This is a genomic window from Vibrio vulnificus NBRC 15645 = ATCC 27562, assembly GCF_002224265.1.
Classification (GTDB): Bacteria; Pseudomonadota; Gammaproteobacteria; order Enterobacterales; family Vibrionaceae; genus Vibrio; species Vibrio vulnificus.
This window is the reverse complement of sequence record NZ_CP012881.1, coordinates 2,132,086-2,189,756: the sequence shown is the minus strand read 5'-3', so window position 1 is coordinate 2,189,756 and position 57,671 is coordinate 2,132,086. Positions and strand designations below refer to the sequence as shown.

Below are 57,671 nucleotides of genomic sequence, written 5' to 3'. Positions count from 1 at the left end.
GTGAAAAAAAGTATCTGAGCCCCACCAATAGCACCACCATTTGAGCCAATGCTGTGGCGATTGCTGCTCCCGTTAACTGCCACTGCAATAGGCCGATAAATAGGTAATCGAGAACGATATTGGTGATCGCTCCCAACACCATCAGCATCGTTGCCAAATTGGGGCTGCCATCATTGCGCAGCAAAATCGGCATGGCGATCGAGCCCAAGGTGAACAAACAAGAAAACACCAATACGTCGAGATATTGCAAGCCAAGTTGGAACACCTCTCCTTCTGCGCCTTGCAAATGCAGAAAATCATCCGCAAAACACCAGAGCAAAATCGACACCACTGGGCTCATCAACAGCAACAACACCAGGCCCGTCGACAACACGGCTTGCGCTTTTTGCGGTTGCTTCTCACCAAGTCGGATAGAAGCCAGCGCGCCAGTTCCTACTCCCACCATTAAACCGATACCCAAAATGGAGCCAATCAGTGGCCATGCCACATTAATCCCTGCAAGCCCTGCTGCACCAACATAATGGCCAATAAAAATACCATCCACCACTTGATATAAGCCGTTCACAAGCATGGCGGCAATAGTGGGTATGGTATAGCGCCAAAATTGGCGATAAATAGACGTATTCATCAATGAAAGCTCGACATCGATTCTAAGAAACTAAAACGTAAGTGCTTTACTGAGCAATGAGACGAGCTGTTGCTGCTCTTCATCACTCAACTGCCCTGCGACTTGCTCAGCCAATATGCGGTAAACCATCGCTTCCTGTGCTAAATAGTGCAGCGCTTTCTCTGTCAGCACCACACGCTTCACTCTTGCATCATGCAGACAATGAGCTCGGCTCACCAATCCTTTTCGCTCTAAACGCGTCACCATATTGGTCGCAGAAGGTTTAGACACTTCCATTTCCAACGCAAGATCCGTGATACGTATCGGTTCTTGCGCATTTTGAATCACTTTCAGGTAGTCATATTCACTAAAACTCAACTGCAAGATAGGATCGTCTTTGCTGTGCTTTCGCCACACTTTTGCCGCAAAGCGCTCCATTTTTTCGAGATGGGTGCTGAGGCTCATTATTCAACCATTAAAATAGTTAGCAAGGCTAACTATTTTAATCTTGTTATTGAAATTAGCAATCCACTAAAACAAACCGAGTACACTTTTATTCACCGTGAATAGGCTGGAAAGAAAAGAAACCCTCGATCATCATCGATGTCGAGGGTTTCTATTGTTCGGGATGACGCTCTTGCTGGTCTAAGGTGTAGTTTTCGCCTGAGCTTTTGCAAGACGTTCTGACTGAAGCTGCTGATAGATATTGCCAAGCTCTAAAAATGCGTAGCGATGCTCAACGTACTCATAAACATTGAAAGAGATCGCTAACTTATACAAAGAGATCGCATTGGCAAAGTCACCTTTCTGCTGGTAGCGCTTGGCAAGATAGAAATAGACTTCGGTTAAACGCTGCGCCAGTAGCACGTTTTCACGAGATGCATCAATGATCGCTTTGAACGCCTGCTCCTCAGACACTTGCTCACCCATTAACGCAACCAACACCCATCCCCACTCTTCACTGCGCTGTTGATAGCGAGTCAGTAAATCCGCCTTGGCTTGAACAGGATCGAGATCCGATTCAATGATGTAGAGCCAAAGCACGCGAAACGGATCTTGCGGATCATCTTGATAATGCTTCTGCATCTCTTCTTTTGCCAGATCCAAACGGCCACCGTAATAGAGTGCAATAGCACGATTGCGCTCCGCATAACTATTGCTTGGGTCGAGCTCTAACGTTGAGTCGAATGCTTCGTAAGCGGCATCATATTCACCCACTTGTGTGAAATAGACGCCCAATAAATTAAAAATATCTGGCTGTGCAGGATTTAACTGCAGAGACTGATTAAAATCGAGTCTGGCTAAATCACGCAAACCGACACTGTCATAGTAGTTACCACGTTCGTAATGCATTTTCGCACGAACTTCATCACTGAGATCAGTGCGTTGCAGCAATTGTGACAAACGCGCAATTTGCACCTCTTGCTGAACACTCGCCTGCAATGGCACTGCCATTGGCGGATACACCCACTGACTCTTGTTGCCACTGGTGGTTGATGCACAGCCTGTTGTCGCTAACGCGATGCACAGACTAACGGTTTGAAACCATTTCACTAAAAGGCACTCCTGTGAAGACTGCGAAAATAAAAAGGGGAGCTCAATGCTCCCCTTTATAACATGCTTTCAGGCTTTTAAGCGAGAAAAGCCCTAGACAAGTATGTGTCAACGTGAAGATTACTCTTCTTCTGCCGCTGGCGCTTCTGCTTCAACTGGCTTTTCTACCGCTTCTTTCATACTTAGACGAACGCGGCCTTGGCGGTCGATTTCAAGCACTTTAACTTGAACTTCTTGGCCTTCAGTCAGGTAGTCAGACACTTTCTCTACACGCTTGTCAGCGATTTGAGAAATGTGAACAAGACCATCTTTACCAGGAAGAATCGTTACGAACGCACCAAAATCTGCTAGGCGAGCAACTTTACCCGTGTAGATTACGCCCACTTCCACTTCAGCGGTGATCTCTTGAATACGACGAATCGCTTCTTTTGCCGCTGCACCTTCAGTTGCTGCAATCTTGATGGTACCGTCGTCTTCGATTTCGATGGTTGTGCCTGTCTCTTCAGTTAGAGCACGGATCACTGCACCGCCTTTACCGATAACGTCTTTGATCTTGTCTGCGCTGATCTTCATCGTGTGGATGCGAGGAGCGAACTCAGAGATATCGTCACGAGCACCAGAGATAGCTTGATCCATTACAGATAGGATGTGCTTACGTGCACCTTGAGCTTGGTTAAGCGCAATTTGCATGATCTCTTTCGTGATACCTTCGATCTTGATGTCCATTTGAAGTGCAGTGATACCAGTAGAAGTACCTGCAACTTTAAAGTCCATGTCACCTAGGTGGTCTTCGTCACCAAGGATATCTGAAAGAACAACAAAATCGTCGCCTTCTTTAACCAGACCCATTGCGATACCAGCAACAGAAGCCTTGATTGGCACACCCGCGTCCATAAGCGCTAGAGAAGTACCACATACAGAAGCCATTGAAGATGAACCGTTAGATTCTGTGATTTCTGAAACAACACGTACTGTGTATGGGAACTCATCAATTGATGGCATTACTGCAGCAATACCACGCTTCGCAAGTTTACCGTGACCGATTTCACGACGCTTCGGAGAACCTACAAAACCCGTTTCGCCTACACAGTATGGAGGGAAGTTGTAGTGTAGTAGGAAGTAATCTTTCTTCTCACCCGTTAGCTCGTCGATGATTTGCGCATCACGTTGAGTACCTAGCGTCGCCGTTACGAGCGCCTGAGTCTCACCACGAGTGAATAGTGAAGAACCGTGAGTACGTGGAAGAACGCCAGTACGTACATCTAGTGCACGAACCATGTCTTTTTCACGGCCATCGATACGTGGGTTGCCAGCAATGATGCTACGACGCACTACAGTCTTCTCAAGATCGTGGAAGATAGTGTGAATTTCTTTTGCATCTGCTTCTGGATCTTCAGCAAGGATAACTGCATTAACTTCTGCCGCAATCTCATGGATACGGTCGTAACGAGCCATCTTTTCAGTAATTTTGTAAGCTTCAACAAGTTTCGCTTCTGCTAGATCAGCCACTTTCTCGTTAAGAGCTGTGTTCGCTTCAGGAGCAACCCAGTTCCAAGATGGCGTCGCAACTTCTGCTGCGAATTCGTTGATTGCTTTGATCACTGCTTGTTGTTGGTCGTGACCAAATACCACTGCAGATAGCATTTCTTCTTCAGTAAGGTTGTCAGCTTCTGACTCAACCATTAGCACTGCAGATTCAGTACCCGCAACAACAAGATCTAGACGAGATGCGTTTAGTTCAGTGTTGCTTGGGTTTAGTACGAGTTGACCGTCAATGTGACCAACACGTGCCGCGCCGATAGGACCGTTGAATGGGATACCAGAGATAGCAAGCGCTGCAGATGTACCAATCATTGTTGGGATATCTGGCTGTACGTCTGGGTTAACAGACACTACCGTTGCGATAACTTGTACTTCGTTATTAAAACCCTCAGGGAATAGAGGACGAATTGGGCGGTCGATTAGACGAGCAGTCAGCGTTTCACCTTCAGAAGGACGGCCTTCACGCTTGAAGAAACCACCTGGGATTTTACCTGCAGCGTAAGTACGCTCTTGGTAGTTTACGGTTAGAGGGAAGAAGTCCTGACCTGGAACTGCTTCTTTCTTACCGACAACAGAAACAAATACTGCAGTGTCATCCATAGTAACCATAACAGCAGCGGTTGCTTGACGTGCGATAACGCCAGTTTCTAGAGTAACCGTGTGGTTACCGTACTGGAACGTTTTAACAACTGGTTTTTCGAACATTGTTATTCCTTGTTGCCGAAAATAAATTCGGACGTTGGTATTAGGTCTCAAAACATTGCATATCGCGACTAGTGCAAAGAGCCTGACAGCAAGCTATTTGGAATAGTCGCGACCTATTGGTCGACAGACTGACGGCAATGCATTGAGGTGTAAATGCTCAACAACTAAGGTTGAGACGCGGGGTAGTATAAACCACTTCATACCTACACGCTATTCGGTAGGTCAAGATTCTAAATCACCGCCACACTATGATTAAAAATCAGGCAATCCTTTTTAACCCTGTAGCCACAGATAAACTTAGCTAACCAGAGATGTTTGGCTCCTCCCTGCTTTGATAGCAGCGATAATACATCTTTATCAATTCAGTTTTTCACCAATACCACATCAGTAACATCAAAATTGTTTTTTAAATGAAAAATCAGTTGATACAATTGTGAGCGAGAAATATAAATACTACCAATTCTTTCAAAATCATATATCTCCAAACTTCTCATTTCATCGCTATATTTACTTATAAAATAAATCCTATTGACGGACACATCATATTTGATAACAAAAGAATTTGGTAGAATATGAATTTCACTAATTTCATCTTCAGATTTATCATACGAAATGAAAAATGGGACAATAAAAATAAAAAACATCAATCCATATTCATTAAACATTATAATAAAAATAATACCAATTAAAACAACCGTTATACTTACAGCCCTATGATATTGGTCAATATACTTATGCACATTACTTACCGAAGTATATCTAATACCTGCACTAGTAAGTTCATAATAGTAAGTTTTTGGTTTAAATCCTGTAGCCCTAACCAATAGACCAGCCAAAAGAGAAAAGAAAGACACAAATAAGATAAGATAATGTGATTCAGAACTAGTTCCACTTAAGGAAAATAAAGATGGTATACCAAAGACAACCAAAGCAACAGAAGACTCTTCTAACATTGCTCTCCTTGGCGTAAAATTCCAATATAAAATCGATTCCAATTCAAATATCTTTTCATTCTTATCCGAAATTTCGTTCTTTATATCTTGTTCATCCAATGAAAGAAAATTCATCTAAGCACCAAAATAAATAATTATGTTTTATATACATTCAATTAAATATACAACTCAAACGTTAAGAATTAAACCATTTACAACTCTTAACCTCTTTAATATCTATTACATTAAACTCCTTTTTAACGTAAAAAAGCAACTGATGTAATTTATTTGGCGATATATAGACATCTCCTATAGTTAAAAAGTCATATATACCAATACTCATCATTTCTTTTTCGTACTTAGGATTAAAAGCTATCTCCTGCCGAGAACGATGATAACGAATATAAAAACTATTAGGGAGAATATATGTTTTATATTCTTTCAATTTACGATGATTCGACATAAGTTTCGCATGAAGAAGCCCAGCACCTACACCAGCTAATGCGGCCGGGCCAATAAATATCATTGCTAGCATACTAACAGCTATAATTACACCCCCACCAGCACGAGAGAACTTGTAAAAAAACTCATGTACATTTTCTTCTACCGTATAACGAACACCTACTTTTGTCAGTTCGTAATAGAATAACCTTGGTTGATGAAGTGTAAATCTAAAATATAAAGCCATCAATATTGACATAACCAAAACAAAGGAGAATAAATAGATATCAGAGCCCAAAAACAATAATAACGATGGCATAAAGGCTAGTATGAAAATCTCAAAAAACTTGTCTTCAAACGATCTCTTATTTGTACAACTCCAAGAAAAAACCACATCAGCTTTGGATATCTCTTCATTCTTATAATCTATCTCTCGCTTAATGGCCCGTTCATCCAATGAGTAAAAATCCGACATTATTTACGTCCTATAATTTGATATGCTTCACCAATCACTTCTCGTACATCATTGAAAGAAACTGAACACTGCCCTTCTCCTTTTCCTGAGACTAGATAACATATATCACTCTCATCACTAGCATAAGTCACATTTACTCGTAAACCAGTACGACTTTCCATCGCTATCTCATAGAAATACTGGCCTTCTTCCTGCCCCCACTTTCCACTTGTTGGATTAATGGTCGCATTATTTAATATGGTCAGAACAAAACCTTGCTCTGGGTCTGGAACGTAAAATCGGCATACATAACGACACAACGGGCTATTAACAGCCATTTTGGTAGTTGAGGCATGATAATAACCTTCACTGCTTGGCGTTGTTTTTTTCATCCCATAAGGAAACACGCTAGCTTGTTCTCTGATTTCTACTCTTGGCTTCAACGCTATCTTTTTGTACTCAAATAGCTCTTTCTCTTTACTCAAGTTTGCATTATGATTTCCCCACCTAGATTCCGATAGCCATTTTTCAATCTCATTTTTCTTACTAAGTTCATAAAGGATGGAAACCAAAACAATCGCCCCTCCAGCCCATCCTCCAACAGTAACCATCCAAGGCGCAAGCAAAACTCCAACTGCTTTTTTAGAGACAAAAGCCCGAACATAAAGCCTAAAATAAACTACGAATTGTGTCCCATAGAAGAACACTAAAACTGATAGAAGTGATCGTTCGTACAAACTGTTTGACTTAATATATAAACGATGAATTTTTAGAACTTCCCAAAATGACACCATCACACCAAAAACCGAACTAATCGCAATGGAAGATATATATGCCCTTGTAATACTTAGACCTTTAAAATTAATATTTTTTATATGAGAAACCCTACTTACCTTCATGCTTTTAAAATCACCAATTGAACGAGTTAAATAATCACCAGTAATATTCCTAATTAAATCTCCAGTGGAAGAAATTAACCACATCAGTCCAATTCCAACATCTTGAAGTGCTTTGCTATGTACATCAGAGCCTTTGCCAGTATCACCTAGCGTTCCACTAAGCATATTTAAGTTGATACTATTGAGCAGTACCGTTAATGCCGCATTACCACCAACTGAGCTATAAGCAGTACTCGCTTGTGTAAACTTTCCTCCCACCAACTGCATATAACGCGCGCGTAAGGCCTTGCGACTTTGGCGGAAACTTTCGTCGGCACGAATAGAGATCAAGTCCGGATGTTCCACCAATTTTTCAAGTAACGATATTCTCAGTTTTTTATACAGGTTGTATTTTCGGACCGGCCATATTGTGTGCTTGCCTAGTTTGTAATATTCATCAGAGAGTTCTTTAACCAACTGCTTAAACTCTTTCCGAAATCGCTGCGTTCCATTGATATAGTCATCATTAAATCTCGGTACTTCCTGTTTTATCCGATGCCACCAAATGGCCCTTTTTATTTCAAAAATCAGAGGAGGACTCGATATACGATCAGGATAGATATAGAGCAACAAATGGTTCAAATAGTCACTCAGCGCTCCTTTCAAAGTTTTGCCCAATATATCGAGTACTGCGCGAGCTTCTTCGGTTAGTTCTCGTAGCCATATCGCATCACGTCCTGTACCGTATTGCATCAGATCTTTTAATTTATCAAATGCCCCAACGATATTGGTATAGTGGGGAACTAGATTTATTGATTCGGTATTATCCAGCTCTCGCGTTACCGCAAAGCTAAGGGATTCACTGCCGCCATAGGGGGCAAAGGAGAGAATATTTCGTCCCGCTAAAAACTCATTTAACTTTTTAAGTTCTCGTTCACGGTTTTGCACCGCTAGTTGCATGGTGGTAAAGATTTCATGGGTGAGGACAATGTAGTGATTCATACCCTCTTGTGTGTAGATATCTATGCCATAACGCATAGGGTCGACGACGTCAGCCCCCTGTAAACCTGAGTATAACTCACGCATATAGAGGTCGATCTTCGTCTCTGCCTCTCCCAACTTGGATTCCATCTCGTTACTGAATCGATCCAGTTTTTTCCAATTGACTTCATCGACGTACTTTCGTCTTTCAAACCAGAGCTTATGATCAAGTTCATCTGGCACATAGTCCCAGCGTTCTCGTAATATTCTTAACCCTTTGGAACCGTGTGTAGAGTGCTCCTTAGTATTTAGGCTCACATAACTTTGTTTTTGTTGCTTTGCGACTAATTCAGTAACATCCGCCTCGCGCTCCTTAAAATAGGCATGTAAATCAGCTTCAAAATAAGGATAGGTTGATTTATTGATGTTTGAACTCCACTTCGATTCAGGCACTTGCACTCGCGCCAAACTTCGCGCGATACGTGCCATCTCAAGCTTATGAAATTCGTCTTCATCTTTCGTTATTGAAAGGTTGTCCATAATTGGCAGATTTAGTGGAATGGTGAGATCAAGCACATCAGAAAGTACATCATCCAATGCTACGACTAACTTCACCTCGCCTTGAGCGTTTCGTAGCCAGTCTCCGGCTGCAAAGGTTTTTTTGGTAGTCACCAACTTGCTCATTATGGCTTCAGCGGTCGGATTACTCTCGGCCTCATCTCCTGAATCTACTTTAGCCGGCTCTCGCAATGAAACTGAGCTCATTATAAAATCGTGTGGACACGTATCCATATCCGAAACATGTTCGAGCGTCGATTCATCACCAACATGCCACTGTTCTCCTTCGATACAAACCACTCGACGCATCCATCGATGTCTTAAACTCGAATCTTGTTTGAGGGTATCAACAATACGCTTTGTCCATTGTATTAATGAAAAAGCGATATGCAGGGTTGTGCCTTCGAGATAGATATTTGCACCGCCAGTAAGTGATGCGCCTTCTACTTTATACTCCGTTATCTCTTGAGTAAGGTCGTCATAAATATAAAGCCATCCATCGCGCAACTGACGTAGCACGTAGGGTGTCGATATTGACAGAGGCCCGCGGCCTAGTACCGATTCAGGCGTCTGCCTTTCTATGTCAATTGCATAACGAATAGGAACAATGGAAAATATTTTCGGCTCATGATTCTGATCTGTCGACTGACCAGGATATACGGTATTGCTATCTACAGCCGATGATGTCGAGGAACCATTCGCTGACGTATGTGACGCCGATGAGGGTAAATCTTGAGGCTCGCTTGAGAGAGGGTTACTTTGCTTTGTTGGGGGTGCTACCTGTTTATCTTCATTGCTTTGCAGGCGAGAGTCGCTACTTGCAACTGCAGAGTCTTGTGGGTCGGGATAGCACCCAGCATCACCAATAAACACATTAGGGCTACCGCCAATGATGACACCGCCGTGATTGGTACTGTCAAACATTCGAGCTGCAGGCTTGCCATTAATGAATACGGAAGATGAGCCTTGTTTTATGCTATCAGGAGGCCCCACACAAACCATGGAATCTCCCTTTCTTGCTGCAGGCACTCCGTTAATCATGACATTACTTGAACCAGTTGTGATCGGCCCTCCCACGTGAGGAATCTTCCCAGTCTTTTTGGGACAAAGATGATTATGACCTATCGTGGCTGCAGGTTTTGACATGACCTTGTATCTCGTTGATGGCATTACAGAATTGCCGAAATTTTGCACACAACATATTGGTGTGTAAAACATCAACAAAGAGATTCTGAGCGTTTTGCACTGTGAGGTTTCCGCTCTGCGAGTCAGTTGGTAAATTGGCAGAACGCTAATGTCAGAAGAAACAATATAAAAGTAGAGAGACAAAAACGGTAAAAAGAGAAAAAAGCGAAGGAGGCGATGGTGATTTTCAGATACAAAAAAAGGGGCATATAGCCCCTTTTTCAACAAACTGTACTATGCAGCCACTAATTAGCGACGTAGGCCTAGACGTTTGATTAGGTCTTGGTAGCGAGCTAGATCTTTACCTTTTAGGTAGTCTAGAAGCTTACGACGACGAGAAACCATGCGTAGAAGACCACGACGGCTGTGGTGATCGCCTTTGTGCGCTTGGAAGTGACCTTGTAGGTGGTTGATAGAAGCAGTTAGTAGTGCTACTTGTACTTCTGGTGAACCAGTGTCGCCTTCGCCACGTGCGTAATCAGCAACGATTGCTGCTTTAGTTTCTGCATTCAGAGACATCATTCTCTCCTAATAAGAGTAGGTTAATATTTGTGCCAGCCAATCTCTGATTCAGCCGACACGAGGAGCGCGAATTATAGGGAATATTCTTCCTTTGAGCAATACAAAAATACCGGCTTGTTAGCCGGTATTTTTACTTGAGCCTTTTATCGTTACTCTTCGTCGCGAAAAACCACCAAACGTTTTGGTGCAATTTTCCCATCGCGATTCATTTCACCGACACCGATAAAGCGTCTTTCTTCACCCATGGTCAATCTGAGTTGGCCTTCTGTTGGCGCACTCAAGACTTGAACAGCTTGGCCATGCATCACCATATCGGCTAGATCCGCGATCAGATTCACTTCTGGCAAATCTTCAACTGCGGTATCCATCGGCATCAGCAATGGATCCAGCACCTCACGTGGTGCAATGCCATCACGATTGGCGTTATCAACCAATTCGTTAAGCTGTTCTAAGGTCACCATGTTTTCATAAGGATACTTTGCAACACCAGTACGACGTAGCATAGTTACGTGTGCACCACAGCCAAGCATTTCACCTAGATCGTCGACGATAGTGCGAATGTAAGTACCTTTTGAGCAATGCACTTCCATTTCCACTTCATCACCTTCAAAGCGATGAAGAATGATCTCATAGACGGTTATCTTGCGAGACTCTCGTGGCACTTCGATGCCTTTACGAGCATATTCATATAAAGGCTTGCCTTGATATTTCAATGCTGAGAACATCGATGGTACTTGATCGGATTCCCCGCGGAATTTCTCAATACACGCTTCTAGGGTCTCTAGCGTCACGTTAACAGGGCGAGTTTCCACTACGTCACCGTCAGAATCTGAGGTGTCGGTGCGCTCACCTAGCTTTGCGATCACTCGATAACGTTTGTCTGAATCGAGCAAAAACTGAGAAAACTTTGTCGCTTCACCAAGGCAAATTGGCAACATCCCCGTAGCTAGTGGGTCCAGCGCGCCTGTATGACCCGCTTTTTCTGCAAAGTAGAGGCGTTTTACTTTCTGCAAAGCATCGTTAGATGACATTCCTGTAGGTTTATCTAATAAGATAACACCATCAATCGGACGACCTTTACGACGACGAGCCATTACTCTTCGTCCTCACGACCTGCGTCTTTTTGCTTGATTTTGTCTTTGTTGACCACTTCGGTGACAAGGTTTGACATGCGCATACCTTCAACCAAAGTGTTGTCGTAATAGAAGCGAACTTCAGGCGTCAAACGAAGACGGATGCGTTTACCTAGCATCATACGAATATGCACTTCGTGTTCACGCAGTGCGGCAAGACAAGACTCAGGGGTTTGTTCGCCAACACATAGGAAGGTAACAAAGACTTTCGCATAAGCGAGGTCACGCGACACTTCCACATCGGAAATCGTCACCATACCCAAACGAGAATCACGAACTTCACGTTGAAGGATCATCGCAAGTTCTTTTTGCAGCTGCTGTGAAACACGCTGCGTGCGGCTAAAATCTTTTGACATATCTTTTCTCTTATATAGAAAGAATGGGGGGTGGATATCCCAACCCCCCATGGCGTATTCAACAACCTACAATTGCCTGTTATCGGCAATTTTAGTCAATTAATCGATCGTACGCTTGATCTCAATTGTTTCGAATACTTCGATTTGGTCACCAACGCGAACATCATTGTAGTTCTTAACGCCGATACCACACTCGTAGCCATTCTTAACTTCTGCAACGTCGTCTTTAAAGCGACGTAGTGACTCAAGCTCACCTTCGTAGATTACAACGTTATCACGAAGTACACGGATAGGTGCGTTACGCTTGATCAGACCTTCAGTAACCATACAGCCTGCGATTGCGCCCAGCTTAGGTGACTTAAACACGTCACGGACTTCAGCAAGACCAATGATCTCTTGTTTGAATTCAGGCGCAAGCATACCGCTCATCGCTTGTTTCACTTCGTCGATCAATTGGTAAATGATTGAGTAGTAACGTAGGTCAATGCTTGCTGCTTCGATTGCACGACGTGCAGATGCGTCAGCACGTACGTTAAAGCCTAGGATGATCGCGTTAGACGCTTCAGCCAGAACCGCATCAGTCTCAGTGATACCACCAACACCAGAGCCCACAATGTTCACTTTCACTTCTTCAGTTGAAAGTTTTGTTAGTGAGTCTGCGATAGCTTCAACAGAGCCTTGTACGTCAGCTTTCAGTACGATGTTAAGTTCTGCAACATCACCAGCCGCCATGTTAGAGAACATGTTCTCTAGTTTAGACTTCTGCTGACGAGCCAGTTTCACTTCGCGGAACTTACCTGCACGGTAGTTAGCAACTTCACGTGCTTTACGCTCATCACGAACAACTGTCGCTTCATCACCCGCAGCTGGAACGCCAGAAAGACCTAGGATCTCTACAGGGATTGATGGGCCAGCTTCGTTAACTTCGTTACCGATTTCATCACGCATCGCACGTACACGGCCATATTCTTGACCACATAGAACGATATCGCCTTTACGTAGCGTACCAGATTGAACAAGTACAGTTGCAACCGGACCACGACCTTTATCAAGACGAGACTCAACAACCACACCAGAAGCCATACCGTCTTTCACTGCTGTTAGTTCTAGAACTTCAGCTTGAAGAAGGATTGTCTCAAGTAGTTGATCAATGTTAGTACCTTGTTTCGCAGAGATGTGAACAAACATGTTCTCACCGCCCCACTCTTCAGGCATTACGTTGTACTGAGATAGCTCGTTCTTAACGTTGTCTGGGTTCGCTTCTTCTTTATCGATCTTGTTCACTGCAACAATCAGTGGAACACCAGCCGCTTTCGCGTGCTGAATTGCTTCCACAGTTTGTGGCATTACGCCATCATCAGCTGCAACAACAAGAACAACAATATCCGTCGCTTGAGCACCACGAGCACGCATTGCGGTAAACGCCGCGTGTCCAGGAGTATCCAGGAAGGTGATCATGCCGTTCTCAGTTTCAACGTGGTATGCACCGATGTGCTGCGTAATACCGCCCGCTTCACCAGAGGCAACGTGAGTACGACGAATGTAGTCAAGCGTTGACGTTTTACCGTGGTCTACGTGGCCCATGATGGTTACAACAGGAGCACGAGGTACCGCTTCAAACATGTTGTCACGATCAGAAAGTACCGCTTCTTCAAGCTCGTTTTCTTTGCGTAGAACAACTTTGTGACCCATTTCCTCAGCAACAAGCTGTGCTGTTTCTTGGTCGATAACTTGGTTGATGGTTGCCATAGCGCCCATCTTCATCATGATCTTGATAACTTCGGTCGCTTTAACCGACATTTTGTTCGCAAGTTCAGAAACAACGATCGTCTCACCAATCACAACGTCTGATTTCGCAACAACTGCGCTCTTATCAAAACCGTGTTGCATTGACTTAGGCTTAGAAAGTTTGCCTTTACGGCCCCCCTTTCCACCACGTTGTACACGTGGACCGCCACGTTCATCATTTTCGCTCGCTTTAGCAGAAGATTTGGTCTTCTTCTTACGGCGACGAGCTTCTTCTTCTTTACGATCTGCTTCATCTTCGGCTTCACGTGCATATTGTGAAGTCGTTACATGGTAATCTGTATCTTCCATATCACCCTTATTCTCTTCTGCAGCAGACCAACGCTCTTTATTCTTTTCAGCCATCTCGCGAGCTTCTTCAAGCTTGCGCTGACTTTCCTCTTCAGCCTTACGCTTAGCTTCTTCTTCCTGACGACGTTTTAGCTCTTCGGCCTCTTTTCGCGCTGCTTCTTGCTTAACTTTTTCTTCAGCGTCACGTTTTGCTTTACCTTCAGCATCACGTTTCGCTTTCTCTTCTGCATCACGATCAACCGACTTCTCAGCGTCACGTTTTGCGGCTTCTTCAGCTTCACGTTTCGCTTTTTCTTCAGCTTCACGTTTCGCTGCTTCTTCAGCTTCACGTTTCGCCGCTTCTTCGGCTGCACGTTTTGCTGCTTCTTCAGCTTCACGTTGCGCCGCTTCTTCAGCTTCGCGTTTTGCTTCGTCTTCGATTGCACTACGTTTTACGTAGGTACGCTTTTTGCGCACTTCAATCTGAACATCTTTACTCTTACCACCGCCAGCATTAACACTTAGCGTGCTGCGTGTTTTACGCTGTAGAGTCAAACGAGTTGGCTCGGTGTCACCACTAGTGTCGCCGTGCTCTTTTTTCAGATGCGTCAGCAGTTTTTGCTTCTCTTCATCTGAAACTTGATCTGAACTCGATTTTTTCATGCCAGCATCAGCAAGTTGCTCTAATAAGCGGTCAACTGGCGTACCAATTTCTTCACTCAGTGCTTTAACTGTAAGTTGTGTCATGCCGCTTCCTCCCCTTGCTGAATATTATGCTTCTTCTCCGAACCAACAGATATTACGTGCTGCCATGATCAACTGACCTGCACGCTCTTCTGTTAGACCGTCGATACCTTCTAAATCATCGATGCCCTGGTCTGCTAGATCTTCCAGTGATGCAACACCTTTCGCAGCCAATTTGAATGCCATTTCACGCTCAAGACCTTCTAGATTTAGTAGATCTTCTGCTGGCTCTACACCCTCGAATGACTCTTCACGAGCTAATGCGATCGTGGTTAGTGCATCTTTCGCACGGCTACGTAGCTCTTCGATTAGATCTTCATCCAGACCTTCAACTTCTAATAGCTCGTTTACTGGTACGTATGCGACTTCTTCTAGTGTCGAGAAACCTTCTTCAACAAGCAGTTGAGCGAAGTCTTCTTCGATATCTAGATATTTCATGAAGTTTTCGATTGACGCTTGAGACTCTTCTGCGTGTTTCTTCTGCAGATCTTCAACCGTCATTACGTTCAGTTCCCAACCCGTTAGTTGAGACGCTAGACGTACGTTCTGACCGTTACGGCCGATAGCTTGCGCCAAGTTACCCGCTTCAACAGCAATATCCATTGAGTGGGCATCTTCATCAACAATGATGGATGCAACATCCGCTGGCGCCATCGCGTTGATAACGAACTGAGCTGGGTTATCGTCCCAAAGCACAATGTCAATACGCTCGCCACCAAGCTCACCAGAAACCGCTTGAACACGCGCACCACGCATGCCGACACACGCACCAACAGGATCAATACGTCTGTCATTTGTTTTCACTGCGATTTTGGCACGAGAACCAGGATCGCGTGCAGCGCCTTTAAGCTCAATGATTTCTTCTGCGATTTCAGGAACTTCAACGCGGAATAGTTCAGCAAGCATTTCAGGTTTAGAACGCGTGATGAACAATTGGAAGCCTCGTGCTTCTGGTGCAACTTTATATAGAAGACCACGTACACGGTCACCCGGACGGAAGTTTTCACGAGGTAGTTGGTCATCGCGCAGAATTACCGCTTCCGCGTTGTTGCCTAGATCAAGAACCACTGTTTCACGGTTTACTTTTTTCACAACACCAGTAACTAGGTCACCTTCGTTATCAATAAACTGCTCAACGATTTGTGCACGCTCTGCCTCGCGAACTTTTTGTACAATAACCTGTTTTGCAGTTTGAGTAGTGATACGGTCAAACGTTACTGACTCGATCTCTTCTTCAATGAAATCACCAAGCTGAACAGATTCATCGTCGTAGTTAGCAGCTTCAAACGAAATTTCTTTCGTTGGGTTTTCTACTTCATCAACCACCAACCAACGACGGAATGTGACGAATTCGCCTGTTTTACGGTCGATAGCAACACGTACATCGATTTCGATTTCGTATTTTTTCTTAGTCGAAGTCGCTAAAGCAATCTCCAAAGCTTCAAAGATACGCTCACGAGGTACCGCTTTCTCGTTCGATACCGCTTCTGCTACCGCTAAAATTTCTTTACTCATTTAATTAGCCTCTAATCTGAAAACTTGTTCAGGAACTAAAATTTAGGGATAAGGTTAGCTTTGGAAATGTTGCTCAAAGCGAATTCTTCTTGCTGACCATCAACCGTCAGTGTAATGGCTTCACCATCAACAGAATGGATTTCACCTTTCCATTTGCGACGGTTGGCTACAGCCATTTTCAATACAACGTTGACTTCTTGACCGATAAACTGCTCATAATGTGCAGGTTTAAAAAGTGGTCTGTCCAAACCTGGTGAAGAAACTTCTAGGCTATACGCCACTGAAATTGGGTCTTCAACATCAAGCACAGCACTCACTTGATGACTTACTTCCGCACAGTCTTCAACGGTAATGCCATTTTCATGATCGATGTAAATACGCAACGTCGAGTGTTCACCCGCACGAATAAATTCTAATCCAACTAACTCATAACCGGATGCAACGACTGCCGATTCAAGCATCTCTGTCAGTTGTCTTTCTAAACCAGTCATTCAAACCACTCCAGAAATAAAAAAAGGGCTCAGAGCCCAATATAAAAACCAAGCAATATCTGTACAGAACTCGCACCGGCGAGAAGTACAGATAACAAAAAACCCCGATTAGTCGGGGTTTTTTGTTGCTGGACCCTGATACGTTAAACAACCGATGTTGCTTAACTTGTAGTGTGGTTAGCACTACCAAACTTGCATCCAATCTAAAATTGGTTGCGGGGGCCGGATTTGAACCGACGACCTTCGGGTTATGAGCCCGACGAGCTACCAAGCTGCTCCACCCCGCGTCCGACTAGTTGAGCATTATACGCTCAACACAGTTATTTACAAGTTTGTAAAATCAATGGTGCCGAGAGAGGGACTCGAACCCTCACACCATAGGCGCTAGCACCTCATGCTAGTGTGTCTACCAATTTCACCATCTCGGCAATTTTAAAGCTTTCGCTTATTGAGGAATCTCATCTGACTTAGCAGGAGCTTCACTCACGTTATCTTGAACTTGTTCAACAACTTGACCTTGTGTTGGATCAACCCATTGAGACTCTGCTTTATGAGTCGACATGCGACCAAGCGTTAAGCTCACGATAAAAAATACTGTTGCTAAAATAGCAGTTGTTCGGGTAAGGAAATTACCTGAGCCGCTGGCACCAAAAACAGTGTTTGATGCGCCCGCACCGAACGAGGCTCCCATATCTGCGCCTTTACCTTGCTGAATCAACACAAGGCCAATTACACCAAGCGCTGCCAACAGGTAAATCACAAGTAGAACGCTAAACATTTTTCCACCTATGTTCCAAATTGTTGAGCCAGCGCCATTCTCTGACTTGCATTAAGCAAGCAAGAACAAGGCTAGCATCCTCCTAACTGAAGGCCGAGCAATACTAACGAAAGGAGTCATTCATGACAAGCGAAAAATACAAAAAAAAGAGCACAATGCACTGAACGGTTAAAAAAGGGGCAAAATATCAATTTTAATCGAAAAAAAGAGCTACTTTCAAAGTAGCTCCTTTCACATTCGAGAAGATAAGCTTGTGATAATTTAGCAGTTGTCTTTCACTGCTTGTGCAATTTTAAGTGCACTATTTTGTACAAGTTCACCATCTTCGCCTTCTACCATCACACGAATTAATGGCTCGGTACCTGATTTACGTAGAAGAACTCGGCCTTTACTGCCTAAATCGGCTTCAACGTCTTCCACGGCTTTTTTAACGGCTTCGGCTTCTAGTGGATTGCCTTGTCCAGCAAAGCGCACGTTTTCGAGCACTTGCGGGTAAAGTGTCATGCCTTTTGAAAGCTCATTTAGTGATAGCTCACTGCCCACAACAGATGCCAACACCTGCAATGCGGCAACAATGGCATCGCCAGTAGTTACTTTATCCAGCAGAATTACGTGTCCAGAGTTTTCAGCGCCGATCTTCCAACCTTTCTCCAACAGTTTTTCCATTACATAGCGATCGCCAACCGCAGCGCGTACAAATGGAATACCCAGTTGCTTGAGGCCATTTTCCATACCAAGGTTAGTCATAAGGGTACCTACTACGCCCCCTTTGAGTTCACCACGACGCAATGCATCTCGCGCAATAATATAGGCAATTTGGTCGCCGTCGACTTTATTGCCTAAGTGATCAACCATGATAATTCGGTCACCATCACCGTCAAACGCCAATCCTAAATCCGCTTGCTCTTCAACAACACGTTGTTGTAGAGCACGTACATCGGTTGCGCCTACTTCATGGTTAATATTGGTACCGTTTGGTGTTACGCCCATAGCAATAACATCAGCACCCAGTTCAGTAAACACATTTGGCGCAATGTGATACGTTGCACCATTCGCACAATCTACAACGATTTTAAGTTTTGCTAGGCTCAACTCTGAAGGAAACGTACTTTTACAAAATTCAATATAACGACCGGCCGCGTCGTTGAGACGTGTCGCTTTACCTAATTCTGCAGACTCTACGCATTCGATTTCTTTATCCAACTCAGCTTCAATAGCTAACTCAATATCATCGGGTAATTTTGTCCCTTCAGAAGAGAAAAATTTGATGCCATTGTCATAGTATGGATTGTGAGAAGCCGAGATCACAATACCAGCTTCAGCGCGGAATGTTTGTGTCAAGTACGCCACAGCAGGTGTTGGCATCGGCCCAGTAAAAGTCGCCTTTAAGCCCGCAGCCGCAAGCCCCGCCTCTAAAGCAGACTCAAGCATATAGCCTGAAATACGCGTATCTTTGCCGATAATAACTTTTTTCGTTCCTTGCTTCGCCAATACACGACCTGCAGCCCAGCCAAGTTTTAGTACAAAGTCGGGAGTAATAGGATACTGGCCTACTTTCCCACGAACACCATCTGTACCAAAATAACGTCTTTTATCCGACATGTTTATTCCTTCTTATATTCTTTTTAACTCAGATATTTTTATGCATCATATGAATAACTCGCATCGCTTCAACGGTCTCTTCGACATCATGAACACGAATGATCTGAGCGCCTTTCATAGCAGCAATCGTCGCACATGTTACACTAGCCACCATGCACTCTGCAGGCTTTTTGTTCAGTAATTTAAAAACCATCGATTTGCGAGACATGCCCGCCAAAATCGGCAAGCCTAATTGATGAAACGCTTCTAAGTGCGCTAACAGATGATAATTGTGTTCGATGGTTTTGCCAAAACCAAATCCAGGGTCAAGAATAAGCAGCTCTTTAGCAATACCGGCTTCTTCACAGGCTGCAACACGCTCTTCCAAAAATTCGCCGACCTCTTTTAACACATCTTGATAGCTTGGGTTATGCTGCATGCTTCGAGGCTGGCCTTGCATGTGCATCAGACAAATCGGCACTTGGGCTTTCGCGGCAACAGCCAAGGCCCCTGGTTCCTGCAATGCGCGAACATCATTAATGAGATCCGCACCGGCTTCAATAGCTTGCTTCATCACTTCCGCTTTGCTGGTGTCAATAGAGATCCAAACATCATGCTTTTGCCGAATGGCTTGAATTGCCGGAATAACGCGCTTCAACTCTTCTTCCAGTGAGACTTCTGGCGCACCTGGACGTGTTGATTCACCACCGATATCAATGATACTCACACCAGCAGCAATCATTCGCTCTGCTTGGACCAACGCCGCATCAAGCGCATTAAATTGGCCTCCATCGGAAAACGAGTCAGGTGTGACATTAAGAATTCCCATCACAACAGGGAATAAAAGATCTAAAGATTTTTTTTGAGAACGTAGAATCATAGTAGAAATACAAAAACCCCGAGTTGCCTCGGGGTTTCCTTATTAATTAAAACCTATTCTGCATCTTTTTTGTCAGTAGGCTGCTGAACTTCATCTGGTTGAGACTGAGCAGTCACTTCCGGCTCTGCGGTTTTCTCTTCAGCTTTTGCTTCTGATTTTTCCGTTTTCTCCGTTGCCGCTTGATCACCCCAACCCGCAGGTTCACGAATGGTCTCTTTGCGAGCCATCAGATCATCAATTTGACCAGCATCGATGGTTTCGTATTTCATTAACGCATCTTTCATTGCGTGCATGATATCCATGTTATCGATTAGGATTTGTCTTGCACGCTCATAGTTGCGGTCAATCAACTTACGAACTTCATCATCAATCAGTTTTGCGGTGTCGTCTGACATATGTTTAGTTTGTGTCACACTACGACCTAAGAAAACTTCACCTTCTTCTTCTGCATAAAGCATTGGACCAAGTTTTTCCGAGAAGCCCCACTGTGTCACCATCTTGCGAGCAATATCAGTTGCACGTTCGATATCGTTTGAAGCCCCTGTTGATACACGATCTACGCCGTAAATCAGCTCTTCAGCTAAACGACCGCCATATAGGCTTGAAATCATAGACTCTAAGTGCTGACGAGACATACTGACTCGGTCTTGCTCTGGCAAGTACATGGTGACACCAAGTGCACGCCCGCGAGGAATAATCGACACTTTGTAAACAGGATCATGCTCAGGCACGAGGCGACCAACAATCGCATGGCCCGCTTCATGGTACGCCGTTGACTCTTTGATTTCTTCAGACATCACCATAGAGCGACGTTCTGCACCCATCATGATTTTGTCTTTTGCCAGTTCAAATTCAACCATAGAGACATTGCGTTTATTGCCACGCGCAGCAAATAGTGCTGCTTCGTTAACTAGGTTGGCCAAATCAGCACCCGAAAACCCTGGTGTACCACGCGCAATAAGAGAAGGCTCAACGTCACCCGCTAGCGGTACTTTACGCATATGCACTTTTAGGATCTGTTCACGACCACGTACGTCGGGCAGACCGACCACAACTTGACGGTCAAAACGCCCAGGACGCAGCAGTGCAGGGTCCAAAACATCTGGACGGTTGGTTGCCGCAATAACGATAATGCCTTCGTTACCTTCGAAACCATCCATTTCTACTAGCATTTGGTTTAGTGTTTGTTCACGTTCATCGTGACCACCACCGACACCGGCACCACGTTGGCGACCTACGGCGTCAATTTCATCAATGAAGATGATACATGGTGAGGCTTTTTTTGCCTGTTCGAACATATCACGAACACGCGATGCACCAACACCAACAAACATTTCAACGAAGTCAGAACCGGAAATAGTGAAAAATGGGACTTTCGCCTCACCAGCAATGGCTTTTGCCAATAAGGTTTTACCCGTACCTGGAGGGCCCACCATCAAAACACCAGTTGGAATCTTACCACCCAGCTTCTGGAAACGGCTTGGGTCACGTAGATAATCCACTAGCTCTTTAACGTCTTCTTTGGCTTCGTCACAACCTGCGACATCACCAAACGTCGTTTTGATCTGCTCTTCACTCATCATGCGAGCTTTGCTCTTACCAAATGACATGGCACCTTTGCCACCGCCACCTTGCATTTGACGCATGAAGAAAATCCATACACCAATGAGTAGAATCATTGGGAACCAGGAAATAAAGATAGTACCGAGCAAGCTTTGCTCTTCTGGAGGCGTACCTTGTACTTTAACGTTTTGGTTGATCAGGTCGTCCAGCAATTTCTGATCGTATACCGGCATGTAAGTTACAAACTTACCGCCGCCGCCACGTCTAACGAAGGTAATTTCACCGTCTTTAAACGTTGCTTCTTGAATCTGGCCTTGACCAACTTCCTGTACGAATGTGGTGTAATCCACTGCTCTGCCGTTACTTTCTCCAGGGCCAAAGCTCTGAAATACCGACATTAACACGACAGCGATAACCAGCCACAGAATTAAATTTTTTGCCATGTCACTCAAGGTGTCAGCCTCTCGATAACTAATTGTAATTAAAGGTAGGGTACTACAGTTTGTAACCTGTATCTATAGTGTTAACTTTTACCTGTGAGGGCAAATAGTTAACCTTTGTAACCAGTGGCTACAACAAAGACTTCTCGTGAGCGAGCTCGCGATGAATCTGGTTTTCTGATTTTTACGACTTTAAACATGTTTCGGACTTCTTTGACATATTCATCGAAGCCTTCACCCTGGAAAACCTTTACGACAAAGCTACCATTAGGTGCAAGAACTTGTCGACACATATCTAAAGCTAATTCAACTAAATACATTGCTCTTGGCTGATCGACTGAGTTGTTACCGGCAATATTGGGCGCCATATCTGACATCACAACATCCACCATGTCAGGTTGAATACGTTCAAGCAGCGCTTCCAAAACGGCATCCTCACGAAAATCACCTTGAAGGAAGGAAACACCAGCGATCGAATCCATCGGCAAAATATCACAAGCAATCACACGACCACTATCACCAACCACTCCAATGGCGTATTGCGACCAACCACCGGGAGCCGCACCCAGATCAACAACCGTCATACCGGGTTTTAGCAATTTGTCTTTTTGTTGAATTTCTTCAAGTTTAAAGATAGCACGAGAACGGTAACCTTTTCGTCTGGCTTCATTCGCATACTTGTCGTCAAAGTGTTCTTTTAACCAGCGGCTAGAGCTCGCTGAATGTTTTTGTTTACTCATTCTAGTCTCAACAAAGCCAGTTGCAGAGTTATCAATTTAATAGGTCGTTCCTATTAATTAATAAATTATAGTCTTCAGCAATAGATGGCGTTAAAATAGGTTTTTTCAACCCTTAGTTTAAATAAAAATGGCGGCGTAATGAACCTAAGCACCAAACAAAAGCAGCACCTAAAAGGCCTGGCTCACAGTTTAAAACCTGTTGTGCTAACGGGCGCAAATGGACTTACTGAAGCCGTGCTAGCCGAAATCGAAATCGCATTGAACTTTCACGAGCTGATCAAAGTAAAGATCGCATCTGAAGATCGTGAAACAAAATTGCTGATTGTTGATGCCATTGTGCGTGAAACTGGCGCAGAGAAAGTGCAAGTAATTGGTAAGACACTTGTACTTTATCGCCAATCTGAAGAGCGCAAGATTGAACTTCCTCGTAAGTAAGTTAAGTGCTTCTTCTAGTCACAAAAGAAAGGTCGCCATTGGCGACCTTTTTGATGTGCGATAGATAGGAAATTATCGGTATTCCACGCTATCAATTTCAAAATCTTTCATACCACCTGGCGTTGAAATCGCTACTTCGTCGCCTTCCATCTTGCCAATGAGGCCACGAGCTATCGGTGAGTTGACAGAGATACGGCCAGATTTAATGTCCGCTTCATCATCACCCACGATTTGGTAGGTTTTTTCTTCTTCTGTATCGCAGTCAATCAAAGTAACCGTTGCACCGAAAATAACTTTGCCGTTATTTTCCATTTTGCTCACATCAATCACTTGAGCGACAGAAAGTTTATATTCGATATCACGAATTTGAGCTTCACAGATGCCCTGTTCTTCACGAGCGGCGTGATATTCTGCGTTTTCTTTCAAATCACCCAATTCACGAGCTTCAGCAATCGCTTCAGTGATCAGTGGACGTCTTTTTAAAAGTCTTTCTAATTCTTTACGCAGCAATTGCTCGCCGCGAGCCGTCATTGGAACTTTTTCCATTTTCAACCTCAATGCCAAAGTCATCTTTGGACAAAAAAAACCTACCTGACCGAATGATCAGGTAGTCACGGAACGGATTAATTTCGCCTAGTGTAAACAAACTTTGAGCCTAAATCACCTTAATTTCATTCTTGCTTGTACCCAAGCTCAAATGCCGAAACCACCTATCAATTTTGACAATTTTCACATCATCATCACCGTGAAAAATGCGAGCAAAATATCGACAAATAGATAAAAAACCATAAAAAATCATCAATGTCAGCGGCATGTAAATAAGTATAAATCCATTTAAAAACAACAAATTAACAAAACCCACCACACAATCGAACAGTGTTCATAGATTGAATTTATATAATTTTACTAACCCATCATGGAACTTTGGCTGTACAACATTGGACGTCAACCAATAACTCTGGCCAAGTATTTGAGATGCATCTCATTTATGAATCTAGAATCATAGTGATAATCTGTGAGATATTCGTCTCACAACAAAAAGATTATGGACAGCTAAACTAGGACAACAAAACAATGAAAAAGACATTAATCGCACTTTCTGTATCTGCTGCTGCAGTGGCAACTGGTGTTAACGCTGCTGAACTTTACAACCAAGATGGTACTTCTCTAGACATGGGCGGCCGTGCTGAAGCCCGCCTATCGATGAAAGATGGTAAAGTTGCAGACAACTCTCGTATCCGTCTTAACTTCCTAGGTAAAGTAGAAATCCAAGACGGCCTATACGGTGTGGGTTTCTACGAAGGTGAATTCACTACTGCTGATGAAGGCGAAAACAAAACAAACAACAACCTAGACAACCGTTACACTTACGCGGGTCTAGGCGGCCAGTTTGGTGAAGTGACTTACGGTAAAAACGATGGCGCTCTAGGTGTGATCACTGACTTCACCGATATCATGGCTTACCACGGTAACTCTGCGGCAGATAAAATCGCTGTTGCTGACCGCGTAGACAACATGATCGCTTACAAAGGTCAATTCGACGCACTAAGCGTGAAAGCAAGCTACCGTTTTGCTGACCGTTCAGAAGGCACTGGCGTAGACGCTGGTAAATATGTGGATAACGGTCAAGATGGTTACTCACTATCTGCTATCTACGCTATCGGCCAAACTGGCCTAACGCTTGGTGGCGGTTACGCTGATCAAGACGAGCAAAATGAATACATGCTAGCGGCGTCTTACACTATGGGCGACCTATACTTTGCAGGTATCTACACCGATGGCGAAAAAGCAAAAGAAAAAGGCGATTACACTGGTTACGAGCTAGCAGCTAAGTACACTATGGGTCAAACCGTGTTCACCACTACGTACAACAACGCAGAAACGAACAGCCAAACTTCTGCTGATAACTTTGCCGTTGACGCAACCTACTACTTCAAACCTAACTTCCGTGGTTACGTTTCTTACAACTTCAACCTAATCGACTCTGGCGATAAGATTGGTACAGTTGGCGGCGCTGGCTACGCTACAGCAACTAAGATCAATGCAGAAGACGAGCTAGCACTAGGTCTACGTTACGACTTCTAATTTCAGCCTTGACTGAATCGCAAACGCCCGCAACTAGCGGGCGTTTTTTATCCTCGCTATAATCAAGCCATTCTAGATAGATTGGGTTGTCACTATGCGTTTTCTCGCTTCACTTTTCGCATCGAGCTTTTGCTTCTTGCTTGCTGCTTCTCCCACCATTCAGGCAGAAGAATACTCACCACTAAGCAACCTCCCAGATGGCAGTAGAAGCAGTATTTGGGTTGAAGACTTACAAAGCCAAACCTCTTGGCAAACCTTAGCGCAAAATACCCGCTTTTTCCCGCCAGCAAGCACACTCAAACTGGCCACCGCCCTAGCGGCCAAACTGGAACTTGAAGACGACTTTGCCTTCACCACCGAACTGTTAAGCAATGGCCGTGACATCAGCATTCGGTTCTCTGGCGATCCCACGCTTAAAACCGCACATTTAAAACAGCTTTTAGAAGTCTACAAGCAGCAAAATGGCGCGAACATTCGTGGAGACCTTTGGCTCGACAACTCGGTGTTTACAGGCTATGAGCGCGCGGTGGGTTGGCCTTGGGATATTTTGGGTGTTTGCTACAGTGCCCCTTCAAGTGCCATTACATTAGATGAGAACTGCGCTCAGGCCTCTATTTACACATCGGCCGATGGCAATACACGAGTTTACGTGCCAGAGCAGTACCCGATTCACGTTACCACCAATGCGAAAACCGTCTCTAAAGCGATCCAACAGAGTAATCATTGCGACTTAGAGCTGTTGACGGGGGATAACAACCAATATCAGCTACAAGGCTGTCTGGTTGAGAGAGACAAGCCGTTGCCCCTTAAGTTCGCGATTCAAGACTCAACTCAATACACAAGCCGAACTTTATATACCTTGTTGAGAAAGCTCAAAATCGAACTTGGTGGAGAAATTAAAATTGGCGTCATGCCAAATAAAGCCAATGTCATTGCCAGCCACTCTTCAGCGACCTTGCCAGAGTTATTAGACACCATGCTAAAGGACTCTGATAATCTAATTGCCGACAACCTGACTAAAGCGATTGGGGCTCGCTTTTACTTGCAACCCGGTAGCTTTGCCAATGGCACTGAAGCGGTGAAACAGATTCTTTATTCCAAAGCAGGAATTGATCTTTCTCGCGCTCAACTCGCCGACGGTTCAGGCTTGTCACGTAATAATCGAATCAACCCTATGGATATGATGTCGATCTTAAAATACATCTGGCAACACGATAAAGAGCTCGGTTTAGTGGCATTGATGCCAAAGTCCGGAGAATCCGGTACCCTCAAGTACCGCCAAAGTATGCGCAGTGATCCAGTTAAAGGGCAGATCGTCGCTAAAAGTGGCTCACTTTATGGCAGCTATAATATGGCAGGATTTGTTTTAGACCAGAATGGACAGCCAAGCGCCGCCTTCATTCAATTTATTACCGATTACTACCCTGATAAAGAAGAGAGTGGCAATGTTGCGCCTATCACACGCTTTGAGCGTGAGTTTTATCGAGATTTAGTTGAGTTTACACAAGTAAAACACAACTAACGAAAAACAGCACAAGTTGCCATTTAAGCTAAACCCCAGCCATACTTGTTGATATTTGGCTGGGGAATATCATCATGAAACATCACCCAATAAAAGACAAAGAAGCTTTTCGCCGTAAAGGTTACAACTGCATTGGCTGGACGTGTGTCATTCTAGGCACGATTGGCATCACAGTACCACTGTTACCTACGGTGCCCTTTATCCTATTGGCACTTTACTGCTTCGGGAAATCTTCCCCTATTTTTCAACAGTGGCTACTCAACCATCCTAAGCTTGGCCCTTTAGCACAGCGCCTTAACAAGAAACAAGGTTTAACGAGGCGAGAAAAAATTCACTCTTTGCTGTTGATTTGGGTATCTATGCTCAGCGTATTATTTTTTGTGGCTTACGGTACACATTGGCAGTACGCTATTTTGTCGCTTCTCCTCTTTGAAACTTGGTTCATCTTACGTTTCAAAACCTATCAACAAGTAGAAAAAAAGCGCCTTTAAGAAGGCGCTTCAGATTGATGACGAACCCCGCTTTTTAAGTGGGGTTCTTTTTTGGAAGCGACCGTAGGTCGCGATCGTGATTTTTTTTTGTTATATCGTGCGCAGAAGTTCCCATTCATTACATGGGTATACAGAAGCAAGTATCTGCCTTATTTCTGCCATATTTAAGCCCATTTTTCGTAGATAGTTCACCACCAACGCTATCTTCTTGATGTTTTGGGCTGCCGCTGCCAACCAACATTGCATTTGCACGTTGGCTAGACCTCGGAAGCGAGCATAACGATGACCATGATGTTGCTTGGCATCTGCAAAGCTCCGTTCTACTGTTTCACTTCGACGTCGATAGGTCTTCTTACCATAGGAAGAAAGCCGCATTTGATTTGCTCTCTCTACGGCATCGCTATAGATATGCCGAGTAATCACTTTCTTCATGTTTTTGCTTTGAGTACAGTCATCCCTCATTGGACAGAACGCACACTCTTTCGGGTCTGAGTGGTATTCTCGGTAGGCATCGCGTGACGTGGTTTTATAAAGCAACGCCTGACCATTCGGACACTGGTAGCAGTCTCTTTGCGCATCGTAAGTAAAGTGTTTCTTTTTGAACGCATTTTTCGTTCTCGATGGACGTCGATAACCGAACACGCCAAGAATACCTCGACGTTCAAGTGACTCCGCCACTGGAGCGGTAAAGTAGCCCGCATCCAGTCCAACGGCTATCGGGTTCAATTGGAATGTAGCAAGCGTGTAATCTAAGCGTTGAACGTAAGGCTGTGAGTCATTGATGTTGCCCGCGGTGGTATAGGTATCGAGGATAATTCCATGTTGACCATCAACGGTTCGATGGTCGAGGTAGAAGAAGCCTTGTGGCTTATTATCACGAGTCATGAAGCCACTCTCTGGGTCAGTGGTGCTGGTTTTGGTATTCTTTGTTTTTGACTCTGATTCACGAGCCTTAAGAGGCTTCTTACCCGCTTTTTCTCGGTCTAACGCGACGTCGTCATCCAGCATATCAAGATAGGCACTCGCGCGAACCGCCGTGACTTTATTGGTGTGTTTATTCTTGTTGGCGTTCGCTTTGAGATGAGTACTGTCCGTAAAGAGCTCTTGACCCGCGACCAAGCCTTTCGTCATGGCTTGCTCTACGATATTGATAAAAATACGTTCGAATACATCCGTGCCATTAAAGCGACGAATGCGGTTTTGGCTTAGAGTCGAAGCGTGGATGACTTTCTCTGTTAATGACATCCGTAAGAACCAACGGTAAGCGACATTCACTTCAATTTCTTTAACGAGCTGACGCTCACTTTTTATACCAAAGATATAACCAAGCAAGATGATTTTGAAGAGACGAACAGGGTCAACAGGTGGACGCCCATTATCTTTACAATAAAGATGAGCGACTTCATCACGAATGAATTCAAAGTCGATAGCATTATCGATTTTGCGCACTAAATGGTTTTTAGGAACTAACTGTTCCATCGTCACCATTTCCAGTTCGTATTGTTGCGGAGTCGGTTCTTGAAGCATATCGGAGTATCCATATTTCGATACCCCTATTAGATCAAAGGTCTAGCTCGAAAGCTAGACCTTTGTCAGCAGTCTGAAGCGCCTTTAAGAAGGCGCTTTTCAATAGCAGTGAGATGCCCTAGGGGCGCATCTTACGCAATAGTGATTCGAGCAAACTTACGTTTACCAACTTGGAACACATACGTACCAACGCATGGTTCTGCTTTGGCATCTTCTACTTTTTCACCATCCATCTTAGCCGCGCCTTGTTTAACCATACGCATCGCTTCCGATGTTGATGAACATAGCTCTGCTTCTTTTAGCAAGTTCGCCATTGGCGTGCCTACAGCAAAAGTAAACTCTGGCATTTCATCAGGGATCTGATTTTTCGCAAAACGGTTAACGAACTCTTGTTCGGCCGCATCCGCATCGGCTTCACTATGGAAACGTGCAATGATCTCTTTTGCTAACAGTACTTTGATATCACGTGGGTTTTTACCTGCTGCAACATCCGCTTTGAACTGAGCTAGCTCTTCCAATGGACGGAAAGAAAGCAACTCGTAGTAGCTCCACATCAGATCATCTGAGATTGACATGATCTTACCAAACATCTCGCTTGGTGCTTCGCTAACACCAATGTAGTTGTTGGCTGATTTTGACATTTTCTTCTCGCCGTCTAGGCCAACAAGAAGAGGCATCATCAATACCACTTGCGGTTTTTGTCCGTTCGCTTTTTGCAGTTCACGGCCCATGAGCAAGTTAAACTTCTGGTCAGTACCACCGAGCTCTACGTCGGTTTCCATCGCCACTGAGTCGTAGCCTTGTAGAAGTGGGTACATAAACTCATGAATAGCGATTGGCTGACCACCTGCATAGCGTTTTTTGAAATCATCACGCTCTAGCATACGTGCAACGGTCTGGTTTGCCGCAAGACGAATCATGCCTTCAGCACCAAGCTCAGACAACCATTCAGAGTTAAACTGAATTTTTGTTTTCGCAGGATCGAGAATTTTGAACACTTGCTGCTTATAGGTTTCAGCATTGCGTAGCACATCTTCACGAGTCAACGGTGGGCGCGTCGAGTTTTTACCAGTAGGGTCACCGACCATACCAGTAAAGTCACCAATCAAAAATGTCACATCATGGCCAAGATCTTGAAACGCACGCAGCTTATTCAAAATGACGGTATGACCTAAGTGAATATCAGGCGCAGTTGGATCGGCACCCAATTTAATGCGAAGAGGACGACCTTCTTTTAGTTTTGCGATTAACTCTTCTTCTGGAATCAGCTCTTCAACACCGCGCTTAATCTCGGCTAAAGCGGCTTCAATGCTCGCCATGCTTGTTCACTCCCACAAATTTGGCAAAATATAATAGCTGGACATCTTACTTGAATAGCGATGATTTTTGAAACAAGTTAGACTATTCCGTTGTTAATTTTGTCTTCATAAACCGTATAAACCCGATATGCTTTCAATTTTTGCCCGTCTTCCCATATTGCACAAAGTGCTGATCGGCTTTTTTAGTGCGATAATTTTTATCGCTCTGTTTCTTTTGCCTGATGCTAATGAACTGCGCCCAAAAGAGAACCGTTTAGAAGTAGGACGCCACTACCCTATTGACATCGAGATGCAGCGATTGTCAATCAATCCCGTTTTGTCTACCGAATCCTCAGTGCATCGTTGGGAACGCTATCGCGTGAAGGATGGGGAAAGCGCCGCCATCTTATTCCAACGCATTGGCTTATCAGCTTCCTTATTACACCAATTGATCACCACCAACGATGAGATCAAAACTCAACTTTCTCGCCTTAAACCTGGTGATATGCTGCAATTTGGCTTTGATGCACAGGATCAATTAGTCAAACTCAAACGCCAGGTGAATGCCTTCGAAACCTTTGAAATCACTCGAAGCGATACTGGTTACCGCTCTCAGCTTAATAATAAGGAAGTGAACTACCAGTACGCGTATGCCGAAGCGTCCATTACTTCAAACTTTTGGAATGCCGCCATCAGCGCAGGATTGACGGCTAATCAAATAATGGAACTCGCCGGGATTTTTGGCTGGGACATCGACTTTGCGCAAGATATTCGTGAACGAGACAGCTTTCGCGTGCTTTATCAAGAACAGGTTGTAGAAGGAGAAGTTATCGGTCGTGGCCGTATTATTGCTGCTATTTTCCGTAACCAAGGCGACACCTTCACCGCCATCTATGATGACAAAACAGGCAACTATTACGACGAGAATGGGCGAGCAATGAAGAAAGCGTTCTTGCGGGCACCTATCGATTTCCGACGCGTAAGCTCTAACTTTAACCCTCGCCGACTGCATCCCGTTACCGGTCAAGTCAAAGCGCACCGAGGGACTGACTACGTTGCCCCCGTTGGCACACCCATTTGGGCCGCAGGCGATGGTGTCGTACAACAAGCGGGATACAACCAATTTAACGGCAACTATGTGTTTATCCGCCACAGCAATACTTATCTGACGAAGTATTTGCATCTACAAAAGAGATTGGTCAAGACCGGACAGCGAGTCAAACAAGGCCAAAGTATTGGTACTTTAGGCGGAACAGGCCGTGTGACAGGCCCTCACCTGCATTATGAATTTTTGGTCAACGGGGTTCACAAAAACCCCAGAACGGTCAGCTTACCTCAAGCTCAATCGTTGAGCGGACAAGCAAAAGAGACCTTCATCGCCAATTCTAAACTGCGTCTTGATAAATTGGAGCGCTACAGTAAGTTACTGGCAATGAACTAAGCAAGCGTCAGAACACGAAAAGCAAAAAGAGAGGCAAGGTTTGCCTCTCTTTTGCTTAATAGGGTTTGGAGATTACAAGCCGACGACTTTTCCGGATTCAGAGTTTGCTGCAGGTGGAATGTTGGTATGAACCTCGTCGATGAGATCTTCTTCGACGTCATCGTCTTCATTCACACTTCTATGTTCTCGCCCCAGCATCAATAAACATGGCGTCAATACTAAAGTTAATACCGTCGCAAACGCCAAACCACCCGCTACAGCGGTTGCCAACTGTGACCACCACTGGGTACTTGGTGCACCAAACTCAATTTTTTGGTTGATCAAGTCGATATTCATTTCCAATACCATCGGCAATAATCCAAGGATGGTCGTCACCGTGGTGAGCATCACCGGCCTTAAACGCTGAACCCCAGTGCGCAAGATCGCTTCTTCTTTGTCTAAACCACGTTGGCGTAACTGGTTATAAGTGTCGATCAATACAATATTGTTGTTCACCACAATACCTGCCAACGCAATAACACCGATGCCCGACATAATAACGCCAAACGGTTTTTGGAAAATCAACAGCCCAGCAAAAACCCCGACCGTGGAAAAGAGCACAGCACTGAGGATCAAAAACGCTTGATAGAAACTATTAAACTGAGTGATCAAGATAAGTGCCATCACCGCCAGTGCGATCATAAAGGCGTTTTGTAAAAACGCGGATGAATGCTCCTGCTCTTCATTTTGCCCTCGAATCCGAAACTCCACGCCCTCAGGCAAGCCAAGCTCACTGAGCGCTTGCTCAATCTTTGGCAGTTCAAGCGCTAAGTTGTAACCCTCAACCATATCGGCCATGACGTTGATCACTCGCTGCCCATCAATCCGTTTGATCGTATCTTGTTTAGGCTCAGGTTTGATCTGCGCAAAATTGGTAATCGGCACAAGCCCTGCGGGAGTCTTCACTCTTAACTGATCAAAGCGCCCAATGTCGCGTTTTTCTTCCGGATAGCGTACCAAAATGTCCACTTCTTCATTGGCGTCATCCGGTAAGTAATCACCAATTTTCAAACCATTAGTCACAAACTGGACCGTATTGCCAACCAAAGTCGCGTCAGCTGCAAAACGCGAGGCATCGTCACGGCGAATGTCGATTTGCCAATCGATCCCTTCCTTGCTGGAAGTATCACTCAAGTTAGTCAGCGCAGGATTATTGTCCGCCCAATGGCGCACCACTTTAGCCGCATCATCAAGGTGCTCAGGGATTCGAGATGACATCTCGATCACCAAATCATGCTCCACTGGCGGCCCTGCATCGGGAAATTTATATTCGATCTCAACCCCAGAGAATGTGGATGTGGTTTGTTTTAACTCATCAATAATCTCTTTGACTTTACGCCGATACTGCCAATCCACAGGCGTAATTTGGATCTGGCCAATTTCGTCATCACCACCAGTTCGGGTATAGACGCTTTCAAACTCATCATGCCCAAGCATCACTTGTTCGATATCTCGCATCACGACGTCTTTCTCAAAAATCGACAAGTCACCGTAAGAACGAACTTTCACCGTAAAGAAAGGAGGATCGACTTCAGGGAAAAACTCCGCTCCTAACCCAGCTTTGTTATAGGCAAAGCCAACACCACCCGCCATTAGGATCGCGCTCAACAAGATCTTCAATGGGTGTCGCACGGCAATCGCCAAAGTATGGTAGTAAAGCTTGGTGATACCCGTTGCTTTGTCGAATTCACCATTGTGCAAAGCCACCATACGACGCTGATTCTCACTTGAGACATTTTGCGGCTTGCCGATCAGCCCCCCTAATACTGGCACAAACAACAACGCCATAATGAGAGACGCCGCTAACGTCGCAATTAAGGTCAAAGGCAAATACTTCATGAATTCGCCCGTAATATCGGGCCAGAAAAGCAGTGGTGCAAATGCAGCTAACGTCGTCGCTGTTGATGCGGTAATCGGCCACGCCATGCGTTTGGCTGCGTCACGATACGCCTGTTTGCGTTCGACCCCTTCCTGCATACGGCGATCGGCAAACTCGGTGACCACAATAGCCCCGTCCACCAGCATGCCTACAGCCATGATCAGAGAAAAGAGCACCACGATATTGACGGTGAGACCGAACACGGCCAAAACCAATAAGCCAGTGAGGAAGGAGCCTGGGATCGAGATCCCCACAAGCAACGCAGTTCGAACACCCAAAATGGCAATAATGACGATGACCACCAAAATGATCGCGGACAATATGTTGTTTTGCAGATCATTGAGCATCAACTCAACATCTTCCGACTGATCCCAGGTGTATTTCACCAGCAAGTTATCTGGCCAATCTGCCCGCTTTTGACCTTCTTCAATCACTCGTTTAACCAACTCAACGGTTTCGATGATATTTTCACCGGCGCGTTTTTTTACATCGAGTACCACGGCCGGCTTACCATCTAGACGAGCAAAAGACTCCGGATCGCGAAAAGCTCTCCGTACTGTCGCCACATCGGCAAACGTAATGACCTGCTTACCATCCACTTTGATTGGTAGTTCTAACACATCCTTTAATGAATCAAACACGGAAGGTACTTTGACCGAGAAACGGCCATAACCCGTGTCAACAAAACCGGCCGCCACCACTCGGTTGTTCAACGCGATCAGGTTGTAAATGTCACCTTGATCGAGGCCATAACTTTCCATCAACAAGGGATCGACGATGATTTCAACAATGTCTTCGCGATCACCGGCAATATCGACCTCAAGGACTTGGCGATAACTCTCTAACTTATCGCGTAGCTGGCGAGCAATTTGAACAATGGTACGCTCTGGTAGCGTGCCATAAAGCACCACTGACAGTACCGGCTCTTCCGACGCCAAAGTAACTTCATTAACGGTAGGCTCGTCGCTATCGGCAGGTAATTTGGGCTTAGCGAGATCCACGGCATCACGAACATCCGCCATCGCCTTTGCTAGGTCTACCCCCACAGTAAACTCCAACATAACCGAAGCATGCCCTTCCGATGCCGTCGAAGTCATCTCTTTGACCCCTTCGATAGAACGCAGCTCTTGCTCTATCGGACGCACAAGCAAACGCTCCGCATCCGTAGGAGAGATGCCTTGGTGGCCGACGGAAACGTAAATAATCGGAATAGTGATGTCTGGACTCGATTCTTTAGGAATCGTCATGTAAGTACCAATGCCTGCCAGCAAAATCATCACCAGCAGCGTCATCATGGTACGAGAGCGGGAAAGAACCGCATCTATCACAGATAACATGGTGCTCTCCTCAATTGGTTACGAGTTCTGTTTGCGGTGTCGCATCAACCAAATCGCCATCTCGAACAAAACCTTGCCCCAGTACGATAATGTCAACCTCTTCTCCCAAGCCAGACAGCCACACGCCATCTTGCTCGGCTTTTACCAATTGAATAGGAACAAAGCGTACATGCTGATTCTGCACTGTTTTGACGCCTAAATTACCACGCTCATCAAGAGCCAACATCGCTGGCGTCACTTTAATCGCGGATGTCTGATCTAGGGTTAACTGCACTTCTGCGCTAACACCTGCAGGAATGCGATGCTGGCTGTTGTCGACTTCAATTTCAATGGGAAAGGTATTGGTTGAAGGGGAAGAGACTTGCCCAACATAACGAATTGCGCCTTGCAATAGCTGCCCACCAATCAAACGCACTTGCGCCATCTGTTTCGCCGCCAGATGCTGAACATGTCTTTCGCTGACGTCGGCTTCAATCACCAATTTTTGTAGATCGATCACGGTCGCCACTGGATCGCCAATACCAACGAAATCCCCCACTTCGACAAAACGGCTATCAAGGATGCCATCAAAAGGAGCCCGAACTTCTGTATTGCTCAGCTCGGTTTCCACATTGTTGAGATTGGCTTTTGCGTCAACCAAAGCAGCTTCTGCTGTTGCAAACGCGACTTCGCCTTGTAAACCGCGACTTTTCAAGGATTGCGCTGCCTTAAACTCTTTCAGCTTCACTTCAAGCATGGCTTTCGCGCGCTGCAAGCGATAATCCAAATCACGCTTATCGATTATCGCAATCACCTGACCTTTACGTACCGCTTGGCCTTTCTCGACTTCTAAACGCACGATTTTTCCCGCAATCTCTGCGCCTAAACGAGCTTGGCGGTTGGGCGCGGTTCGACCATACAGATCAATACTGCGTGCCGTTGGCTGAGCCAGGAACGTTTGATACACGACTTTCGCTAATGGAATTTCTTGCGCGGCTTTGGTGGACGATGTTTCATCGGCTTTGCTACTGCCAAAACCAAGCCATGCACCTAAGATGAGAATGATAAGAAGAGATACTAGCCACGGACGCTGAATAAACTGGCGGCCTTGTTGTTTGATAGACATAGAAAGTCCTTTTTATTTTTTGCTCAGCAAGACGGAATCTGGAGCAAGTTTTACGTGACATCCTAATACGTAAAACTGAGGTGGCTGGTTGTGCCAACCACCTGATAATCAGCTGTTGATGACATTACACGCTGAATGATGCACCACAACCACACGTGGTTGTTGCATTTGGGTTGTTGACGAAAAAGCGTGAGCCTTCCAACCCTTCTGTGTAATCGACAACGCCGCCAATTAAATACTGCAGACTCATTGGGTCAACAACTAACGTAACACCACTGTTTTCGATAGTGGTATCGCCTTCATTGACGCTTTCATCAAAAGTAAAACCGTACTGGAAGCCGCTACAACCACCGCCAGTAATGTAAACACGCAATTTAAGCGCTGGGTTTTCTTCTTCAGCAATCAACATCTTAACTCGTGCTGCTGCTGCATCAGAAAATGATAATGGTAGATTAATATCGCTCACGACGACCTCTCTCACTCGTGTATTCCCGCCAGACAATCTCGATATTAGAGGCCGCTGACGATGGTATTGTTTTAGCTATCGCGAGATTATCCAATACCTGACCAATACGTTCAAGTATTCACCACTGTATTGTCTACAATGTTTCGCCAAATACTCATTATCTAAACAGAACATTTTTATAAATCCCGTGAATAGAGTCATAAACCGAAGCAAAATATTTCTAACTGCCGTTGAGAGAGGTACAATGCCCGCCACTTGGTCCGAGCAATCAGAAGAGGATAAACCCATGACCAAATCAGCCGAGCTGTATCAAAAAGCCCAGCAAACCATTCCTGGTGGCGTTAACTCACCCGTTCGTGCGTTCAACGGCGTTGGCGGTTCGCCAATTTTCGTCGAAAGAGCCGATGGCGCTTTCATTTTTGATGCGGATGGCAAAGCCTACATCGATTACGTAGGTTCATGGGGTCCGATGATTTTGGGCCATAACCACGCGGTGATTCGTGAAGCGGTGATTGATGCAGCGCAACGTGGTCTCAGTTTTGGTGCTCCGACCGAAATGGAAATCAAAATGGCTGAGTTGGTTTCCGAGCTCGTTCCTTCGATGGAGCAACTACGCATGGTCAGTTCAGGTACTGAAGCGACCATGAGTGCAATCCGCCTAGCACGCGGCTTCACTGGCCGAGATAAAATTCTGAAGTTTGAAGGTTGTTATCACGGCCACGCAGACAGCTTGCTTGTTAAGGCGGGCTCTGGTGCATTGACTCTAGGCCAACCAAGCTCTCCAGGTGTACCTGCCGATTTCGCAAAACATACCCTAACCGCTACATTTAACGATCTCGATTCAGTACGAGAGCTGTTTGCCGCAAACAAGGGGGAAATCGCGTGTATCATCGTTGAACCAGTGGCGGGCAACATGAACTGTATTCCGCCAGTGGAAGGCTTCCACGAGGGGCTACGCGAGATCTGCGATCAAGAAGGCGCACTGCTGATTTTTGATGAAGTGATGACTGGCTTCCGTGTGGCACTTGGTGGTGCACAAGCTCACTACAACATCAAACCAGACTTGACCACACTTGGTAAGGTTATTGGTGGTGGCATGCCTGTTGGTGCATTTGGTGGCCGTAAAGAAGTCATGCAGTACATCGCCCCGACCGGTCCTGTTTACCAAGCAGGAACATTATCAGGTAACCCTGTAGCCATGGCGGCGGGCTACGCTTGTTTAACGTTGCTGCGTGAAGAAGGCAACGAAAAGCGTCTGGCATCAAAAACCAAACATCTGGCCGATGGCTTTAAGTCTCTTGCTGCACAGCATGGCATTCCACTTGTGGTTAACCAAGTGGGCGGTATGTTTGGCTTCTTCTTTACTGAGCAAGAGCAGATCACTTGCTATGAAGATGTCACTAAGTGCGATATTGAACGCTTCAAACGCTTCTTCCACCTCATGATTGATCACGGTGTTTATTTGGCACCTTCTGCCTTTGAAGCCAGCTTCACCTCATTAGCTCACGGCAGCAAAGAGATTGAGGCAACATTGGAAGCGGCAGATCGTTGTTTTGCGATTTTGGCAGCAGAAAGCAAGTAAGATTGCCAACACTCAACGACAAAAATAAGAAAAGGATCGCAGTCAGCGATCCTTTTTCATTGCCAATTAAATATCACCAACAGCGCGAGCACACCAATGGTCACTGCGAACCAAGGAATACGCCGTGATGTTTTTCTCGCTTCACAGCCTTTCTCATTGTTACAACACCCCATAATCGCCCCATTGCGTTGATAAGCTTCGAGTTTCAGGTCATTATAACCACAGACTGCAACTAATTGGACTGTTACCGTGCCAGAAAAAATTAAAATCAGCTCAAGCCACTGGGTGCTGATCGTCGCATTGTTAGCCGCAGGAACTGCGTGCTACCTGTTGGTCGAGCCTTATATTAACTCGATTATCATGGCGTTCATCATTTCCCTATTGATGTTTCCCATTCACGACTGGTTTGAAAGCAAAATGCCCAAACATCGCAATATGGCGTCGCTGCTCTCTTGCGTTGTTTTAACCTTTATTATCGTTGTGCCTTTGTTATTTGTTTTTGCTGCTATTGTTCAGCAAGGATCCGTTTTCTCGCAAAATACCTATCAGTGGGTAACACATGGCGGTATTCAACAAGTGCTCGGTCATCCGTGGATTGTTAAAGGTCTAAAACTGGTTAATGAGTACTTACCTTTTGACAATATTGACGCCAAATCCATTGCAGAAAAAATTGGCCAACTCGCCACCTCATTTGGTTCAAACCTAGTTGCCATCAGTGCAAAAATACTCGGCGACGCGACCAACTTCCTGATGGATTTTTTCTTGATGCTGTTTGTGCTCTTTTTCTTATTGCGCGATCACGACAAAATCATCAGTGCGATTCGTCATATTCTGCCATTATCGCGCAGCCAAGAAGATAAGCTGCTGAGCGAGATTGAAAATGTTTCAAAATCTGCGGTAATGGGCTCTTTTCTCACCGCGATTGCACAAGGGATTGCCGGTGGTTTAGGGATGTGGCTTGCGGGCTTCCCTGGGCTCTTCTGGGGCACCATGATGGGCTTTGCCTCATTTATTCCCGTTGTCGGTACCGCGCTTATTTGGATCCCAGCCACCATCTACTTATTCTTAACCGGGGATACTGGTTGGGCTATCTTCCTTGCCATTTGGAGCATCGCTATTGTTGGCTCGATCGATAACTTACTACGACCATTTTTAATGCAAGGCAGTGCCGGAATGAACACCTTACTGATCTTCTTCTCTCTATTGGGAGGAATTCAGTTGTTTGGACTGATAGGTCTGATCTACGGTCCACTGATTTTTGCTATCACTATGGTGCTATTTAATATTTACGAGGAAGAGTTTAAGGGCTTCCTTGACCAGCAAGACAACAGCTAACGGATAGCACTACTTCAAGTCCTGGGCAGATTATGAGAAAATCTGCCCACTTTTTTCTAACTGATGCCACTTCATGTCTGCCTATACTGCTCCTAGCCAAATTGCCCAACGACAACTCGACTATTTCAACGGAAAGCACGTGCTCGTCGCAGGGGAAGTTGAAGATTTGTTTCCACTCGAACTGGCTGAACACTGTGAATCGGTGAGTGTGTTCACATCGAATTACAGCTATTTCCGTCAAATTCGCGCCCATTCAACGATCACCAGCTACTTTGGCTCGCAACTTGAGGCAGATAGCCAAGCCGATCTCTTACTGCTTTACTGGCCAAAGGCCAAAGCAGAGGCGGAATATCTCATAGCCATGCTGATGGCTAAGTTGGGTCCTGGGTGCGAAATTGTTGTGGTGGGAGAGAATCGCTCAGGTGTTAAAAGCATCGAAAAAATGTTCCAAGCGTATGGCCCCGTCAACAAGTACGATTCAGCTCGTCGCTGCTCCTTTTATTGGGGGCAATGCAACACGCAACCAAACGCCTTTAATCAAGCCGATTGGTTCCGCCATTACTCCATCAATATCCACGGACAACAGTTAGAGATTCAAAGCCTGCCGGGTGTCTTTAGCCATGGCGAGTTTGATTTAGGCAGTCAATTACTGCTGGAAACGCTTCCCTCTTTAAGTGGCAAGGTATTGGATTTTGGTTGTGGAGCTGGTGTTATTGGTGCATTCATGGCCAAGCGCAACCCATCCATTGAACTCGAGATGTGTGACATCAATGCTTACGCGTTAGCGTCCAGTGAAGCAACGCTAGCAGCCAATGGTTTGCAAGGTCGCGTTTTTGCTTCTGACATCTACTCCGACACTGCTGATGACTATCGTTTTATCATCTCTAACCCTCCATTTCACAGTGGTTTGGACACCAATTACAACGCGGCTGAAACACTATTAGGCCAAGCGCCACAGCATTTGAACAAGCAAGGGGAATTGATCATCGTAGCGAACAGCTTCCTCAAATACCCACCAATTATTGAGCAAGCATTCAGTAATTGCGCGACTCTAAATAAGACCAATAAGTTCTCGATATACCACGCCAGCAAATAGCGATTCTTCTGCAGCACAGCGTCTAACTGTGCTGCTTTTGCTCAATTTCCATCACTCATTCGATATTTTTGCGCCACTCTCCACGAATTGATGACAACTTACTTGTCAAAGTAAAAAAACTCGTTAATTTCGTTAAATTTGAATCCTTTTACTCTTATCTCCGCAAAACTGGCTTTGAACGAGAGTAAATTCATGCATTCACAACTTTGATTCGAAACCTTGTCTTCACAACCTTGACGAAATTGTATGTTTAAGTTTTATCGCAAACAGAAGTTTAAACGCCTTCAAAGCACTCTGATGACTGCGTTTTTGGTGCTAAGTATCACGCCATTAACCATCACAGCGATTTTCTTTTTGCAATCACACAGTAAAGATCTCCAAGAGCAAAGCACTTCTCACCTGCTTTCTGTTCGAGACACCAAGCAGCAACAGATCCTAGATTATTTCCAAGCACAAGAAACGGAAGTGATGGGATTTGTTCGTTCAGAGTTGGCTTACGCGAGTGGTGGCCGATTTTACGGGCTAGTCAACGCCTTCAAAAGCTTAGGCGTGGATATGGAACAGGCTAGAGAAAACGCTCAGCAGCGCTATATTCAGGGATCTGGCGATCAAATAAAAACGTCGATTTTGCCGGAATCCAGCTCTTATGTCGGTAGTGAACGTTACCGTTTGCTGCATAAGCGCTATCACTGGGCCTATTTGGAGCTTTTGAAGCGATCCGATTTTGACGATATTTTGTTGGTGGATCTCGATGGCAACGTCACCTACTCCATCTACAAAAATGAAAACTTTGGCACAAACTTAATTGAGGGGCCTTTTAAAGAGAGCATGCTCGGCAAAAGCTTCCGTCAATTGGCCAATGACGTCAGCGAAAAACGCAAGCAAAACGAAGACTATACCCCCGTCTATATTTCCGACTTCTCGGTTGAAGATGGCAAACAAGTCGCTTGGTTGGGAGCACCGATCATCCAGCAAGGCTATCTGCACAGCTACGCCATGTTCAGGCTACCGAACAATGGCATCACTAAACTGATTGCAGACATCAATAAAGATGCGGCTATCCACACTTTGCTGGTTGGAAGTGACCACTTACCTCGCACTATGACCACAAAGCAAACCGATATCGAAAGCAGTATTGAAGTGGTCGATAAGGCGCTCGCGGGACTGACGGATGTCGGGACTTATATCAACAGCAGCGGAGAGGCGACCATCGCCGCCTATGCGCCAATTTCATTCAAAGGTCAAACCTGGGCTTTAGTGGTTCAGTTGCCGGAGAAAGAAGCGTTTGCACGCATTCATCAGTTAGAAAAACTGTTCGTCATCGCCATGTTGATTGCGATCGTGCTGGTGTTTATCTCATCTCACTACTTATCGAATTTCATCACCTCACCACTACTCAAACTCACTTGGGCTGCAGAGCGCGTTTCTGCTGGTGATCTCGATGAAAACATGATTAATACAGAGCGCAAAGACGAAATAGGCCGTTTAGCAATCAGTTTTGAACGAATGCAACGCTCGATTCGCGATAAAATTCAGCTCATTAAAACGCAAAATGCGGAGCTAGAGAAAAATCTACAACTGATTCAAAAGCAAAACGACGAATTGCAATTGGCTGATAAGCTCAAAGATGAATTTTTGGCAACAACCTCTCATGAGCTACGCACTCCACTGCATGGCATGATTGGTATTGCAGAAACCCTCATCTCAGGGGCAAACGGCCCACTGCCCTCTAACCAGCGCTATCAACTGGACATCATTATTAAGAGTGGCCAGCGCTTAGCTACGCTTGTGGATGACTTGCTCGACTACCACAAAATGCGCTATGGCAGTTTGGATATTCAAAAATCCGCCGTCAATTTGGCCAGTGCAACTCGACTGGTATTGGAGCTGTCTCACCACTTATTGGGCAACAAAACTCTGCGCATCATTAATCAGGTTTCTAACGATGTTGCGCCGGTATCTGCCGATCCACAGCGATTAGAACAGGTGCTGTATAACCTTATTGGCAATGCGATCAAATACACCACTGAAGGTAAAATCGTCATTTCCGCCAATGTGGTTGACGATAAAGTTCGAGTGCAAGTCGTCGATACCGGCCAAGGCATTCCCGCAGAACAATTAGAGCATATTTTCGAACCGCTCATTCAAGCTGGTCGAGACTCTGGTCGTTATCGCCAAGGTGCAGGTCTGGGGCTTTCCATTAGCCGCCAACTGATCGAGTTAATGGGAGGATCGCTCTACGTCAGCAGTCAACCTATGGTTGGCACCACCTTTAGCTTCACCTTGCCATTGGCCAGCGCAGACGAAATCAGCGCCACGGAAGTCATGCAAAATCAACATCACTTCCAAGCACCAGATAGCAATGAATTGATCTCATTAGATAATTCCTCACTGCCAGAGAATCCCAATGGCCCGCTACTGATTGTGGCCGATGATGAACCCGTCAACTTACGCGTGCTTGAAAGTTTCCTACGCATCGAAGGGTACCGAGTGCAAACGGCCTCAGATGGCCCAGAAACACTCGAACTCATTGAACATGAAAAACCCGCCTTGCTGTTGCTCGACATCATGATGCCGGGTATGAGCGGTTATCAAGTTTGCCATCAACTCCGACAGCAATACGACATGGCAGAGTTGCCTATTATCATGCTAACAGCGTTGAGTCAGAGCGAAGATCGTGTACGAGGATTCGAAGCTGGGGCCAATGATTACTTAACCAAACCATTTAATAAGCAAGAGCTTGCGGCCCGAATCAAAGCACATTTAATGGCAAGTAAAGCAGAAGCTCGTCGCTTGGAAAACAATCGCCTTGAAGCGGAGCTTCGCCAACGTGCAATGGTGGAAGCGAGCTTACTGGAAACACAAGGGCGTTTATTAGAACAATTGGAGTCGGCCCCAGAAGCCATCATCTGTATTCGTGAAGATAAGCGTATTCGCTTTGCCAATGACGCGGCCTGTAAACTGTTCAAACGCAGCTTAGAGCAGCTCAAGCGCTCAAACGCAGAAGAACTTATTGCTCCCAAATATTTAACCGTCAAACAGCAGCATTATTGCGGCAATATCGATATCTATGTCGATGATGTTCGACAGCATATTGAAACGGACATTCTTAAATTACCAGAAGGGTCTGGCCTTGATGCCATGTTTATCTTTAATGTCGGGGGAGGCGCTGCTGCATCTCGTGTGCACAACCTAGAAACCGCCGTGGAAGTCCTTTCAAGCTATGCCTTTGATGGTGACAAAGAGCGCTTACAGAGCCTCAAAGAGCTAGGGGGAGAATTTACTCGCCTGGCCGACAAAGCGCTGGGTACCAATAAGAATAAGCAAGAGCTGATGCGTGAAGTCCTCGTGGATTTGATGACGCATGCACTCGATTATTGGGAGTCAGTGACAGGTGAAAACAAGTTTACCTTTGCGGAACAAAGTGGTTTATGGCGCGTTTATCTCGACCGCAGCACGCTACAAACTCGCACTCTTGATAAATACATGCGAATTGAAACCTTGCCAAAAACGCCGCGTTGGAGAACCGTATTGAGTTCTATTGAGTACATTCTGGAGCACTGTAAAGAGCAAAGTCCTGAGCGTACTTACATTGAGATGCAGCGAGATAAATTACAACGCCTGCTCACCAGCTAATAATGTTGAGCCTCTATCGTTAACTTCAGCCCGACTCAAAGAGTCGGGCTTTTCATTTGCCCAACTTTTCAGTTATTTGTGTACTTCTCCTCAGAGCAAGCAATATCAACTCCGGCTTTGATGAGCATGCTAGACCGTCATCAGGCGGCTCAATACATCCTTGACGATTTCGAACCTCTCTTGAAGCACAAACGCGCTAGGGGATGTCTTTACGATTATAAGAAACGCTTGGTCGCCTGCGGTTATTGTAGGGTAAACCGCTCTCACATCCATACAGGCGCGATATCTGCGCGTTGTGTTTTGCCTTTGCTTGTCCCCTTCGCTGCAGAAATGAAGTGGCAGATACCGCTAATGGTGCACGAATAAAAACCACGCAGACATGCCCTATACGCACTTTATTCTCAGTTAAAAATAACCATCACTCAGTGCGAAAAAAATGCCGTTTTTCCATCGTATAAACCATTACTCTCGCCTAAAGTGGGGACTTTTAAACCATATTGCGAGATCAATCACAACAGAACGGCAGATTAAATTTTTGTCGATTAATTAACGTCATTTTGCTGTGTGAGCAAGATCTTCATTTAGCCACAGCAACCTAACAACCATATTAAAAAGAACCTAAAGGGTAAGTAACCACTAACAAACACTTATCAACAACAAGAACAATGCGACACACATCAATGTCCACTTTTTGCTCAAAAAACCAACTCAGCTAAAAAAAATGACGTTTATAACGGAGTTAATGGGAGTTTTAACGTTTTTAACGGGAATGCTATTTGATTATTTTCTCGCTAAGGTGTTTTCTTAGCCTTGCCTAAGGCCTACAGGCCACTTTGGTAAATGATTATCAGAGGTAGGTCTTGGAGAGTGTTTATCAATTGATGACATTCCAAACATTGTGAAATGAAAGCAAAATAGTAAGGAACAGCTATGCTTGCCAATATTAAAAAGACAGCTCTAGCAACTGCAGTTATCGCCGCAGCAGCGACCAGCATTTCAGCACCAGCGGCAGCTCGTAGTGAGCTGACCATCGTACCTGATTTTTACCCTACAATGGTACGTAACTTTAACCCGTACTTGGCGACTAACCTTCGCACAACAACGGACTTCATCTATGAGCCACTAGTTGTTTTCAATGAGATGCACGGCAACACTCCGGTAATGCGTCTTGCTGAAGACTTCCGCATGTCTGATGACCTAATGAGCGTAACGTTTGACATCCGTAAAGGTGTTAAATGGTCTGACGGTCAAGCATTTACCGCGGACGACGTTGTGTTCTCTTATGCTCTACTTAAGAACAAACCAGAACTTGACCAACGTGGTATCAACAAGTGGGTAACTAGCGTAGAGAAACTGAATGACTACCAAGTTCGTTTCCGTCTAAGCGAAGCTAACTCAAACGTACCTTACGAAATTTCTCTTGTTCCTATCGTTGCTGAGCACGTATGGAAAGAAGTGAAAGATCCAACCACATTCACGAACGAAAACCCTGTAGGTACTGGTCCATTTACGGTTATCGACACCTTCACTCCTCAGCTATACATTCAGTGTCGTAACCCTAACTACTGGGATGCAGCAAACCTAGAAGTTGACTGTTTGCGTGTACCTCAGATCGCGAACAACGACCAGCTATTGGGTAAAATCGTTAACTCTGAGCTAGACTGGACTTCTTCTTTCATTCCAGATATTGACCGTACTTACGCAGCAGCGAGCCCTAACCATCAGTACTGGTACCCACCATCAGGTACTCAAGCGTTCGTTGTGAACTTCAAGAACCCAGATGCGGCGAAGAACGAAGCTCTGACTAACGTTGACTTCCGTCGTGCATTCTCTATGGCTCTTGACCGTCAAACTATCATCGACATCGCATTCTACGGTGGCGGTACAGTGAACGACTTCGCATCTGGCCTTGGCTATGCATTCGAAGCGTGGTCTGACGAAAAGACTCACAACAAGTACAAAGGCTACAACACCTATAACGTTGAAGGCGCGAAGAAACTTCTAGCGAAAGCTGGCTTTAAAGATGTGAACAAAGACGGTTTCGTTGATACTCCATCTGGCAAACCATTTGAGCTACTCATCCAATCTCCAAACGGTTGGACTGACTTCAACAACACAGTTCAACTAGCGGTTGAGCAGCTAGCTGAAGTAGGTATTAAAGCACGTGCTCGTACTCCTGAGTTCGCAGTGTACAACCAAGCAATGCTTGATGGTACTTACGACGTGGCGTACACCAACTACTTCCACGGTGCGGATCCACACCTATACTGGAACAGTGCATACAACTCTGCACTACAGAAAGGTGAAGGTATGCCACGCTTCGCGATGCACTTCTACACCAATGACAAACTGGACAACCTACTTGACAGCTTCTACAAAACAGCTGACAAGAAAGAGCAACTATCCATTGCTCACGGCATCCAGCAAATCATCGCAGCGGATCAAGTTACTATCCCTGTAATGTCTGGTGCTTACATGTACCAATACAACACCAAGCGCTTCACTGGTTGGTGGACAGAAGAAAATCCGAAGGGCCGTCCAAACATTTGGGCAGGCATCCCAGAGCGTCTACTACACGTACTGGACCTAAAACCAGTTAAATAAGTAGAAGTTCATCTCCCGCGGCGCGCATCCCGTGCGCCGCTATAAAATCCCTCTCAGACCTAGTTTGTTTATGGCGCCAGTCGTCAGGGGATTTTTCGCTCTGAATTTGGTCACGAGCGACCTGAAACCAGAAACAGGGAAAAAGTCTGGGTGAGTAAGGTGTGAGTTATGGGTTATTTTTTAAGACGTTTGTCGTTCTATATGGTCGCGCTGCTAGTCGCGGCAACATTAAACTTTATTATTCCTCGAGCAATGCCTGGCGATCCAGTTACCATGATGTTTGCGAATGCAACCACACAGGTAACGCCAGAACGTATTGAGGCAATGAAGAAACTGCTAGGTTTTGTCGATGGTCCCCTTTATGTTCAGTATTTCACTTACATTAAGAGCATTCTAAGCTGGGAACTTGGTACTTCTATTAAATTCTACCCACTGAGTGTTAATGACCTATTAGGCAGCGCATTTGGTTGGTCCCTCTTCCTAGCTGGTACTGCGGTTATTCTTTCATTCTCAATCGGCTCTATTCTGGGTATTTTCGCAGCATGGCGTCGTGGCAGTAAATACGATGCGTTCATCACACCAGGTATGTTGATTATTCAAGCTGTACCTCAAGTGGTTATCGCAATGCTAGCCCTATTTATCTTTGCAATCGGTCTTGGTTGGTTCCCGACGGGCTATGCATACACGCCTGGTACCATTCCAGACTGGACGAGCTGGGCCTACTTCAAGGATGTTGCTTATCACGCCGTCCTACCTCTCTTCTGTGCGTCTATCGTTCAAATTGGTGGCTTCTTGGTGAACATGCGTAACAACATGATCAACCTGCTAGCAGAAGACTACATCACTATGGCGAAAGGCAAAGGCTTAAGCGAAAACCGCGTGGTGTTCAACTACGCAGCTCGTAACGCACTGCTACCAAGTGTGACTGCTCTATCCATGTCACTCGGTATGGCCATCGGTGGTCAGCTGATTGTTGAAATCATCTTCAACTACCCAGGTTTGGGTAAAGTCCTGCTTGATGCGATCAATGCACGTGACTACCAAGTACTACAAGGCCAATTGTTAATCATGACTCTATTTATGCTGTCATTTAACCTGATTGCCGACATGCTGTATGTCGTACTCGATCCTCGCCTACGCAAGGGAGGCAAATAATCATGAACAACTTATTTAAGCTGATTCTAGGTAATGCGATTGCTCGCGTTGGTTTGGTCATTGTTTGTCTGTTTATCTTTATGGCGGTCGCAGCGCCACTGATCACCAAACATGCTCCAGATAAACGTACTGGTAACCCACACGAATATCCAAGTTTCGTCGTCAAAGCCGCGCAAGCAGATCCAAATGGTTGGATTGCTACCAACCTTGCCGATGACCGTCGTACTCTTCTTCTGTCGAAGAAAGCCGATCACGTACTGGGTACTTCTCGTATGGGACGTGACGTATGGTCACAACTTGCTTACGGTGCACGAGTGTCACTTGCGGTTGGTTTTGGTGCGGGTATCACCGTGTGTTTCCTTGCAACCGTTATTGGTATCTCAGCGGGTTACTTTGGTGGTCGTGTTGATGACATTCTCACCGCAGCGATGAACATCATGCTGGTTATTCCTCAGTATCCATTGCTGTTCGTTCTTGCCGCCTTTATCGGTGAAGCAGGGCCAATGACCATTGCCATTATCATCGGCTGTACCTCCTGGGCCTGGGGTGCGCGGGTTGTCCGCTCTCAAACCCTTGCACTACGTGAAAAAGAATTTGTTAAAGCCGCAGAAGTATTGGGCGAATCTTCATGGCGCATCATCTTTGTTGAGATTCTGCCAAACCTGATTCCAATTGTGGGTGCAAGTTTCATCGGCTCGGTAATGTACGCCATCACCATGGAATCGATCATTTCCTTCCTTGGTCTAGGCGATCCAAACACCATCAGTTGGGGCATCATGCTGTACAACGTACAGACCTCCTCTTCAATGCTGATTGGCGCATGGTGGGAACTGCTTGCTCCGTGTATCGCACTGACACTACTCGTCACTGGCCTTGCATTACTGAACTTTGCGGTCGATGAGATTGCGAACCCACAACTTCGTTCTCACAAAGGAATGAAGCGCTGGCAGAAGCTAGCGAGAGAAGACAAGAAAGAGCGTGAGCCTGAAATGGCACCGCAAAATGCACTTTGGAGCGGAGATAAATAATCATGACCGAACCACTTATTTCAATCCGCAACCTTTGCGTTGACTACATCACAGACGCGGGCGATGTCCGCGCTTGTAACAACGTTAGCTTTGATATAGCACCAGGCGAAGTATTTGGCCTAGCGGGCGAATCAGGCTGTGGCAAATCCACCGTTGCGTTCTCATTGATGCGTCTACACAAGCCGCCAGCGTTTATCACTGGCGGGGAAGTCATCTTCAATGGTGAAAACATCTTGCAATACAGTGATGAGCGCATGCAGGCATTCCGCTGGAGCGAAATGTCGATGGTTTTCCAAAGTGCAATGAACGCGCTGAACCCAGTACTGACGATGGAAGATCAATTCTGTGACGTCATCATGCGCCACACCAATATGACGCGTGAGCAGGCAAAACGCCGCGCAGAAGGTTTGCTGGAGATCGTGGACATTCACCCAAGCCGTTTGCATGACTACCCTCACCAGTTCTCTGGTGGTATGCGTCAGCGCTTGGTAATTGCAATCGCGTTGGCTCTCAATCCGAAAATGATCATCATGGATGAGCCAACCACAGCACTAGACGTGGTTGTACAGCGTGAGATTTTGCAAAAAATCTACGCATTGAAAGAAGAGTTCGGCTTCTCGATTCTGTTCATTACCCATGACTTGTCGTTGATGGTCGAGTTTTCAGACCGCATTGGCATCATGTATTCCGGTGAACTGATTGAAGTCGCTCCCGCTAAACAAATTTTGGAAAGTCCTTACCACCCTTACACCAAAGGGTTGGGTAGCTCTTTCCCTCCGTTAACGGGTCCAAAAACCAAGTTAACTGGTATCCCTGGGAACCCTCTTAACCTACTAGAGATTCCTCAGGGCTGCCGTTTCCAGGCACGTTGTGATCGAGTGCATGACACCTGTACCAAAGTCGCTACTAGCTTAAGACAAATCGAGCCAGGCCGTTTCTCAAACTGCCACCTTTATGGCGAACCGATTGCTCAAAACAAGCTGTAACACAACGAAATAAGCAGTAAGAAGACTGGAGACAATTATGAGCAAAGAATATGGCGAGCTACTGATTGAAGGTAAAAATGTCGTCAAAGACTTTCCCCTCAACAGTAATGCTCTAAAACAAACCAAGATGCGTGCGATCAACGACGTATCGTTCAAAATGTACAAAGCACGTGGTCTGTCTGTCGTGGGTGAATCTGGCTCAGGCAAATCCACGACAGCCAAAATGATTGCCAAGATGTACGCCCCAACGAATGGTGTTATCGAATACAAAGGCCGTGATATTCAAGAGATCACATCAAAGAAAGATCTCATGACCTATCGTGAAGGGATCCAAATGGTGTGGCAAGACCCGTTTGGTTCACTCAACCCAACACACAATATCTTCCACCATATTGCGCGCCCGCTACTGATCCACAAAAAGGTCGCACCGGGTAACAAGAAAGAGTTAGAAGAACGTGTGTACGACTTGCTTGAGCAAGTGGGCTTGATTCCACCGAAAGCCACAGCAGAAAAGTTTCCACATCAGCTTTCTGGTGGTCAGCGTCAGCGTGTCAACTTAGCGCGTAACATTGCCGTAGGCGCAGAAGTCGTGCTTGCCGACGAACCAACCTCAATGCTGGACGTATCGATTCGCGCTGGTGTCCTTAACTTGATGGAAGAGATGAAGTTCGAAAAACAGATGTCTCTTCTTTACATCACGCACGACATCGCAACGGCTCGTTACATCGCGGAAGATCTGGCGGTGATGTATGTGGGACACATGGTGGAATGGGGTGATACCGATGAGATCATTCACGATCCTCAACACCCATACACGCAGTTATTGGTTTCTGCGGTGCCAGATCCATCGAAATCGATTCATGAAAAGCTCAAAGGCAACAAAGGGGAAATTCCACTTTGGACTCCAGATTCCGTTGGCTGTCCTTTCGCTGGCCGCTGTGAACACGCAACAGAGAAATGTCGTGAGAAGCTGCCTGAAGTGACTCAACTGTCTGAAAATCACTTTGTTCGTTGTTACCTATTCGAAAACTAAACCTAATTGAGCCAAGGCGTTGCCTTGGCTCTCACTGTTACTACCTATTATTTTGCGACATGTCGGAGATTTGTAATGCTGCTACTCACCAATCACCTAGGCTACGAACTGAGTGGACCCAAACATGCGGTCATTCAAAGTAATAAGTCGCGTTTGTCGTCTTATGCTGCCTTATTGGTGTGCGCCAATGGCCATCAGACCGTGGCATCATTAGAAATCGAGAAAGTGGGCAAAGTCGCCAATTGGCACCAAGGTTACTTTTACACGATTGATTTTTCAGACTTCGACCAAGTCGGCGACTTCTATATTCGTTTTGATAATCATCGTTCAGCAAACTTCACTATCGGCCAATCGCTGCTGATGCAGCAAACTTTTTCCGATGTACTGCATTACTTTAAATCACAGCGCTGTGGCGGCATTTTTGACCTGCAAGATCGCAACGCACCACTGTTAAACCGTGATAAAACCGTCGATGTACACGGTGGTTGGTACGATGCATCTGGCGACGTGAGCAAATACCTCAGCCATCTTTCGTATGCCAATTACCTCAACCCACAGCAAACGCCGATGGTGGTTTGGAATATGCTTAAAGGGCTAGAACTGCTCTCTGGTCATGAGATCCTGCCCGCCTTCAGCCAAGTACGCTTGAAAGAAGAAGCGCTGCATGGCGCGGATTTCCTCGTCAGAATGCAAGACAGCCAAGGCTTCTTCTATACCACGGTGTTTGATAAGTGGAGTAAAGACATCAAACAACGCGAGATCTGCTCTTACGAAACTCAGCAAGGTCATAAATCTGATGACTATCAAGCAGGTTTTCGTCAAGGTGGCGGCGTCAGCATCGCAGCGCTAGCGGCCGCCTCTCGTCTCAATGTACACGGTGAATTTGACCAACAAAAATACCTAAATGCTGCAGAAAATGGTTACTGGCATCTCAAAGAGTACAACCCTCAATACCTCAACGATGGTCAAGAAAACATCATTGATGAGTATTGCGCGCTGCTCGCGGTTGTTGAGCTCTATCGTACCACTCGAGAAGAGCGTTATCTCGCGGAAAGCCGAATTTGGGCATCACGCTTGTGTGCTCGACAGCAAAGTGACGAGCAGTTTGCCCATTATTGGTCTGCCAATCTGGATGGTTCTCGTCCCTACTTCCACGCAGCGGAAGCAGGCTTGCCTGTTATTGCCCTGTGCGAATACCTCTCGATTGAACACAATGGTGATCTACTGAAACAAACACGAGAAGTCGTTCGCCAAGCATGTGAATTTGAGCTCAACATTACTCATAAAGTGAATAACCCATTTAGCTACCCAAGACAATATGTCAAAGGCGTAAACGAAAATAAGCGTGATGCGTTTTTTGTCGCGCAAAACAATGAGTCTGGTTACTGGTGGCAAGGTGAGAATGCGCGTTTAGGCTCCATCGCCTCAATGGCTTACTTGGTGCAACCTCATCTGCAAGATGCTCGCCTGAGCCATGAGATGGCCGTATTAGGTCAGCGCTCACTCGATTGGGTATTGGGTCTCAACCCTTACGATATGTGCATGCTGGATGGGCATGGCCGTAACAATCCTGACTATTTGCCTCAATTCGGTTTCTTCAACGCCAAAGGGGGCGTCTGTAACGGCATCACCTCAGGCTTTGATGATGAAAATGACATCGCATTTAATCCTGACAAACAAAAAGACGACTTATTACAAAACTGGCGTTGGGGAGAACAATGGATCCCTCATGGGGCTTGGTATCTTCTCGCGATCATGAGCCAGACACACTACAACTCAGCCACGCTAGGAAAATAACATGACGCATTTATACGTAGGAATCGATGGGGGCGGCACTTCTTGCCGAGCACGCATCAAAGATGCTCAAGGGCACTTTATTGGTGAAGCCAAAAGCGGCAGCGCCAATATTATGCTGGGCGCCTCTGTCGCAATGGAATCGATTCTTTCTGCCATTCAAGACGCGGCTACACAAGGCGGTTTATCCACACAAGATTTTTCTCGCATGCATGTAGGATTGGCTTTAGCCGGAGCAGAACATAAAGCCTCTTGGCAAAGCTTTATGCAACAAACACATCCGTTTGCCAGCATGACACTCAATACCGACGCTTACGGCGCCTGTATTGGTGCACATAATGGTCAAGATGGCGCCATCATGATTGCCGGTACGGGTTCATGTGGCATCTTTCTACAAGGCACCACTCAACACGTGGTCGGCGGCCGAGAATTCCCTATTTCGGATCAAGGGGGCGGCGCTGTCATGGGACTTCGCCTTATTCAACAAGTACTCCTAGCTCAAGATGGGATCCGCGAAAACACACCGTTATGTGAGCATGTTATGGCGAATTTCCATCATGACGTGGATGCCATTGTTGAATGGTCAAAAACCGCTTTACCTCGTGATTATGGCCAATTTTCTCCTGCGATCTTCCAGCATGCCGAACAAGGCGATGCACTGGCGATCGAGATGCTAAAACAAACAGCGCAAGACATTGAAATGTTCCTGATTGCCTTAAATAAACGCGGGGCAACACGCATCTGTCTAATGGGCAGCATCGCCGAGCGTATTGTTAAGTGGCTCTCTCCACCAGTACAACAGTGGATCGTTGAAGCTCAGTATGACGCCATAGAGGGCGCACTCATGTTTGCAGGTAAAAGCGAACATAACCTCTATGCCGTGGCAACAAATTAGGAATCGTTTATGGAATATCGTATCGACCTGGTTGTCCTTTCAGAACAAAAGCAAAACTGCCGTTTTGGTATGACGCTGCATAACCTCAGCGATCAAGATTTACCCAACTGGTCTTTAACCTTTGCCTTTACTCGTTTTATTCAGCCAGGCAGCATTTCGCATGGCACCTTAACGCAAATTGGGAGTTTCTGTCAGTTAACACCAGATAGCTTGGTGCTACCGGCCAATCATCACTTCTATTGTGAGTTCACCGTACTGACCAATCCATTCCGTTTTTATTCCGATGGATTGAATGAAGCTTTTGTCGAGTATCACCATGAAGGTGAGCAGGTACGCTCTAACGTCGATGTCACCCCGATCGTTCTTGCTTCACCCTACCGTGAACGCGAAACCATCGCCCCTACGTTAGCCAGCGCCTACTCACTATTGCCTAAAGCAAATGCGTTACATGTTGATGCTGGGCATTTTTCTCTCACACCATCGTCAGCCATCACCTGCCAATCCGCATTGGCGGACTCCGCGGTGACTTGGCTTATGGACGAAGTGGCGCGTTTGCATCAGTTTAAACTTGCCACCAGCGAAGCGGGAGAAATCGTTTACCGTAGCAATCCAACACTGGATGAAGGGGCTTATCAACTCAAAATTAGCCAAGAGCAAGTGCGCGTTGAAGCGGGCTCTAGCTCTGGCTTTGTCCACGCTACCGCAAGCCTATTACAACTGCTTGATTACAATTCGATCACGCAAGAGGCCCAGTTGGCTTGCTGTTCAATTTCTGACAGCCCACGTTTTCGCTATCGCGGCATGATGTTGGATTGCTCTCGCCACTTCCACTCGGTTGAGCAAGTCAAGCGTCTAATTAATCTCCTCGCCCACTATAAGTTCAACACCTTTCATTGGCATTTAACGGACGATGAAGGCTGGCGCGTTGAAATCAAAGCATTCCCAGCATTAACAGAGATAGGGGCTTGGCGTGGTGTCGATGAAGCGATTGAGCCTCAATATACCCATATTTCGCAGCGTTACGGCGGGTTCTATAGCCAAGAAGAGATCAAAGAAGTGGTCGCCTATGCCGCACAGCGCAGCATCATGGTCATCCCTGAAATTGATGTTCCTGGTCACTGTCGTGCAGCGATTAAATCGCTGCCAGAAATGCTGGTCGAAGTAGAAGACGACACCGTCTATCGCAGTATTCAAAATTACTCCGATAACGTTCTCAACCCCGGCTTAAGCACCACCTATCAATTTTTAGATGGTGTGCTGGAAGAAATCGCCCAACTGTTCCCGGCACCCTACGTTCATATTGGTGCCGACGAAGTACCTCACGGGGTTTGGTCAAACAGCCCAAGCTGTCAAGCCTTGATGAAGCAACATGGCTATCAGGATTACAAGGAACTGCAAGGTCACTTACTGCGTCACGCAGAGCAAAAGCTGCGCAGTCTTGGTAAGCGTATGTTGGGATGGGAAGAAGCACAACACGGTGACAAAGTGAGTAAGGACACCGTGATTTACTCGTGGTTAAGTGAAGACGCAGCGGTCAACTGCGCCCGTCAAGGCTTTGATGTGGTACTGCAACCCGCTCAAACTACTTACCTCGATATGACACAAGATTACGCACCGGAAGAGCCGGGGGTAGATTGGGCCAATCCACTGCCACTCGAAAAAGCCTACAACTACGAGCCGCTTGCCAATATTCCGGCTGACGACCCAATTCATAAGCGAATTTGGGGAATCCAAACGGCTCTTTGGTGCGAAATCATCAATAACCCTGAGCGAATGGACTATATGGTCTTCCCACGCATTATTGCACTCGCAGAAGCGTGTTGGACACAGAAAGAACATCGTGATTGGAACGACTTTTTATCAAGGCTGAAAGGTCACTTGCCGCTACTGGACAAACAGGGCATCAAGTATCGCCAGCCATGGAAATGAACAACCGAATGAAAGCCTCGCTTTCCTAAGTTTTCACTAGCTTTAGTTTTTGACTGCCTTACCAAGCAGTTTGTTGAAAAGGAAATGACAATGAAATACGGCTATTTCGATAATGACAATCGTGAATACGTCATCACTCGCCCGGATGTACCGGCACCATGGACCAACTACTTAGGTACCGAAAAATTCTGTACCGTTATTTCACACAACGCAGGGGGATACTCTTTCTATCACTCTCCTGAGTACAACCGTGTGACCAAGTTCCGTCCAAACTTTACTCAAGATCGTCCGGGGCACTATGTCTACCTACGCGATGATGCAACGGGTGATTACTGGTCAATTTCATGGCAGCCTGTGGCGAAAAGCCTAGAACAAGCTAAATACGAAGTACGTCATGGCTTGTCTTACTCAAAATTCAAATGTGAATACAATGGCATCGTTGCCAACAAAACTCTGTTTGTACCAAAAGGCGAAGACGCGGAAGTTTGGGATGTTGAAATCGAGAACACCTCTGACGAAGTACGTACCATCAGTGCATTCAACTACGTTGAGTTTTCTTTCAGCCACATTAAATCGGACAACCAAAACCATCAGATGTCGTTGTACTCTGCAGGTACCGAATACAAAGACGGCGTGATTGAATACGATCTTTACTACAACACCGACGACTTCCTAGGTTTCTACTACCTAACAGCCACATTTGATGCTGATAGCTACGACGGCCAACGCGATGTCTTCCTCGGTATGTACCGTGACGAAGCGAATCCTATCGCTGTGGCACAAGGTAAATGTTCTAACACTGCCCAAACGTGTTACAACCACTGTGGCGCTTTACACAAGCAATTCGTTCTACAACCAGGCGAAAAAGTACGCTTTGCCGTGATCTTAGGTGTAGGTAAAGGTAATGGCGCAAAACTGCGCGAAAAATACCAAGATCTTGCTAAAGTTGATCAAGCGTTTGCTGGTATCAAAGCACACTGGGACGAGCGCTGTGAGAAGTTCCAAGTGAAATCTCCAAACGCAGGTTTGGATACCATGATCAACGCATGGACTCTATACCAAGCAGAAACGTGCGTGGTGTGGTCTCGTTTTGCCTCTTTCATTGAAGTGGGTGGCCGTACAGGCTTGGGTTACCGCGATACCGCGCAAGACGCAATTTCGGTTCCTCACACCAACCCAGCAATGACGCGCAAGCGCTTGGTTGATCTACTTCGCGGCCAAGTGAAAGCCGGATACGGTTTACACCTATTTGATCCAGATTGGTTCGATCCAGAAAAAGCGGATGTTAAACCATCAAAATCACCAACCGTTGTCCCAACACCATCTGACGATGACAAGATCCACGGTATCAAAGACACCTGTTCAGACGACCACCTATGGATCGTGCCAACCATCTTGAACTATGTGAAAGAGACAGGCGATATCGGCTTTATTGATGAAGTGATTCCTTATGCCGACGGCGGCAACGCCACTGTGTATGAACACATGATGGCGGCGCTGGATTTCTCCGCAGAATACGTTGGTCAAACGGGTATCTGTAAAGGTCTACGCGCAGACTGGAACGACTGTCTAAACCTAGGTGGTGGCGAGTCTTCTATGGTGTCATTCCTACACTTCTGGGCACTGGAAGCTTTCCTAGAGCTTTCTCGCTTCCGCAATGATGAAGCGGCGACAGACAAATACCAAGCGATGGCAAACGGCGTTCGTGAAGCGTGTGAAACTCATTTGTGGGATGAGAAAGGCGAATGGTATATCCGTGGTTTGACCAAAGATGGTGACAAGATCGGTACCTTCGACCAAGTAGAAGGTAAAGTACACCTTGAGTCAAACTCGCTGGCAGTACTGTCTGGCGCAGTCAGCCACGAGCGCGGCATCAAAGCGATGGATGCGGTCTACGAGTACCTGTTCTCGAAATACGGTCTACACCTCAACGCACCATCGTTCGCAACACCAAACGATGATATTGGTTTCGTCACTCGCGTTTACCAAGGCGTGAAAGAAAACGGCGCTATCTTCTCGCATCCAAACCCATGGGCTTGGGTAGCGGAAGCGAAACTCGGCCGTGGCGATCGCGCTATGGAGCTTTACGACTCACTCAACCCATATAACCAAAACGACATCATTGAAACGCGCATGGCAGAACCGTACTCCTACGTTCAGTTCATCATGGGTCGTGACCACCAAGATCATGGGCGTGCAAACCACCCTTGGTTAACGGGAACCTCAGGTTGGGCTTACTACGCGACCACCAACTTTATTCTCGGTGTACGTACTGGTTTTGATTCGCTTGAAATCGACCCATGCATTCCAACATCGT

Annotated in this window: 42 protein-coding genes and 2 tRNA genes (2 of these 44 only partly in view); 18 read left to right on the top strand and 26 right to left on the bottom strand. The window is 45.7% G+C overall.

The window, feature by feature from the left end; translation table 11 throughout:
- From AOT11_RS10225 to rlmE, 20 genes are all read right to left on the bottom strand, one after another.
- Nucleotides 1-628, bottom strand: the beginning of a protein-coding gene (locus tag AOT11_RS10225) for an MATE family efflux transporter (protein WP_049797942.1). 704 nt of this gene lie to the left of the window's left edge; 628 of the gene's 1,332 nt are visible here — the first part of the coding sequence; its start codon is at nucleotides 626-628; the stop codon falls past the left edge of the window.
- Between the two features lie 30 nt (nucleotides 629-658).
- Nucleotides 659-1,072, bottom strand: coding sequence for a MarR family winged helix-turn-helix transcriptional regulator (locus AOT11_RS10220; protein ID WP_017419796.1), 414 nt, complete (start codon nucleotides 1,070-1,072; stop codon nucleotides 659-661).
- A 180-nt stretch (nucleotides 1,073-1,252) separates the two neighbouring features.
- Complete coding sequence (gene nlpI / locus AOT11_RS10215) at nucleotides 1,253-2,161, bottom strand: lipoprotein NlpI (RefSeq protein ID WP_017419795.1); 909 nt, start codon at nucleotides 2,159-2,161, stop codon at nucleotides 1,253-1,255.
- Nucleotides 2,162-2,281: 120 nt separating this feature from the next.
- Nucleotides 2,282-4,408 carry a polyribonucleotide nucleotidyltransferase gene (gene pnp / locus AOT11_RS10210; protein ID WP_011079626.1) on the bottom strand — a complete coding sequence of 709 codons (2,127 nt, stop codon included), beginning with the start codon at nucleotides 4,406-4,408 and terminating at the stop codon, nucleotides 2,282-2,284.
- Between the two features lie 362 nt (nucleotides 4,409-4,770).
- Nucleotides 4,771-5,475: a hypothetical protein gene (locus AOT11_RS10205; protein ID WP_017419794.1), complete on the bottom strand. Its 705-nt coding sequence runs from the start codon at nucleotides 5,473-5,475 to the stop codon at nucleotides 4,771-4,773.
- 61 nt (nucleotides 5,476-5,536) lie between these two features.
- On the bottom strand, nucleotides 5,537-6,256 hold the full coding sequence (locus AOT11_RS10200; RefSeq protein WP_017419793.1) for a hypothetical protein: 720 nt from the start codon (nucleotides 6,254-6,256) through the stop codon (nucleotides 5,537-5,539).
- A complete protein-coding gene (locus tag AOT11_RS10195) occupies nucleotides 6,256-9,798 on the bottom strand; it encodes a PAAR domain-containing protein (RefSeq protein ID WP_017428706.1) in 3,543 nt (1,180 codons plus the stop codon). Before AOT11_RS10195 ends, AOT11_RS10200 begins: the two co-directional genes overlap by 1 nt.
- A 288-nt stretch (nucleotides 9,799-10,086) precedes the next feature.
- Nucleotides 10,087-10,356: a 30S ribosomal protein S15 gene (gene rpsO / locus AOT11_RS10190; protein ID WP_011079620.1), complete on the bottom strand. Its 270-nt coding sequence runs from the start codon at nucleotides 10,354-10,356 to the stop codon at nucleotides 10,087-10,089.
- 152 nt (nucleotides 10,357-10,508) lie between these two features.
- On the bottom strand, nucleotides 10,509-11,453 hold the full coding sequence (truB, locus tag AOT11_RS10185; protein WP_017419791.1) for a tRNA pseudouridine(55) synthase TruB: 945 nt from the start codon (nucleotides 11,451-11,453) through the stop codon (nucleotides 10,509-10,511).
- Complete coding sequence (gene rbfA / locus AOT11_RS10180; protein ID WP_011079617.1) at nucleotides 11,453-11,848, bottom strand: 30S ribosome-binding factor RbfA; 396 nt, start codon at nucleotides 11,846-11,848, stop codon at nucleotides 11,453-11,455. Before rbfA ends, truB begins: the two co-directional genes overlap by 1 nt.
- A gap of 99 nt (nucleotides 11,849-11,947) precedes the next feature.
- Nucleotides 11,948-14,671, bottom strand: coding sequence for a translation initiation factor IF-2 (gene infB / locus AOT11_RS10175; RefSeq protein WP_017419790.1), 2,724 nt, complete (start codon nucleotides 14,669-14,671; stop codon nucleotides 11,948-11,950).
- A gap of 24 nt (nucleotides 14,672-14,695) precedes the next feature.
- Nucleotides 14,696-16,183 carry a transcription termination factor NusA gene (gene nusA / locus AOT11_RS10170; protein WP_017419789.1) on the bottom strand — a complete coding sequence of 496 codons (1,488 nt, stop codon included), beginning with the start codon at nucleotides 16,181-16,183 and terminating at the stop codon, nucleotides 14,696-14,698.
- A gap of 35 nt (nucleotides 16,184-16,218) precedes the next feature.
- Nucleotides 16,219-16,674: a ribosome maturation factor RimP gene (gene rimP, locus AOT11_RS10165; protein WP_011079614.1), complete on the bottom strand. Its 456-nt coding sequence runs from the start codon at nucleotides 16,672-16,674 to the stop codon at nucleotides 16,219-16,221.
- Nucleotides 16,675-16,884: 210 nt separating this feature from the next.
- Nucleotides 16,885-16,961: transfer RNA gene (locus AOT11_RS10160), tRNA-Met, on the bottom strand.
- A gap of 57 nt (nucleotides 16,962-17,018) precedes the next feature.
- A tRNA-Leu gene (locus AOT11_RS10155) sits at nucleotides 17,019-17,102 on the bottom strand.
- 17 nt (nucleotides 17,103-17,119) lie between these two features.
- Nucleotides 17,120-17,452, bottom strand: coding sequence for a preprotein translocase subunit SecG (secG, locus tag AOT11_RS10150; protein ID WP_011079613.1), 333 nt, complete (start codon nucleotides 17,450-17,452; stop codon nucleotides 17,120-17,122).
- Between the two features lie 261 nt (nucleotides 17,453-17,713).
- Nucleotides 17,714-19,054 carry a phosphoglucosamine mutase gene (gene glmM, locus AOT11_RS10145; protein WP_013571177.1) on the bottom strand — a complete coding sequence of 447 codons (1,341 nt, stop codon included), beginning with the start codon at nucleotides 19,052-19,054 and terminating at the stop codon, nucleotides 17,714-17,716.
- A 28-nt stretch (nucleotides 19,055-19,082) separates the two neighbouring features.
- Nucleotides 19,083-19,913: a dihydropteroate synthase gene (gene folP, locus AOT11_RS10140; RefSeq protein ID WP_017419788.1), complete on the bottom strand. Its 831-nt coding sequence runs from the start codon at nucleotides 19,911-19,913 to the stop codon at nucleotides 19,083-19,085.
- Nucleotides 19,914-19,966: 53 nt separating this feature from the next.
- Nucleotides 19,967-21,919, bottom strand: coding sequence for an ATP-dependent zinc metalloprotease FtsH (gene ftsH / locus AOT11_RS10135; RefSeq protein WP_039468633.1), 1,953 nt, complete (start codon nucleotides 21,917-21,919; stop codon nucleotides 19,967-19,969).
- A gap of 107 nt (nucleotides 21,920-22,026) precedes the next feature.
- On the bottom strand, nucleotides 22,027-22,656 hold the full coding sequence (gene rlmE, locus AOT11_RS10130; protein WP_011079609.1) for a 23S rRNA (uridine(2552)-2'-O)-methyltransferase RlmE: 630 nt from the start codon (nucleotides 22,654-22,656) through the stop codon (nucleotides 22,027-22,029).
- A gap of 138 nt (nucleotides 22,657-22,794) precedes the next feature.
- Here rlmE and yhbY point away from each other — a divergent pair, with 138 nt between their 5' ends.
- Nucleotides 22,795-23,091, top strand: coding sequence for a ribosome assembly RNA-binding protein YhbY (yhbY, locus tag AOT11_RS10125; RefSeq protein ID WP_017419787.1), 297 nt, complete (start codon nucleotides 22,795-22,797; stop codon nucleotides 23,089-23,091).
- Nucleotides 23,092-23,163: 72 nt separating this feature from the next.
- On the opposite strand, the gene greA is transcribed toward yhbY, so the two are convergent.
- Nucleotides 23,164-23,637, bottom strand: a complete 474-nt coding sequence (gene greA, locus AOT11_RS10120) for a transcription elongation factor GreA (RefSeq protein WP_011079607.1) — start codon at nucleotides 23,635-23,637, stop codon at nucleotides 23,164-23,166.
- Nucleotides 23,638-24,165: 528 nt separating this feature from the next.
- Here greA and AOT11_RS10115 point away from each other — a divergent pair.
- The 3 genes from AOT11_RS10115 (at nucleotide 24,166) to AOT11_RS10105 (ending at nucleotide 27,189) form a co-directional block, all read left to right on the top strand.
- Nucleotides 24,166-25,176: a porin gene (locus AOT11_RS10115; protein WP_017419785.1), complete on the top strand. Its 1,011-nt coding sequence runs from the start codon at nucleotides 24,166-24,168 to the stop codon at nucleotides 25,174-25,176.
- 94 nt (nucleotides 25,177-25,270) lie between these two features.
- A complete protein-coding gene (gene dacB, locus AOT11_RS10110) occupies nucleotides 25,271-26,698 on the top strand; it encodes a serine-type D-Ala-D-Ala carboxypeptidase (protein WP_017419784.1) in 1,428 nt (475 codons plus the stop codon).
- A gap of 74 nt (nucleotides 26,699-26,772) precedes the next feature.
- Nucleotides 26,773-27,189, top strand: a complete 417-nt coding sequence (locus AOT11_RS10105) for a YbaN family protein (RefSeq protein ID WP_017419783.1) — start codon at nucleotides 26,773-26,775, stop codon at nucleotides 27,187-27,189.
- 90 nt (nucleotides 27,190-27,279) lie between these two features.
- On the opposite strand, the gene AOT11_RS10100 is transcribed toward AOT11_RS10105, so the two are convergent.
- Entirely contained in the window at nucleotides 27,280-28,716 is a 1,437-nt protein-coding gene (locus tag AOT11_RS10100; RefSeq protein ID WP_017428762.1) for an IS1182 family transposase, read from the bottom strand.
- Nucleotides 28,717-28,847: 131 nt separating this feature from the next.
- Entirely contained in the window at nucleotides 28,848-30,035 is a 1,188-nt protein-coding gene (gene tyrS / locus AOT11_RS10095; protein ID WP_017421238.1) for a tyrosine--tRNA ligase, read from the bottom strand.
- A 127-nt stretch (nucleotides 30,036-30,162) separates the two neighbouring features.
- On the opposite strand from tyrS, the gene AOT11_RS10090 reads away from it, so the two are divergent.
- Nucleotides 30,163-31,455, top strand: a complete 1,293-nt coding sequence (locus tag AOT11_RS10090) for a peptidoglycan DD-metalloendopeptidase family protein (RefSeq protein WP_017421237.1) — start codon at nucleotides 30,163-30,165, stop codon at nucleotides 31,453-31,455.
- Between the two features lie 72 nt (nucleotides 31,456-31,527).
- Here the strand turns inward: AOT11_RS10090 and AOT11_RS10085 are convergent, their stop codons facing one another.
- From AOT11_RS10085 to erpA, 3 genes are all read right to left on the bottom strand, one after another.
- Complete coding sequence (locus AOT11_RS10085) at nucleotides 31,528-34,710, bottom strand: efflux RND transporter permease subunit (protein WP_017421236.1); 3,183 nt, start codon at nucleotides 34,708-34,710, stop codon at nucleotides 31,528-31,530.
- Nucleotides 34,711-34,720: 10 nt separating this feature from the next.
- Nucleotides 34,721-35,815, bottom strand: coding sequence for an efflux RND transporter periplasmic adaptor subunit (locus AOT11_RS10080; RefSeq protein ID WP_017421235.1), 1,095 nt, complete (start codon nucleotides 35,813-35,815; stop codon nucleotides 34,721-34,723).
- Nucleotides 35,816-35,939: 124 nt separating this feature from the next.
- Nucleotides 35,940-36,281 (bottom strand): iron-sulfur cluster insertion protein ErpA, encoded by a 342-nt coding sequence (gene erpA, locus AOT11_RS10075; protein ID WP_011079598.1) that lies wholly within the window; start codon nucleotides 36,279-36,281, stop codon nucleotides 35,940-35,942.
- Nucleotides 36,282-36,567: 286 nt separating this feature from the next.
- On the opposite strand from erpA, the gene hemL reads away from it, so the two are divergent.
- The 13 genes from hemL to AOT11_RS10010 all read left to right on the top strand — a co-directional run.
- Nucleotides 36,568-37,863 (top strand): glutamate-1-semialdehyde 2,1-aminomutase, encoded by a 1,296-nt coding sequence (gene hemL, locus AOT11_RS10070; protein ID WP_026060813.1) that lies wholly within the window; start codon nucleotides 36,568-36,570, stop codon nucleotides 37,861-37,863.
- A gap of 249 nt (nucleotides 37,864-38,112) precedes the next feature.
- Nucleotides 38,113-39,198: an AI-2E family transporter gene (locus AOT11_RS10065; RefSeq protein ID WP_013571166.1), complete on the top strand. Its 1,086-nt coding sequence runs from the start codon at nucleotides 38,113-38,115 to the stop codon at nucleotides 39,196-39,198.
- A gap of 73 nt (nucleotides 39,199-39,271) precedes the next feature.
- Complete coding sequence (gene rsmC / locus AOT11_RS10060) at nucleotides 39,272-40,294, top strand: 16S rRNA (guanine(1207)-N(2))-methyltransferase RsmC (protein ID WP_017421232.1); 1,023 nt, start codon at nucleotides 39,272-39,274, stop codon at nucleotides 40,292-40,294.
- Nucleotides 40,295-40,540: 246 nt separating this feature from the next.
- Complete coding sequence (locus tag AOT11_RS10055; RefSeq protein WP_017421231.1) at nucleotides 40,541-43,930, top strand: response regulator; 3,390 nt, start codon at nucleotides 40,541-40,543, stop codon at nucleotides 43,928-43,930.
- Nucleotides 43,931-44,860: 930 nt separating this feature from the next.
- Entirely contained in the window at nucleotides 44,861-46,534 is a 1,674-nt protein-coding gene (locus AOT11_RS10050; protein ID WP_017421229.1) for an ABC transporter substrate-binding protein, read from the top strand.
- Nucleotides 46,535-46,702: 168 nt separating this feature from the next.
- Nucleotides 46,703-47,689 (top strand): ABC transporter permease, encoded by a 987-nt coding sequence (locus AOT11_RS10045; RefSeq protein ID WP_011079592.1) that lies wholly within the window; start codon nucleotides 46,703-46,705, stop codon nucleotides 47,687-47,689.
- 2 nt (nucleotides 47,690-47,691) lie between these two features.
- Nucleotides 47,692-48,717 carry an ABC transporter permease gene (locus AOT11_RS10040; protein ID WP_017421228.1) on the top strand — a complete coding sequence of 342 codons (1,026 nt, stop codon included), beginning with the start codon at nucleotides 47,692-47,694 and terminating at the stop codon, nucleotides 48,715-48,717.
- A gap of 2 nt (nucleotides 48,718-48,719) precedes the next feature.
- The gene (locus AOT11_RS10035) at nucleotides 48,720-49,703 is read left to right on the top strand and encodes an ABC transporter ATP-binding protein (RefSeq protein WP_017421227.1); all 984 of its coding nucleotides are present in this window, start codon (nucleotides 48,720-48,722) and stop codon (nucleotides 49,701-49,703) included.
- A gap of 37 nt (nucleotides 49,704-49,740) precedes the next feature.
- Nucleotides 49,741-50,736, top strand: a complete 996-nt coding sequence (locus tag AOT11_RS10030) for an ABC transporter ATP-binding protein (protein WP_011079589.1) — start codon at nucleotides 49,741-49,743, stop codon at nucleotides 50,734-50,736.
- 75 nt (nucleotides 50,737-50,811) lie between these two features.
- Nucleotides 50,812-52,533 (top strand): glycoside hydrolase family 9 protein, encoded by a 1,722-nt coding sequence (locus AOT11_RS10025; protein ID WP_017421226.1) that lies wholly within the window; start codon nucleotides 50,812-50,814, stop codon nucleotides 52,531-52,533.
- Nucleotide 52,534: 1 nt separating this feature from the next.
- On the top strand, nucleotides 52,535-53,425 hold the full coding sequence (locus AOT11_RS10020; RefSeq protein WP_017421225.1) for a glucosamine kinase nucleotide-binding domain-containing protein: 891 nt from the start codon (nucleotides 52,535-52,537) through the stop codon (nucleotides 53,423-53,425).
- 9 nt (nucleotides 53,426-53,434) lie between these two features.
- On the top strand, nucleotides 53,435-55,354 hold the full coding sequence (locus AOT11_RS10015; RefSeq protein ID WP_017421224.1) for a beta-N-acetylhexosaminidase: 1,920 nt from the start codon (nucleotides 53,435-53,437) through the stop codon (nucleotides 55,352-55,354).
- Between the two features lie 90 nt (nucleotides 55,355-55,444).
- Nucleotides 55,445-57,671 carry the 5' portion of a glycoside hydrolase family 94 protein gene (locus AOT11_RS10010; protein ID WP_026060812.1) on the top strand. Its footprint extends 179 nt past the window's final position, so 2,227 of the gene's 2,406 nt are visible here — the first part of the coding sequence; its start codon is at nucleotides 55,445-55,447; its stop codon lies beyond the right edge, outside the window.

Coding starts and splice junctions, on each gene's coding strand:
- pnp (WP_011079626.1), bottom strand. CDS start 4,408: ATGTTCGAAAAACCAGTTGTTAAAACGTTCCAGTACGGTAACCACACG.
- AOT11_RS10085 (WP_017421236.1), bottom strand. CDS start 34,710: ATGTTATCTGTGATAGATGCGGTTCTTTCCCGCTCTCGTACCATGATG.
- rsmC (WP_017421232.1), top strand. CDS start 39,272: ATGTCTGCCTATACTGCTCCTAGCCAAATTGCCCAACGACAACTCGAC.
- tyrS (WP_017421238.1), bottom strand. CDS start 30,035: ATGGCGAGCATTGAAGCCGCTTTAGCCGAGATTAAGCGCGGTGTTGAA.
- AOT11_RS10205 (WP_017419794.1), bottom strand. CDS start 5,475: ATGAATTTTCTTTCATTGGATGAACAAGATATAAAGAACGAAATTTCG.
- yhbY (WP_017419787.1), top strand. CDS start 22,795: ATGAACCTAAGCACCAAACAAAAGCAGCACCTAAAAGGCCTGGCTCAC.
- truB (WP_017419791.1), bottom strand. CDS start 11,453: ATGGCTCGTCGTCGTAAAGGTCGTCCGATTGATGGTGTTATCTTATTA.
- AOT11_RS10195 (WP_017428706.1), bottom strand. CDS start 9,798: ATGTCAAAACCTGCAGCCACGATAGGTCATAATCATCTTTGTCCCAAA.
- AOT11_RS10200 (WP_017419793.1), bottom strand. CDS start 6,256: ATGTCGGATTTTTACTCATTGGATGAACGGGCCATTAAGCGAGAGATA.
- folP (WP_017419788.1), bottom strand. CDS start 19,913: ATGATTCTACGTTCTCAAAAAAAATCTTTAGATCTTTTATTCCCTGTT.
- AOT11_RS10080 (WP_017421235.1), bottom strand. CDS start 35,815: ATGTCTATCAAACAACAAGGCCGCCAGTTTATTCAGCGTCCGTGGCTA.
- rlmE (WP_011079609.1), bottom strand. CDS start 22,656: ATGAGTAAACAAAAACATTCAGCGAGCTCTAGCCGCTGGTTAAAAGAA.
- AOT11_RS10045 (WP_011079592.1), top strand. CDS start 46,703: ATGGGTTATTTTTTAAGACGTTTGTCGTTCTATATGGTCGCGCTGCTA.
- rpsO (WP_011079620.1), bottom strand. CDS start 10,356: ATGTCTCTGAATGCAGAAACTAAAGCAGCAATCGTTGCTGATTACGCA.
- AOT11_RS10055 (WP_017421231.1), top strand. CDS start 40,541: ATGTTTAAGTTTTATCGCAAACAGAAGTTTAAACGCCTTCAAAGCACT.
- greA (WP_011079607.1), bottom strand. CDS start 23,637: ATGGAAAAAGTTCCAATGACGGCTCGCGGCGAGCAATTGCTGCGTAAA.
- AOT11_RS10090 (WP_017421237.1), top strand. CDS start 30,163: ATGCTTTCAATTTTTGCCCGTCTTCCCATATTGCACAAAGTGCTGATC.
- secG (WP_011079613.1), bottom strand. CDS start 17,452: ATGTTTAGCGTTCTACTTGTGATTTACCTGTTGGCAGCGCTTGGTGTA.
- rbfA (WP_011079617.1), bottom strand. CDS start 11,848: ATGTCAAAAGATTTTAGCCGCACGCAGCGTGTTTCACAGCAGCTGCAA.
- AOT11_RS10020 (WP_017421225.1), top strand. CDS start 52,535: ATGACGCATTTATACGTAGGAATCGATGGGGGCGGCACTTCTTGCCGA.
- AOT11_RS10105 (WP_017419783.1), top strand. CDS start 26,773: ATGAAACATCACCCAATAAAAGACAAAGAAGCTTTTCGCCGTAAAGGT.
- infB (WP_017419790.1), bottom strand. CDS start 14,671: ATGACACAACTTACAGTTAAAGCACTGAGTGAAGAAATTGGTACGCCA.
- hemL (WP_026060813.1), top strand. CDS start 36,568: ATGACCAAATCAGCCGAGCTGTATCAAAAAGCCCAGCAAACCATTCCT.
- AOT11_RS10030 (WP_011079589.1), top strand. CDS start 49,741: ATGAGCAAAGAATATGGCGAGCTACTGATTGAAGGTAAAAATGTCGTC.
- AOT11_RS10100 (WP_017428762.1), bottom strand. CDS start 28,716: ATGCTTCAAGAACCGACTCCGCAACAATACGAACTGGAAATGGTGACG.
- rimP (WP_011079614.1), bottom strand. CDS start 16,674: ATGACTGGTTTAGAAAGACAACTGACAGAGATGCTTGAATCGGCAGTC.
- AOT11_RS10025 (WP_017421226.1), top strand. CDS start 50,812: ATGCTGCTACTCACCAATCACCTAGGCTACGAACTGAGTGGACCCAAA.
- AOT11_RS10050 (WP_017421229.1), top strand. CDS start 44,861: ATGCTTGCCAATATTAAAAAGACAGCTCTAGCAACTGCAGTTATCGCC.
- AOT11_RS10015 (WP_017421224.1), top strand. CDS start 53,435: ATGGAATATCGTATCGACCTGGTTGTCCTTTCAGAACAAAAGCAAAAC.
- glmM (WP_013571177.1), bottom strand. CDS start 19,054: ATGTCGGATAAAAGACGTTATTTTGGTACAGATGGTGTTCGTGGGAAA.
- dacB (WP_017419784.1), top strand. CDS start 25,271: ATGCGTTTTCTCGCTTCACTTTTCGCATCGAGCTTTTGCTTCTTGCTT.
- AOT11_RS10220 (WP_017419796.1), bottom strand. CDS start 1,072: ATGAGCCTCAGCACCCATCTCGAAAAAATGGAGCGCTTTGCGGCAAAA.
- AOT11_RS10035 (WP_017421227.1), top strand. CDS start 48,720: ATGACCGAACCACTTATTTCAATCCGCAACCTTTGCGTTGACTACATC.
- ftsH (WP_039468633.1), bottom strand. CDS start 21,919: ATGGCAAAAAATTTAATTCTGTGGCTGGTTATCGCTGTCGTGTTAATG.
- AOT11_RS10115 (WP_017419785.1), top strand. CDS start 24,166: ATGAAAAAGACATTAATCGCACTTTCTGTATCTGCTGCTGCAGTGGCA.
- nusA (WP_017419789.1), bottom strand. CDS start 16,183: ATGAGTAAAGAAATTTTAGCGGTAGCAGAAGCGGTATCGAACGAGAAA.
- AOT11_RS10040 (WP_017421228.1), top strand. CDS start 47,692: ATGAACAACTTATTTAAGCTGATTCTAGGTAATGCGATTGCTCGCGTT.